Source organism: Stenotrophomonas sp. UBA7606 (assembly GCF_002477705.1).
Lineage (GTDB): Bacteria > Pseudomonadota > Gammaproteobacteria > Xanthomonadales > Xanthomonadaceae > Stenotrophomonas.
In genome coordinates this window covers 1-52,687 of the sequence record NZ_DLJW01000009.1, presented here as the reverse complement: position 1 = coordinate 52,687, position 52,687 = coordinate 1, and the positions used below count along the sequence as shown (strand labels likewise).

Annotated in this window: 57 protein-coding genes and 3 tRNA genes; 34 read left to right on the top strand and 26 right to left on the bottom strand. The window is 65.4% G+C overall.

Going from position 1 to position 52,687, the window contains the following annotated elements:
• Positions 1-241 precede the first annotated feature (241 nt).
• Entirely contained in the window at positions 242-1,357 is a 1,116-nt protein-coding gene (locus B2527_RS01905; RefSeq protein ID WP_293705855.1) for a hypothetical protein, read from the top strand.
• A gap of 13 nt (positions 1,358-1,370) precedes the next feature.
• Here B2527_RS01905 and B2527_RS01900 read toward each other — a convergent pair whose 3' ends face one another.
• Positions 1,371-1,865, bottom strand: a complete 495-nt coding sequence (locus tag B2527_RS01900; RefSeq protein ID WP_293705854.1) for a MarR family winged helix-turn-helix transcriptional regulator — start codon at positions 1,863-1,865, stop codon at positions 1,371-1,373.
• Between the two features lie 126 nt (positions 1,866-1,991).
• Between B2527_RS01900 and hppD the strand changes: the two genes are divergently transcribed.
• The 3 genes from hppD (at position 1,992) to hmgA (ending at position 4,986) form a co-directional block, all read left to right on the top strand.
• Positions 1,992-3,101 (top strand): 4-hydroxyphenylpyruvate dioxygenase, encoded by a 1,110-nt coding sequence (gene hppD, locus B2527_RS01895; protein WP_293705853.1) that lies wholly within the window; start codon positions 1,992-1,994, stop codon positions 3,099-3,101.
• Between the two features lie 101 nt (positions 3,102-3,202).
• Positions 3,203-3,601 (top strand): endonuclease domain-containing protein, encoded by a 399-nt coding sequence (locus B2527_RS01890; RefSeq protein WP_293705852.1) that lies wholly within the window; start codon positions 3,203-3,205, stop codon positions 3,599-3,601.
• A gap of 86 nt (positions 3,602-3,687) precedes the next feature.
• Complete coding sequence (hmgA, locus tag B2527_RS01885) at positions 3,688-4,986, top strand: homogentisate 1,2-dioxygenase (RefSeq protein ID WP_293705851.1); 1,299 nt, start codon at positions 3,688-3,690, stop codon at positions 4,984-4,986.
• A gap of 1 nt (position 4,987) precedes the next feature.
• On the opposite strand, the gene B2527_RS01880 is transcribed toward hmgA, so the two are convergent.
• Positions 4,988-5,494, bottom strand: coding sequence for a hypothetical protein (locus B2527_RS01880; RefSeq protein WP_293705850.1), 507 nt, complete (start codon positions 5,492-5,494; stop codon positions 4,988-4,990).
• 131 nt (positions 5,495-5,625) lie between these two features.
• Between B2527_RS01880 and B2527_RS01875 the strand changes: the two genes are divergently transcribed.
• The 3 genes from B2527_RS01875 to B2527_RS01865 all read left to right on the top strand — a co-directional run bounded on the left by B2527_RS01875 (position 5,626) and on the right by B2527_RS01865 (position 7,873).
• Positions 5,626-6,219: a lectin gene (locus B2527_RS01875; RefSeq protein ID WP_293705849.1), complete on the top strand. Its 594-nt coding sequence runs from the start codon at positions 5,626-5,628 to the stop codon at positions 6,217-6,219.
• Between the two features lie 63 nt (positions 6,220-6,282).
• A complete protein-coding gene (locus B2527_RS01870; RefSeq protein ID WP_293705848.1) occupies positions 6,283-7,236 on the top strand; it encodes a calcium/sodium antiporter in 954 nt (317 codons plus the stop codon).
• Between the two features lie 283 nt (positions 7,237-7,519).
• Positions 7,520-7,873 carry a hypothetical protein gene (locus B2527_RS01865; RefSeq protein WP_293705847.1) on the top strand — a complete coding sequence of 118 codons (354 nt, stop codon included), beginning with the start codon at positions 7,520-7,522 and terminating at the stop codon, positions 7,871-7,873.
• A gap of 96 nt (positions 7,874-7,969) precedes the next feature.
• Here B2527_RS01865 and B2527_RS01860 read toward each other — a convergent pair whose 3' ends face one another.
• Genes B2527_RS01860 through B2527_RS01835 form a run of 6 tightly spaced genes read right to left on the bottom strand, consistent with a single transcriptional unit; the run spans position 7,970 to position 13,820 of the window.
• On the bottom strand, positions 7,970-8,290 hold the full coding sequence (locus B2527_RS01860; RefSeq protein ID WP_405051648.1) for a Na+/H+ antiporter subunit G: 321 nt from the start codon (positions 8,288-8,290) through the stop codon (positions 7,970-7,972).
• Positions 8,287-8,529: a K+/H+ antiporter subunit F gene (locus B2527_RS01855; protein ID WP_231732514.1), complete on the bottom strand. Its 243-nt coding sequence runs from the start codon at positions 8,527-8,529 to the stop codon at positions 8,287-8,289. The genes B2527_RS01860 and B2527_RS01855 overlap by 4 nt, the downstream gene beginning before the upstream one ends.
• A 38-nt stretch (positions 8,530-8,567) precedes the next feature.
• On the bottom strand, positions 8,568-9,074 hold the full coding sequence (locus tag B2527_RS01850; RefSeq protein WP_282271845.1) for a Na+/H+ antiporter subunit E: 507 nt from the start codon (positions 9,072-9,074) through the stop codon (positions 8,568-8,570).
• Entirely contained in the window at positions 9,071-10,615 is a 1,545-nt protein-coding gene (locus tag B2527_RS01845; protein WP_293705846.1) for a monovalent cation/H+ antiporter subunit D, read from the bottom strand. The genes B2527_RS01850 and B2527_RS01845 overlap by 4 nt, the downstream gene beginning before the upstream one ends.
• Positions 10,612-10,992, bottom strand: a complete 381-nt coding sequence (locus B2527_RS01840) for a Na+/H+ antiporter subunit C (RefSeq protein ID WP_282271841.1) — start codon at positions 10,990-10,992, stop codon at positions 10,612-10,614. Before B2527_RS01840 ends, B2527_RS01845 begins: the two co-directional genes overlap by 4 nt.
• A complete protein-coding gene (locus B2527_RS01835) occupies positions 10,992-13,820 on the bottom strand; it encodes a monovalent cation/H+ antiporter subunit A (RefSeq protein WP_293705845.1) in 2,829 nt (942 codons plus the stop codon). Before B2527_RS01835 ends, B2527_RS01840 begins: the two co-directional genes overlap by 1 nt.
• 552 nt (positions 13,821-14,372) lie before the next feature.
• On the opposite strand from B2527_RS01835, the gene B2527_RS01830 reads away from it, so the two are divergent.
• Positions 14,373-15,296, top strand: a complete 924-nt coding sequence (locus B2527_RS01830) for an NAD-dependent epimerase/dehydratase family protein (protein ID WP_293705844.1) — start codon at positions 14,373-14,375, stop codon at positions 15,294-15,296.
• A 19-nt stretch (positions 15,297-15,315) separates the two neighbouring features.
• Here the strand turns inward: B2527_RS01830 and B2527_RS01825 are convergent, their stop codons facing one another.
• Both B2527_RS01825 and B2527_RS01820 read right to left on the bottom strand, forming a co-directional pair.
• Positions 15,316-15,789: a DUF962 domain-containing protein gene (locus tag B2527_RS01825; RefSeq protein ID WP_293705843.1), complete on the bottom strand. Its 474-nt coding sequence runs from the start codon at positions 15,787-15,789 to the stop codon at positions 15,316-15,318.
• A 96-nt stretch (positions 15,790-15,885) separates the two neighbouring features.
• Complete coding sequence (locus tag B2527_RS01820; RefSeq protein WP_293705842.1) at positions 15,886-16,812, bottom strand: phosphoribosylaminoimidazolesuccinocarboxamide synthase; 927 nt, start codon at positions 16,810-16,812, stop codon at positions 15,886-15,888.
• 165 nt (positions 16,813-16,977) lie between these two features.
• Here B2527_RS01820 and B2527_RS01815 point away from each other — a divergent pair, with 165 nt between their 5' ends.
• The 12 genes from B2527_RS01815 (at position 16,978) to B2527_RS01760 (ending at position 26,568) form a co-directional block, all read left to right on the top strand.
• Complete coding sequence (locus B2527_RS01815) at positions 16,978-17,307, top strand: J domain-containing protein (protein ID WP_293705841.1); 330 nt, start codon at positions 16,978-16,980, stop codon at positions 17,305-17,307.
• 11 nt (positions 17,308-17,318) lie between these two features.
• The gene (rpe, locus tag B2527_RS01810) at positions 17,319-17,993 is read left to right on the top strand and encodes a ribulose-phosphate 3-epimerase (protein ID WP_293705840.1); all 675 of its coding nucleotides are present in this window, start codon (positions 17,319-17,321) and stop codon (positions 17,991-17,993) included.
• Positions 17,994-18,002: 9 nt separating this feature from the next.
• Positions 18,003-18,488: a GNAT family N-acetyltransferase gene (locus tag B2527_RS01805; protein ID WP_293705858.1), complete on the top strand. Its 486-nt coding sequence runs from the start codon at positions 18,003-18,005 to the stop codon at positions 18,486-18,488.
• A 322-nt stretch (positions 18,489-18,810) separates the two neighbouring features.
• Positions 18,811-19,740, top strand: coding sequence for a lipid kinase YegS (gene yegS / locus B2527_RS01800; RefSeq protein ID WP_293705839.1), 930 nt, complete (start codon positions 18,811-18,813; stop codon positions 19,738-19,740).
• 185 nt (positions 19,741-19,925) lie between these two features.
• Entirely contained in the window at positions 19,926-21,416 is a 1,491-nt protein-coding gene (gene trpE, locus B2527_RS01795; RefSeq protein ID WP_293705838.1) for an anthranilate synthase component I, read from the top strand.
• 1 nt (position 21,417) lies between these two features.
• Positions 21,418-22,185 (top strand): hypothetical protein, encoded by a 768-nt coding sequence (locus B2527_RS01790; RefSeq protein WP_293705837.1) that lies wholly within the window; start codon positions 21,418-21,420, stop codon positions 22,183-22,185.
• A 13-nt stretch (positions 22,186-22,198) separates the two neighbouring features.
• Positions 22,199-22,783: an anthranilate synthase component II gene (locus B2527_RS01785; RefSeq protein ID WP_293705836.1), complete on the top strand. Its 585-nt coding sequence runs from the start codon at positions 22,199-22,201 to the stop codon at positions 22,781-22,783.
• A complete protein-coding gene (locus B2527_RS01780) occupies positions 22,777-23,427 on the top strand; it encodes a LysE family translocator (RefSeq protein WP_293705835.1) in 651 nt (216 codons plus the stop codon). Before B2527_RS01785 ends, B2527_RS01780 begins: the two co-directional genes overlap by 7 nt.
• Entirely contained in the window at positions 23,424-23,936 is a 513-nt protein-coding gene (locus tag B2527_RS01775; protein WP_293705834.1) for a DUF1543 domain-containing protein, read from the top strand. The genes B2527_RS01780 and B2527_RS01775 overlap by 4 nt, the downstream gene beginning before the upstream one ends.
• A 13-nt stretch (positions 23,937-23,949) precedes the next feature.
• Positions 23,950-24,987 carry an anthranilate phosphoribosyltransferase gene (gene trpD, locus B2527_RS01770; protein WP_293705833.1) on the top strand — a complete coding sequence of 346 codons (1,038 nt, stop codon included), beginning with the start codon at positions 23,950-23,952 and terminating at the stop codon, positions 24,985-24,987.
• 67 nt (positions 24,988-25,054) lie between these two features.
• Positions 25,055-25,849 (top strand): indole-3-glycerol phosphate synthase TrpC, encoded by a 795-nt coding sequence (gene trpC / locus B2527_RS01765; RefSeq protein WP_293705832.1) that lies wholly within the window; start codon positions 25,055-25,057, stop codon positions 25,847-25,849.
• On the top strand, positions 25,846-26,568 hold the full coding sequence (locus B2527_RS01760) for a haloacid dehalogenase-like hydrolase (RefSeq protein WP_293705831.1): 723 nt from the start codon (positions 25,846-25,848) through the stop codon (positions 26,566-26,568). The genes trpC and B2527_RS01760 overlap by 4 nt, the downstream gene beginning before the upstream one ends.
• A 239-nt stretch (positions 26,569-26,807) precedes the next feature.
• Here B2527_RS01760 and B2527_RS01755 read toward each other — a convergent pair whose 3' ends face one another.
• A complete protein-coding gene (locus B2527_RS01755) occupies positions 26,808-27,569 on the bottom strand; it encodes a sulfite exporter TauE/SafE family protein (protein WP_293705830.1) in 762 nt (253 codons plus the stop codon).
• Between the two features lie 269 nt (positions 27,570-27,838).
• On the bottom strand, positions 27,839-28,528 hold the full coding sequence (gene crp / locus B2527_RS01750) for a cAMP-activated global transcriptional regulator CRP (RefSeq protein ID WP_293705828.1): 690 nt from the start codon (positions 28,526-28,528) through the stop codon (positions 27,839-27,841).
• Between the two features lie 150 nt (positions 28,529-28,678).
• Here crp and speD point away from each other — a divergent pair, with 150 nt between their 5' ends.
• Complete coding sequence (gene speD / locus B2527_RS01745) at positions 28,679-29,473, top strand: adenosylmethionine decarboxylase (protein ID WP_054667806.1); 795 nt, start codon at positions 28,679-28,681, stop codon at positions 29,471-29,473.
• A gap of 142 nt (positions 29,474-29,615) precedes the next feature.
• Positions 29,616-29,930, top strand: coding sequence for a DMT family transporter (locus B2527_RS01740; protein ID WP_293705818.1), 315 nt, complete (start codon positions 29,616-29,618; stop codon positions 29,928-29,930).
• 190 nt (positions 29,931-30,120) lie between these two features.
• On the opposite strand, the gene coq7 is transcribed toward B2527_RS01740, so the two are convergent.
• Positions 30,121-30,765 (bottom strand): 2-polyprenyl-3-methyl-6-methoxy-1,4-benzoquinone monooxygenase, encoded by a 645-nt coding sequence (gene coq7 / locus B2527_RS01735; RefSeq protein WP_293705816.1) that lies wholly within the window; start codon positions 30,763-30,765, stop codon positions 30,121-30,123.
• 205 nt (positions 30,766-30,970) lie between these two features.
• Here coq7 and rplM point away from each other — a divergent pair, with 205 nt between their 5' ends.
• Both rplM and rpsI read left to right on the top strand, forming a co-directional pair.
• Complete coding sequence (gene rplM, locus B2527_RS01730) at positions 30,971-31,399, top strand: 50S ribosomal protein L13 (protein ID WP_293705814.1); 429 nt, start codon at positions 30,971-30,973, stop codon at positions 31,397-31,399.
• Positions 31,400-31,401: 2 nt separating this feature from the next.
• Positions 31,402-31,794 (top strand): 30S ribosomal protein S9, encoded by a 393-nt coding sequence (gene rpsI, locus B2527_RS01725; RefSeq protein WP_057626426.1) that lies wholly within the window; start codon positions 31,402-31,404, stop codon positions 31,792-31,794.
• A 384-nt stretch (positions 31,795-32,178) separates the two neighbouring features.
• Here the strand turns inward: rpsI and B2527_RS01720 are convergent.
• The 3 genes from B2527_RS01720 to B2527_RS01710 all read right to left on the bottom strand — a co-directional run bounded on the left by B2527_RS01720 (position 32,179) and on the right by B2527_RS01710 (position 32,532).
• Positions 32,179-32,253: transfer RNA gene (locus B2527_RS01720), tRNA-Gln, on the bottom strand.
• Positions 32,254-32,354: 101 nt separating this feature from the next.
• Positions 32,355-32,429 (bottom strand) — tRNA-Gln (locus B2527_RS01715).
• 26 nt (positions 32,430-32,455) lie between these two features.
• A tRNA-Met gene (locus B2527_RS01710) sits at positions 32,456-32,532 on the bottom strand.
• A 119-nt stretch (positions 32,533-32,651) separates the two neighbouring features.
• Here B2527_RS01710 and B2527_RS01705 point away from each other — a divergent pair.
• The 3 genes from B2527_RS01705 (at position 32,652) to bfr (ending at position 34,122) form a co-directional block, all read left to right on the top strand.
• Entirely contained in the window at positions 32,652-33,260 is a 609-nt protein-coding gene (locus tag B2527_RS01705; RefSeq protein ID WP_293705810.1) for an RNA pyrophosphohydrolase, read from the top strand.
• A 76-nt stretch (positions 33,261-33,336) separates the two neighbouring features.
• Entirely contained in the window at positions 33,337-33,537 is a 201-nt protein-coding gene (locus tag B2527_RS01700) for a (2Fe-2S)-binding protein (protein ID WP_293705808.1), read from the top strand.
• 114 nt (positions 33,538-33,651) lie between these two features.
• Positions 33,652-34,122 (top strand): bacterioferritin, encoded by a 471-nt coding sequence (gene bfr, locus B2527_RS01695; protein ID WP_293705806.1) that lies wholly within the window; start codon positions 33,652-33,654, stop codon positions 34,120-34,122.
• 13 nt (positions 34,123-34,135) lie between these two features.
• Here the strand turns inward: bfr and B2527_RS01690 are convergent, their stop codons facing one another.
• Genes B2527_RS01690 through B2527_RS01680 form a run of 3 tightly spaced genes read right to left on the bottom strand, consistent with a single transcriptional unit; the run spans position 34,136 to position 39,013 of the window.
• Positions 34,136-36,544, bottom strand: a complete 2,409-nt coding sequence (locus tag B2527_RS01690; RefSeq protein WP_293705804.1) for an ATP-binding protein — start codon at positions 36,542-36,544, stop codon at positions 34,136-34,138.
• Positions 36,541-38,358 (bottom strand): EAL domain-containing protein, encoded by a 1,818-nt coding sequence (locus tag B2527_RS01685; RefSeq protein WP_293705802.1) that lies wholly within the window; start codon positions 38,356-38,358, stop codon positions 36,541-36,543. The genes B2527_RS01690 and B2527_RS01685 overlap by 4 nt, the downstream gene beginning before the upstream one ends.
• Positions 38,359-38,374: 16 nt before the next feature.
• Positions 38,375-39,013, bottom strand: coding sequence for a DUF4126 domain-containing protein (locus tag B2527_RS01680; protein WP_293705800.1), 639 nt, complete (start codon positions 39,011-39,013; stop codon positions 38,375-38,377).
• A gap of 170 nt (positions 39,014-39,183) precedes the next feature.
• On the opposite strand from B2527_RS01680, the gene B2527_RS01675 reads away from it, so the two are divergent.
• The 5 genes from B2527_RS01675 to ampE all read left to right on the top strand — a co-directional run bounded on the left by B2527_RS01675 (position 39,184) and on the right by ampE (position 42,702).
• Entirely contained in the window at positions 39,184-39,921 is a 738-nt protein-coding gene (locus B2527_RS01675) for a DUF6776 family protein (protein WP_293705798.1), read from the top strand.
• 2 nt (positions 39,922-39,923) lie between these two features.
• Positions 39,924-40,358: a bactofilin family protein gene (locus tag B2527_RS01670; RefSeq protein WP_293705857.1), complete on the top strand. Its 435-nt coding sequence runs from the start codon at positions 39,924-39,926 to the stop codon at positions 40,356-40,358.
• 31 nt (positions 40,359-40,389) lie between these two features.
• Positions 40,390-40,776 (top strand): iron-sulfur cluster insertion protein ErpA, encoded by a 387-nt coding sequence (gene erpA / locus B2527_RS01665; protein ID WP_293705796.1) that lies wholly within the window; start codon positions 40,390-40,392, stop codon positions 40,774-40,776.
• A gap of 72 nt (positions 40,777-40,848) precedes the next feature.
• Positions 40,849-41,772: an NAD(+) diphosphatase gene (gene nudC / locus B2527_RS01660; protein WP_293705794.1), complete on the top strand. Its 924-nt coding sequence runs from the start codon at positions 40,849-40,851 to the stop codon at positions 41,770-41,772.
• Positions 41,773-41,814: 42 nt separating this feature from the next.
• On the top strand, positions 41,815-42,702 hold the full coding sequence (ampE, locus tag B2527_RS01655) for a regulatory signaling modulator protein AmpE (protein WP_293705793.1): 888 nt from the start codon (positions 41,815-41,817) through the stop codon (positions 42,700-42,702).
• A gap of 203 nt (positions 42,703-42,905) precedes the next feature.
• On the opposite strand, the gene B2527_RS01650 is transcribed toward ampE, so the two are convergent.
• From B2527_RS01650 to B2527_RS01630, 5 genes are all read right to left on the bottom strand, one after another.
• Positions 42,906-43,277, bottom strand: a complete 372-nt coding sequence (locus B2527_RS01650) for a DUF2752 domain-containing protein (RefSeq protein WP_293705856.1) — start codon at positions 43,275-43,277, stop codon at positions 42,906-42,908.
• A 49-nt stretch (positions 43,278-43,326) separates the two neighbouring features.
• Positions 43,327-43,635 (bottom strand): CD225/dispanin family protein, encoded by a 309-nt coding sequence (locus tag B2527_RS01645; protein WP_293705792.1) that lies wholly within the window; start codon positions 43,633-43,635, stop codon positions 43,327-43,329.
• Positions 43,636-43,663: 28 nt separating this feature from the next.
• Positions 43,664-43,999, bottom strand: a complete 336-nt coding sequence (locus B2527_RS01640; RefSeq protein ID WP_293705790.1) for a hypothetical protein — start codon at positions 43,997-43,999, stop codon at positions 43,664-43,666.
• A 95-nt stretch (positions 44,000-44,094) separates the two neighbouring features.
• The gene (locus tag B2527_RS01635) at positions 44,095-45,984 is read right to left on the bottom strand and encodes an MFS transporter (protein ID WP_293705788.1); all 1,890 of its coding nucleotides are present in this window, start codon (positions 45,982-45,984) and stop codon (positions 44,095-44,097) included.
• A 63-nt stretch (positions 45,985-46,047) separates the two neighbouring features.
• Positions 46,048-46,920, bottom strand: coding sequence for a LysR family transcriptional regulator (locus tag B2527_RS01630; RefSeq protein ID WP_293705786.1), 873 nt, complete (start codon positions 46,918-46,920; stop codon positions 46,048-46,050).
• 97 nt (positions 46,921-47,017) lie between these two features.
• On the opposite strand from B2527_RS01630, the gene B2527_RS01625 reads away from it, so the two are divergent.
• Positions 47,018-48,217 carry an MFS transporter gene (locus B2527_RS01625; RefSeq protein ID WP_293705784.1) on the top strand — a complete coding sequence of 400 codons (1,200 nt, stop codon included), beginning with the start codon at positions 47,018-47,020 and terminating at the stop codon, positions 48,215-48,217.
• A gap of 151 nt (positions 48,218-48,368) precedes the next feature.
• On the opposite strand, the gene yccS is transcribed toward B2527_RS01625, so the two are convergent.
• Positions 48,369-50,537 carry a YccS family putative transporter gene (gene yccS, locus B2527_RS01620; RefSeq protein ID WP_293705783.1) on the bottom strand — a complete coding sequence of 723 codons (2,169 nt, stop codon included), beginning with the start codon at positions 50,535-50,537 and terminating at the stop codon, positions 48,369-48,371.
• A 91-nt stretch (positions 50,538-50,628) separates the two neighbouring features.
• Positions 50,629-51,546 (bottom strand): LysR family transcriptional regulator, encoded by a 918-nt coding sequence (locus B2527_RS01615; protein ID WP_293705781.1) that lies wholly within the window; start codon positions 51,544-51,546, stop codon positions 50,629-50,631.
• Between the two features lie 83 nt (positions 51,547-51,629).
• Between B2527_RS01615 and B2527_RS01610 the strand changes: the two genes are divergently transcribed.
• A complete protein-coding gene (locus B2527_RS01610) occupies positions 51,630-52,625 on the top strand; it encodes an aldo/keto reductase (RefSeq protein WP_293705779.1) in 996 nt (331 codons plus the stop codon).
• Positions 52,626-52,687 lie beyond the last annotated feature (62 nt).

Below are 52,687 nucleotides of genomic sequence, written 5' to 3'. Positions count from 1 at the left end.
TTGCTGTTAGCTGTTAGCTGTCGGCTGGAAGCAAAGCCAAAGCCAAAGCCAAAGCCAAAGCCAAAGCCAAAGCCAAAGCCAAAGCCAAAGCCAAAGCCAAAGCCAAAGCCAAAGCACCCCTCCCCAGCCCTCCCCTGCGCGATGCGCAAGGGAGGGGGCAACAGCCGCCATCTTCATTTTGTTCGCCCGCGGCCGCTAACGAAGCAATCCCCCTGCATCCGGCTCATCGCCCTCTTTCCCCATGCAGCCAGCTGCCAGCCCCGATTCCAGCCCCGAGACCACCGTACAGGACCTGTCTGGCACCAGCCTGCCCACGGTGGAGGAACTGCTGGACGAAAGCGCAGCACCGGAAGAGCCCGCACCGCCGGCGCACTACCGGCTGCCGCAGGCGGCGGTGCCGCCCAACATCATGCTGCAGTCGGCGGTGACGCGACTGGTGGAACAGAAGGAGCAGATCGACCAGGTCGCGCGTAATGGTCTGCTCGCAGGCCTGCTGCCGAGCGAATGGAGCAGCAGCCCCGGCAACGAACTGCGTGCCTTCGTTGCCTCGGTGGTGCCGTTTGCCTCGGACGCCGCGCGCGGTGAGACCACTGCCGCGCGGGTGCCGCTGAAGTTCCTGCTGGGGCATTCACAGCGCTGGGGCGTCCGGGATGTGGCCGAGCCCAGATCGTTGTCGGCCTATCTGGCCAGTGATGACCGCGCCAACAGTGGCAGCCCGGAGCATGCCGAGGTGATGTTGTTGGCACCGCTGGGGCTGGCCTGGGCGCACAGTGGCCGCAGCCGCGTGGGCTTTCTGCGCAGCATGGGCGTCGAGTCGATGGCGGCGCGGGTCACTGCCTTGCCGTATCCGACGGCGGCGCAGCTGGCGCTGTACCAGGTCCACTGCGATGGCCTGCCGCAGGTGTGGTGCGTGCTGGACAAGCGCAAGCTGCGCGCGCTGTCCGCGCCGGCGTTGACGCTGCCGTTGTTGACCGCCTATGGAGTGGACGCGCCACAGTCATGGCCATCCAACTGGCCCGATCCGTCCGAGGTTGGCGCGGAGTTAGCATTGGCGCGTACCGGCAAGACTGTCGCCGAGGTCGACCTGGTCAAACTGGTGGACAAAATTGGACGCAGCCGGGCCGGCGAGGCCTGGGCCGGCGCCAGTCTGATGCAGCTGCACACCTGGGTACCACGCTGGCGCTTCTTCCTGGCCTCGTTCATCGGTCTGCCGGCAGGCCTGTTGTTGCTGGCCGCGCTGGCCCTGCCGGGGCGGGTGGAAGCAGCGGCCGTGGCGGCCGCACTTGGCTTTGCCGGCGGTGCCATCGCCGCATTGGCCGCGCCGTGGATCTACGCGCAGCGCAAGCACCTGAGCTGATCGTCGGCGACGATCAGCCTTCGGTCATGCGCGGCAGGCCGGCATCTGCCAGACGCGTGATCAGGCGTTCCAGTACCTGTTCTTCTTCCTCGCTGAGCGCCGACATCAGGCGGCGTTCCATCTCGATCACCATCGGTGCGATGGTCTCGTAGACCTCGAAGCCGGCGGCCGACAGTGCCAGCACCGAGCGCCGGCGGTCATCGCCATGGGTCTCGCGTTTGATGAAACCGCGCTCCAGCAGGCGCGCCACTGCGCGGCTGACGGCCACCTTGTCCATCGCCGTGCGCTCGGACACTTCGCTGGCCGAGGAGCCCGGGTACAGCGCCAGGATGGTGATCACCCGCCATTCGGGAATGGCCAGGCCATAGCGCTCGCCGTACAGCCGGGCGATGTTGCCGCTCACCCGGTTGGACAACACGCTGATGCGGTAAGGCAGGAACTGCTCAAGATCCAGCAACACGTGCGAGGCGCGGATGCTGGTGGACTTGCTGTAATCGGAAGAGCTCATGCTGCAGTGCACCTTGATGGTGGTTTCATGTGAAACTATAACCTTCGGTCCAGACCCGCTTTTTGGCGAGTCTTCCTGTTTTCATCGCCGGCACCCCGGCGACCGCCATGCTTCCGGAGGCAACCCATGAATACCCCAACCGCATCCAACGCGCCCAACCTGGGCATGCAGGTCACCACCTTTGAAAACCCGATGGGTATCGATGGTTTTGAGTTCGTCGAGTTCGCCGCACCGGCGGGGCAGGCTGCCCAGCTGCACGACTACTTCAAGAACATGGGGTTCACGGCCGTCCTCCGCCACCGGCAGCGTGCTATTACCGTCTACCGTCAAGGCGGCGTCAACTTTCTTGTGAACGAGGAGCCCAACTCGTTTGCCGCCGACTTCGCCGCCAAGCATGGGCCGAGCGCCTGCGGCTTCGCCATCCGCTTCCAGAAGCCGGCCGCCGAGGTACTGTCGGCGGCCTTGGGCAACGGTGCCGAGGAAGTGGACCTGCTGGCCGAAACCCGCGCGGTACCGGCACCGGTGATCAAGGGCATCGGTGATTGCATGCTGTACCTGGTGGACCGCTACGGTACGACCGGCAGCATCTACGATGCCGACTACGAGGTCATCGACGGTGCCGAGCAGAACCCGGTCGGCTTCGGCCTGACCTTCATCGACCACCTGACCCACAACCTGTACCTGGGCAACATGCAGCAGTGGTCGGACTACTACGAGCGCCTGTTCAACTTCCGCGAGATCCGCTACTTCGACATCAAGGGGGCCAAGACCGGCCTGGTGTCCAAGGCAATGACCGCACCGGACGGCATCGTGCGCATCCCGCTCAACGAGTCGTCCGACCCGAAGAGCCAGATCAACGAATACCTCGACGCCTACAAGGGCGAGGGCATCCAGCACATCGCCTGCTTCACCGACAACATCTACGACACCGTCGAGGCGATGCGCGCGCAGGGCATTGAGTTCCTGGACACGCCGGACACCTACTTCGACGTGGTCGACCTGCGCATTCCGAACAATGGCGAAGATGTCGAGCGCCTGCGCAGGAACAAGATCCTGATCGACGCCGACCCGGAAACCAAGCAGCGCAAGCTGCTGCAGATCTTCACCCAGAACTGCATTGGTCCGATCTTCTTCGAGATCATCCAGCGCAAGGGCAACGAGGGCTTTGGCGAAGGCAACTTCCAGGCCCTGTTCGAAAGCATCGAGCGCGACCAGATCAAGCGTGGTGTGCTGTAAGACGCAGCGCGCTATAGGACATAGCCCCTCTCCCGCCGGGAGAGGGGTTGGGGTGAGGGCGAAGCTGCTAAAGATCACGGAAGGCGCAAGGAGGCCGTTTCATGAGCTACAGCAGCAAACCGCCATTACCCACGGTTACTCTGGGCCGCGCCCGCAGGCTTCGCCGTAACCAGACCGACGCCGAGCGCAAGCTCTGGAACAGGTTGAGGAGCGGCCAGCTGTGCGGCTTGAAGTTTCGCAGGCAGCATCCGGTTCCGCCGTACATCGTGGATTTTTACTGTGAGGCCAAACGGCTGGTGGTGGAGCTCGATGGCTCACAGCACAATGAAGACATTGATCGGGTACGCACTCGCTTCCTGGAACAGCAAGGTTTGACCGTATTGCGCTTCTGGGACAACGATGTGTTGCTGCAGGTGGATGCGGTGCTGGAAGCCATTCTGATGATGGCTGAAAGCCTTACCCTCACCCCAACCCCTCTCCCGGAGGGAGAGGGGCTTTAAGCGGCATTGCTTCAGCTCTTACCCTCACCCCAACCTCTCTCCCGGAGGGGTGGGGCTTTGAACGCAACAACACAGGCAGGTTCGTGATGGTCAGCAACGCTTATCAATCCGGCTTCGGCAATGAGTTCGCCACCGAGGCTGTGCCCGGCACCTTGCCGGTGGGTCGCAATTCGCCGCAGCAGGTGGCGCACGGGCTGTATGCCGAACAGCTGACCGGCACCGCCTTCACCGCGCCGCGTGGCAGCAATCGCCGCAGCTGGCTGTACCGCATCCGCCCGGCGGCGATGCACGGTGAATTCACCCCGTTCGAGCAGCCGCACCTGCACAGCGATTTCAGCCATGCGGCCGCTTCGCCCAACCAGCTGCGCTGGGACCCGCTGCCGCTGCCCACCACGCCCACCGATTTCGTCGAGGGCCTGTACACGATGGGCGGCAACGGCTCGGCCGAAGCCCATAGCGGCGCAGGCATCCACCTGTATGCGGCCAACGCCGACATGCGCGGGCGCTACTTCTACAACGCCGATGGCGAGCTGTTGATCGTGCCGCAGCTCGGCCGCCTGCGCCTACGCACCGAGCTGGGCGTGATCGAGATCGAACCGCAGCAGATCGCGGTGATCCCGCGCGGCGTGCGCTTCGCGGTGGAGCTGCCGGATGGCCAGGCGCGTGGCTATGTCTGCGAGAACTTCGGCGCGCTGCTGAAGCTGCCCGACCTCGGCCCGATCGGCAGCAATGGCCTGGCCAACCCGCGCGACTTCGAAACCCCGGTCGCCGCCTTCGAAAACCTCGACGGCCAGTTCGAGCTGGTCGCCAAGTTCCAGGGCCGCCTGTGGCGTGCCGACATCGGCCACTCGCCGCTGGACGTGGTCGGCTGGCACGGCAACTACGCGCCGTACCGCTACGACCTGCGCCACTTCAACACCATCGGCTCGATCAGCTACGACCACCCGGATCCATCGATCTTTCTGGTGCTGCATTCGGCCAGCGATACCCCGGGCACCAGCAACCTGGATTTCGTGATCTTCCCGCCGCGCTGGCTGGTGGCGCAGAACACCTTCCGCCCGCCGTGGTTCCACCGCAACATCGCCAGCGAGTTCATGGGCCTGATCCACGGTGCCTACGACGCCAAGGCCGAGGGCTTCGTGCCTGGCGGTGCGTCGATGCACAACTGCATGACCGGCCACGGCCCGGATGCGGCCACCTTCGACAAGGCCTCGCAGGCCGACCTGTCCAAGCCCGACGTGATCACCGACACCATGGCCTTCATGTTCGAGACCCGTGGCGTGATCCGCCCGACCGAACAGGCCATGCAGGCCGCGCACCGCCAGCGTGGCTACCAGGCCTGCTGGAGCGGGCTGCGCAACAACTTCGCGCCGCCGAAGAACTGAGTCAGGCTGGCAGCGGTGCCAGCACCGCTGCCAGGTGTGCCTCCGGCAATACTTCCTGCAGGCGCCCGCGGACCCGCTGGGTGTAGCCATCGGAGGTCATTGCCGGCAGGTGGCTCAGCGCCAGCTTCAGCGCGCTGACGGTATCGGCCTCCGCGCGCGCGGCCTGCAGCAGCTTGTGCAGATGGGCAGCGGTGGGGTTGCGCTGCAGTGCCAGGATGTCCAGTACATAGATGCGTGCGACCACCATCGAGCGCCGCCGCTCCACCGGTGCAGCGGCCACTGGCGCAGCGGGTGCCGTGCTTGTGGCGGCAGCATCCTCGGCCAGTACATAGCCCTCGCGCTGGAGCTGCGCGATCAGCGCCGCCGCGTCGTCCCCCAGCATGCCGCCGAGCTCGGCCAGGCTGCGTTTGCCATCACACAGGATCAGCGCCCTGCGTTGGCGCAGGTCCAGCGCGTTGCCGTGCGTCTGCAGCACGGTGCGGCCACGTTCGGTCTTGAGCGGGTGCATGGGGATGGGAGCAGGCGGGGTGAGTGCCCAGACTGTCGCCTGCAGGTGAAATCACGATGACAAAGGTGTCTTCGCGCGTGCTAGGCACGGTTGCGGCTAGACTCCACCGCGGACCCCGCTGGAGTCACCGCATGAAGCGCATCGCCTTGCCGTTATCCCTGTTGGCCATGCTGCTGGCAGCCTGCCAACGCACGCCACCGGCCGAGCCTGTGGCAACTGGACCCGCCGCCGCACCGGCAGCGCAGGCCACGCCCGCACCCCCCGCCACGGCGGTGGTGGCGGGTGACGCGGATTGGCAGGGCTATGGGCCCGCACAGTTGGGCATCGATGTGGAACAGCTGCGCGTGGCCTGGGGGGAGGAGCTGCAGGGCGACGCGGCCGCTGACGGCGGCTGCTATTACCTGTCATCGCCGGCAAACACCTCGGCGGGGCCGTTCTTCATGCTCGAAGGCAACCAGTTCCTGCGCTATGACGTGCGTGGGGGCGACGCCCCGGCGCCGGGCGGGGGCCGGATAGGCATGGATCTGGCGCAGCTGCAGGCGCTGTACCCGCAGGCCGAGGCGCCGCAGCCCCACAAATATGTGGATGGCGGCAAAATGCTGCGGGTGCCGGCCAGCGATGGCAGCCAGAGCTGGCTGGTGTTCGAGCTCGGCGCCGACGGCCGGGCCAGTGCCTGGCGGGTGGGCGTGCCGCCGCAGGTGGATTACGTCGAAGGCTGCGGCTGATACCCTGCTGCCGCAACAGGCGCGGCCGCGGGTCGCCGCCATCCACGCCGGGAGAAACGAAGGATGTTTGAAGCGATCGCATGGTTTGTACTGGGTCTGGTGCTGTTGGCCCTGGGCGGTGACTCCATCGTCAAGGCGGCCTCTGGCCTGGCCCAGCGTTTCGGCGCCTCGCCTTTCGTTGCCGGCTTGCTGCTGGTGGCCTTCGGTACCTCGCTGCCGGAGCTGGTGGTCAACGCCCGCGCGTTTGCCGTAGGGGCGCAGGAGCTGGCCCTGGGCAATGCGGTAGGCAGCAACATCGTCAATGTCGGTTTGACCCTGGCGCTGGCGGCCCTGGCCTATCCGTTGCTGGTGCGCACCCGTCTGCTGTCGCCGCTGCTGGTGCTGCTGGCGGTGGCCAGCCTGGCCCTGATCGTGTTCGGTCTGGATGGTGCCATCAGCCGCATCGAAGGCATCGTGCTGCTGCTGGGCTTCGTGGGGATGCTGGCGTTCGTGCTGCGCCGTGCGCGGCAGGAACCGGCGGCGCTGCAGGAGGCAATTGCCGACTACGCCACCACCCGCACCGTGCTTGGCTTGAACCTGATCCGCCTGGTCATCGCCGCGGTGGTGCTGTACTACGGTGCGCGCTTTGTCGTGCAGTCCGCGCCGGTGATTGGTGCAGCCTGGGGCATGTCGCCGCTGCTGACCGGCCTGTTGCCGGTGGCCATTGGCACCGCGCTGCCGGAGGTGGCAGCCGCCATTGCCGCGGCACGCCGCGGGCAGGGCGACATGGTGGTGGGCCACGTGATCGGCTCCAGCCTGTTCAATGTACTGGTGGTTATCGGCGGCATGGCGGCCCTGCGGCCGATGCCCTTGCCGGCCTCGTTCGTACGCCTGGAGCTGCCAGCGGCGATCGTGTTCGTGCTCATGCTGTACCCGATGCTGCGCGGCGACCTGAAGATCAGCCGTGGCGAAGGCGCGGTGTTGTTCGTCGCGTTCCTGGCGTGGGTAGGCCTGGAGTTGGCGCTGTTCACCTTGTAAGAGCGGCGTAAGCCGTGAAACTGACAAGAACCAAGGCGCCGGATTGAATGCATCTCCCTGCTGCGTTGCCCCTGCTGCTGCGGTGGCTGCGCTGCTGACGCCGGTTCCACAGGTTGGGTGGCGCCGTTGTCCCTTGCATTCAATGCCCGTGCTCGGCTTGAATCAGCGGCTCCAAGCTGACAAGGAGTCGAGCATGCGTAGGTTTATGTTGATGGTTGTGGCGTGCATGGGTTTGGCTGGATGTGCGCATGTCGGCCGTAGCAGCACATGGCTGGATCCTTCCATGGCGGTGCAGTTGGCGGCTGCCGCTGGGCCGCAGCGCGGGGTGGATGGGGTGTTTGCGCTGACGGTGCGTGCCAGTGGCAATGCCGATGGCAGGTTGTACCTGAACTCCCAATCGGATTACCGCGATCCGCGCAATCTGAGCATCAGCATCGGCCCCGGTGCAGTTCAGGAGTTGGTGGCTCAATATGGGGCGGATCCTGGCACAGCCTTGAAGGGACGCGCGATTCTGGTGCGGGGTGCGGCGCGGATGGTGCGTATCGGGTTCGTTGCTGATGGCAGGCGCGTCAGCGACAAGTATTACTACCAGACACATGTGCGGGTAGATGACGCCAGGCAGCTGCAGCTGCGCTGACGCGGACCTGTAATGCCGGGCCATGCTCGGCAGCGGCGTTACCGGGAAGCCCTCATGCCGAGCATGGCTCGGCACTACAGGAGGAACTGCTCGGTATTACTCTTTTGGCGGCTCCGGCCGGCTTTCCATCATCAGCGACAGCGCGGCCTTGGCCATCAGGTGGGCGCTGATCGGGGCGGTGATGAACAGGAACACGGTGATCAGCAGCTCGCGCGGCTGCGGGTCCTGGCCGAGGAAGATGTGGTACGCCACCGAACACACCAGCACGCAGCCCACGCCCAGCGTGCTGGCCTTGGTCGGTGCGTGCAGGCGTTTGAAGAAATCGGAGAAACGCACCAGGCCGAGTGCACCGACCAGGATGAAGAAGCAGCCGAAGGCCAGCAGCGCCGACAATGCGATCTGCAGAAAGGTGATCATTCGACGATATCCCTGCGCAGCACGAACTTGCTCAGCACCACGGTGCTGCAGAAGCCGAGCATGGCGATGATGAGTGCAGCTTCGAAGTAGATGGCCGAGTCCAGGTACATGCCGAACAGCATCAGCTCGGCGATGGCGGTGACCGACAAGGTGTCCAGCGCCAGGATGCGATCGGGCACGGTCGGCCCGCGCAGCAGCCGCCACAAGCCCAGCAGCATGGCGATGCCGACCACGTGCATGCACACGATCAGCGTGGTTTCGAATATCTGGTAACCGTTCACGGGAAGATCTCCATCAGCGGCGCTTCGTAGCGGCTCTTGATCTCGTTGATCAGGGCGTTGGCATCCTCAAGGTGCAACACATGCACCAGCAGATGGCGGCGGTCCTCGGACAACGCCGCCGACACCGTGCCCGGGGTCAGGGTGATGAAACTGGTCAGTGCGGCGATGCCGTGGATGTTGGCGATATCCAGTGGTACCCAGATGAAGCCGGGCTTGAGCTTGTGCTCGGGCCCCAGCACCTGCGCGGCCACGCGCAGGTTGGAGACCAGGATGTCCCACAACACCACGGCCAACAGCTTGGGTACCGGCCGCAAGCTGCCGAGGCGGGCGAACTCGCGGTCCAGGCGCGCGGCGAACAGCGGGATCACGGTTCCAAGCAGCATGCCCAGCAGCAACTGGCCAAGGTCGAAGCTGTCGGACATCAACAGCCAGAAGGCGACCACGGTGATCGACAGGGCGGGCGATGGGAATACCCGGCGCAGCAGGGGGCGACGTTCGCTCATGGCTGCCTCACCTGCGGCGTGGTGCCGCGTACGTCTTGCAGGTACTGATCCGGCGCCAGCAGCTGCGTGGCGATGGCATCGGTCTGCCGCATCAGCGGCCCGGCGAACACCGTCATCAGCACCACATAGCCGAGCAGCAGGCAGGTGGCGGCGGTTTCGAAGGGACGTGCCGGGGCTTCATCCGGTTCTGGCGGGGGAGCACTGTCATCGTCACCGGGTACATGCCAGAACAGGCGGATGCCGGTGCGGGCCAGGCCCATGATCACCAGCAGGCTGCTGCCCAGCACGGCGCTCCAGACCACGGCGGTATGTGCTTCCGGCACGGCCGAGAGCAGCGCGGCCTTGGCCAGGAAACCGGCCAGCGGCGGCAGGCCGGCAACGGCCACCGCACCAACCAGGAACAACAGGCCCGGCACGGTCTTGCCCGGCAGTACGGTGAGCTCATGCTCGCGGCGGCGGTCGGCCTGCTGGCGCCGGCGCCGCATCAGGTCGGCGATCAGGAACAGCGCAGCGGCGGCGAAGGTGCTGTGCGGCAGGTAATACAGGCCAGCGGAGATGGTGCCGGTGCTGCCCAGCGCGAAGGCGATGAACAAGGTCGCCGCAGACACCACCACCAGGTAAGCCACCAGCACGCTCATGCGGGTGGCTGCCAGTGCACCCAGCGCGCCAACCACCAGGGTCGCGATGCCGGCCCACAACAGCCAATCGCTGCCGTAACCACTCAGCGCGCCGGCGTCGGCATCGAACCACAGCGAGGTCACGCGCAGCACCGAGTACAGGCCGACCTTGGTCATGATCACGAACAGCGCGGCGACCGCGGCCGGCGCACGTGCATACGACTCCGGTAGCCACAGATACATCGGCAGCAGCGCTGCCTTGGAGCAGAACACCAGCAGCAGCAAGCCCAGGGCGGCCTTGGCCAGCTTCAGGTGCGAGGGTGGCAACTCGACGATGCGCTGGCTGATCTCGGCCAGGTTCAAGGAACCCAAGGTGGCGTAGAGCATGCCCAGCGCGATCAGGAACAGGGTCGAGGCGGTGACGTTGAACACCACGTAATGCAGGCCGATGCGCATGCGCAGGCCACGTCCGCCGGACAGCAACAGGCCGTAGGAGGCGATCAGCATCACCTCGAAGAACACGAACAGGTTGAAGATGTCGCCGGTCAGGAAGGCGCCGTTGAGGCCGACCAGTTGGAACTGGAACAACGCATGGAAGTGCGGCGCGCGCCGGTCCCAACCGGTGCAGGCGTACAGCAGGCAGGCGATGGCCAGCAGCAGGGTGGTGAGCAGCATCCAGCCGGCCAGGCCATCAGCCACCAGCGCGATGCCAAGCCGTGCCGGCCAGTCACCCAGAAGGTAGGCCGAGATCTGGCCCTGGCTGGTCTGTGCGAACAGTAATGCCACCGCCGCTGCCAGCGCGGCCATGCTGGCCCAGGCCACCGTGCGTTGCACCTTGGGGCCATAACGGCGGTGTTCGATGAACAGCGACAGCGCAGCGCCCAGCAGTGGAATCAGGATCGGCAGGATCACCAGGTGATTCATGCGCCAGCCTCCGGCTTGGCCGCTTGCTCAGCCGGCAATTCGGGTTCATGCGCGTCGACGTGGTCGCTGTGGTTGTCGCTGCGGCTGCGCATCGCCAGCACGATGCTGACCGCGGTCATCGCAAACGCAATCACGATGGCGGTCAGCACCAGCGCCTGCGGCAGCGGGTCGGTGTAGTGCACCAGGCTGGTGGCCACGCCGTCCTTGAGCACCGGCGCCTTGCCGGTGACCGGCCGCCCCGCGCTGAAGATCAGCAGGTTGGTGGCATAGGACAGGAAGGTCATGCCCAGGATCACATCGAAGCTGCGAGCACGCAGCAACAGGTACACGCCGATGCCGGCCAGTACGCCGATGGCGCTTGCCAGTGCCAGTTCCATCAGTGCATCTCCCCGGTGCGTGCCGAACGGCGGTGGATATCGATTTCGCCGTTGCGGGCATTGCGGGTGCGCGAGGGCTTGATGGTGCCCATCATCGACAGGATCAGCATCACCCCGCCAAACACCACCAGGTAGACGCCGGTGTCAAAACCAATCGCACTGGCCAGCGGCACGGTGCCGATCAGCGGCAGCTCCAGGTCGAGGTGGCCACTGGTCAGGAACGGTACGCCGAACAGCATCGAGGCCACGCCGCTGAGCAGGGCGATCAACAGGCCCAGGCCGATGCAGCGGATGTAGTCGAAGCCGAAGCGCGACTCCACCGACTCGGTGCCCTGGATCACGTACTGGATCAGCAACGGCACCGCCAGCACCAGGCCGGCGACGAAGCCGCCACCAGGCGCGTTGTGGCCGCGCAGGAACAGGAAGATCGACACCGTGAGCGTCAGCGGGAACATGATCTGGGCCAGATCGGCAGGCACCGGCAGCTTGATGGGTGGGCCCGGCATGATCTGCTCCGGCGCCATCCGCGTGCGCCGCAGCATCGCGTGCACCACCAGCGCGGCGATGCCGAACACGGTGATCTCGCCGAAGGTATCGAAGCCGCGGAAGTCGACCAGGATCACGTTGACCACGTTGTGGCCATAGGCCTCGGGCAGTGAACGCAGCAGCATTTCACCGGACATGGTGTTGGGCGGCAGCGTCATCAGCGAATAGGCCAGCGCGGCGATGCCGCCGCCGGCAAGGATGGCGAGCACCGCATCGCGGCGCTTGCGCCAGCGCGAGTGCTCCGGCGGCGACTGTGCGGGCAGGTAGTTCATGCCCAGCAGCATCAGCACCAGCGTCACCATCTCCACCATCAGCTGGGTCAGGGCCAGGTCCGGTGCCGACAGGAACACGAAGGTCAGCGCCACCATCAGGCCGGTGCCGCCCATCACGATCACCGCCAGCAGACGCTGCTGGTACAGGAACAGCCCGGCGAACGCGCAGGCCAGCATCACCAGCCACAGTGTCCAGCCCAGCAAGGGCATGGACTGCGGGGCCGGCCACACCGGCATCACCGGATTGGCGATGTAAGGCGCTGCAGCGACGATCACCGCCACCAGCACCAGCGCGAACAGCATGCGCTGCAGGCTGCCATTGGCCAGCACGGTGGTGACGCGGTGGGCGAAGCCGAACAACGCGTCCAGCCCGCGATGGAACAGGTGCTTGCCGGTGGGGCGGTTGCGCGCGGCATACAGGTCGGTGAAGCGGCGCAGGCCGAAGTACAGCGCAACACCGCCGACCACGCCAATCGCGCTCATCGCCAACGGCAGGTTGAAGCCGTGCCAGACCGACAGGCTGTACTCCGGCATTGACGTGCCAAGGATCGACGCCGCTGCGGTCTGCAGCACCGGTGCGATGGTCAGCGCCGGGGCGATGCCGACGGCCAGGCAGATCACTACCAGCACTTCCACCGGCACCTTCATCCAGCGCGGCGGCTCATGCGGCACCACCGCGATGTCGACCGGGCCCTTGCCGAAGAAGGTGTCGTGGACGAAACGCAGGCTGTAGGCCACGCCAAGGATGCCGGCGAGCAGGGCGGCGGCGCTCATCGCCGAGCGCATCCAGTCCGGGCCCTGCGTTGCCAGTGCCTCGGCGAACAGCATTTCTTTGGACAGGAAGCCGTTGAGCAGCGGGATGCCGGCCATCGCCAGCGAGGCGACGATGGCCAGTGCGCTGGTGATCGGCATCAGCCTGCGCAGGCCGCCGAGGCGGCGCATGTCGCGGGTGCCTGTCTCGTGGTCGATGATGCCGGCGGCCATGAACAGCGAGGCCTTGAAGGTGGCGTGGTTGAGGATGTGGAACACGCCGGCCACCACTGCCATCGGTGTGGACAGGCCGAACAGCAGGGTGATCAGGCCCAGGTGCGAGATCGTCGAATAGGCCAGCAGGCCTTTGAGGTCGTGCTGGAAGATCGCATTCCAGGCGCCGATCAGCAGGGTGAGCGCACCGATGCCGCTGACCACGTAGAAGAACAATTCGGTGCCGGCCAATGCGGGGTGCAGGCGTGCCAGCAGGAATACACCGGCCTTCACCATGGTCGCGGAGTGCAGGTAGGCCGAGACCGGCGTCGGTGCTGCCATCGCATGCGGCAGCCAGAACTGGAACGGGAACTGCGCGCTCTTGGTGAAGATGCCGGCCAGCACCAGCAGCAGTGCCCACGGATACAAGGCGCTGCTGCGGATCACGTCGCCCGAGGCCAGCACCACGTCCAGGTCGAAACTACCGACGATGCGGCCGATCAACAGCACGCCGGCCAGCAGCGCCAGACCGCCGCCGCCGGTGACGATCAAGGCCATGCGCGCGCCCTCGCGGGCGTCCTTGCGGTGCGACCAGAAGCCGATCAGCAGGAACGAACTGATGCTGGTCAGCTCCCAGAACACCATCAACAGCAACAGGTTGCCGGCCAGCACCATGCCCAGCATCGCGCCCATGAACAGCAGCAGGTAGCTGTAGAAGCGGCGCGCGCTGTCCTGCGGGGACAGGTAGTAATGCGCGTACAGCACCACCAACGCACCGATGCCCAGCACCAGCTCGCCGAACATCCAGGCCAGGCCATCCAGGCGCAGGCTGAAATCCAGGCCGATCTGCGGCAGCCACTGCCAGCTGTTGCGGACGATCTCGCCGTCGAGCACGGCCGGGGTGACGCTGCCCAGCAGGGCCAGCCCCAACACCGGTGCCGCGCCCGCCAGGCAGGCGGCCGCGCCACGTGACAGGCGGCCCGTCAGGGCAATGGCCGCTGCCAGCAGGAACGGCAACGCAAGCAGCAGCAACAGGACGGGCGTCATGTAGGGGCGCGGTTCAGAAAGGGGTTTTGCAGTCTAACAGGCGATTTTTTCGATCCGCGACTTTTTCTGAATGATCCGTTCGGGTTGGATCGGCGGAGCCAGTACTGCCAGTGGCTGCGGGCGGAAAACGCGGAAACTTTGGCCCATCGCTAGCTCCTGGGGGCCTGCCCCGATCAGCTGCAGTGGACCGTCTTTGGTCGGTATGGCAGCGGCGATCAGGTAGCCCGGGTAAGCGCAGCGCACCGGGGAGCGCAAGGTATTGCCCGATGAGAAAGACATCGCGACCGGTATTGGCAGTCATCGCCCCCTGCTCCCCGGGTGCGCTGCGCTTACCCGGGCTACATCGCGGGCGAGCAGGCGGGTCGTTGGTGGGCGTGGGGTGAGCCGCGAAGCTGGCGAATCATCGGCTGGCACAGATGCCCAGCGTGTCAGCAATGTCAGCGTCGCTGTTTACACCGCTGCTGCGACAGCCGGCCCCGCAGTTCGCACCGAGCAAGGCCAACTCCCGGTGGCGGCTACGGAATCGGGCCTGCTTCGCCTATCCTTCCGCGCATGGAGAACGATATTCACAGCGCAGCGGTCGCTGGCCGCGCGCTGGTATTTGGTGGCAGTGGCCAGATTGGCGAACCCTTGTTGGCGCAGCTGCTGGCAGCTGGCTGGGAGGTGACGGCGGTGTCACGCCAAGCCCACGCCGACACACCGGGTGTCCACTGGGTGCAGGCCGATCTTTACGGCTTCTGGCGCGATGGACAGGCCTTCGACGCGGTGATCAGCTGCGGTCCCTTGGACAATTTCGCTCGCTGGTATGCCGGATCGGATATCCACAGCCCGCGGGTGGTGGCGTTCGGCTCGACCAGTGCCGAGGTCAAGCAGGACTCGGCCGAACCGGCCGAAAGGGACGTCGCCCGCCGGCTGCGGGAAGCGGAGCAGCTGCTGTTCGCCACCGCCGCCGAACGCGGGGTGGCTGCCACCGTACTGCGCCCGACCCTGATTTACGGTGCCGGGCGCGACAAAACCCTTACCTCGATTGCGCGTATGGCCCAGCGCACGCGCCTGCTGGTATTGCCAACCTCCGCCAAGGGCATGCGGCAACCAGTGCATGTGCAGGACCTTGCCAAGGCGGTGTTGCAGGTGCTCCCTGCAGCCGCCAGCCATGGCCGGGCCTATGCGGTGGGGGGGGGCGAGGTACTGCCCTACAACCAGATGGTGCGGCGGGTCTTGGCCACGTTGCGACCGCGCCCGCTGCTGCTGCGGGTACCCACGCCGCTCTTCGTGTGGGCGTTGCGCAAGGCGCACGGCAAGGGACGGTTGCTCGGCATGAACGAGGCGGTGCTGGAACGCATGCGTGATCCGCTGGCGTTCGACATCGAGCCGGCGCGGCGTGATTTCGGCTATGCACCGCGGGCCTTCCTGGTGCAGAGGGGAATGTTTGTCGGCATCAACGAGGGTGCCGAGGAAACCTTGCCGGAGCACTGAACCGTGGTGGCCTGCTGCCTCAATAACGCCAGCCGAACTGCCGGAACAGCTTGGCCAGCACCCAGATCGGGCCGATCAGCAGGTAGGTCAGGTCGGTGAGGAAACTCGGCCGGCGGCCTTCGATCTTGTGGCCGATGAACTGCGCGATCCATGCCACCACGAACACACCGATGGCGATGTACAACAGCATCTGGATGCCGAGCCGGTCTTCCAGCAGCCGGCAGATGCAGCCGAACACGAAGAAGATGATCAGCATGCCGATGCCCAGCGGGCGGGACAGCCGGTTGTAATAGGCCCAGGTGCCGAACATGGCGAACGCCGCCCAGATGCCATGCTGGAACCACGGCACCAGCGGCGGGATGCACCACAGCAGGGCGATGACTGACCACAGGATCGCGGGCACCGCGATGACGTGGATGGCCTGGTTGGTGTGGTTGACGTGATCGCCGGAGTAGCTGGCGAAGTAACGATCCACCGGTCGCGCAATACTCATTCCACGTTCCCTCCCGGGTTGACTGGCAGAGCATAGCGCGGCTTCCCTACGGATGCGCACGGTGGCCGTGCGCATCCGTGACCGGTACTGCAGGAATCAGTCGACGCTGATGCCGGCCAGCCTGTCCAGCGCTTCGGCGTATTTGGCGCGGGTGCGTTCGATCACCTCGGCCGGCAGAGCGGGGCCCGGGGCGGTCTTGTCCCAGTCCAGCGTCTCCAGGTAGTCGCGCACGAACTGCTTGTCGTAGCTGGGCGGGCTGATGCCCACCTGGTATTCGTCGGCCGGCCAGTAACGCGAGGAGTCCGGGGTCAGCATCTCGTCCATGATGTACAGACGGCCATCGGCATCAGTGCCGAACTCGAACTTGGTGTCGGCCAGCAGGATGCCGCGTTCGGCCGCGTATTCGGCGGCGAACTTGTAGATGCGCAGGGTCGCGTCACGCACCTTCTCGGCCATGTCGGCGCCAACCGCCTTGACCATCGCGTCGAAGTCGATGTTCTCGTCGTGGTCGCCCACTGCCGCCTTGGTCGACGGGGTGAAGATGGCCTCGGGCAGCTTTTCGGCCTGCTGCAGGCCGTCGGGCAGGGCGATGCCGCTGATCTTGCCGGTGCGCTGGTAGTCCTTCCAGCCGCTGCCGATCACGTAGCCGCGGGCAATGGCTTCCACCGGTACCGGCTTGAGCTTCTTGGTCACCACCGCACGCTTGGCGTACAGCGCCGGGTCCACGCCTTCGGGCAGCACGCTGGCCACGTCGATGCCGGTCAGGTGGTTGGGCATCAGGTGCGCGGTCTTGGCGAACCAGAAGTTGGATACCTGGCACAGCATCTCGCCCTTGCCCGGGATCGGGTCGGGCAGCACCACGTCGAATGCCGACAGGCGGTCGGTGGCAACCATCAACAGGTATTCGCCCGGGGGTGTTCCGGCTGGCAGACGTTCGCGCGGGATATCAAACACATCACGCACCTTGCCACGATGGCGCAAGGGCAGGCCGGGAAGATCGGATTGCAACAGCGTGGTCGGCACGGGCACTCCTGGGACTTGGCAATGAATGCCGCCGGCGTGGAGGACCCGGGTCTGGAGGACCCGCAGGGCCCGCGGCTGGTCGGCGGGCGGCCTAGTGTACGGCGGGATTGGGCCGCTGTGGCATAAAATGCACGTCTTGATTGTCCTCAGGCCATTCGCCCACCCATGCGCTGGTACGGAAAACTGTTCGGTTTCATTGCCGGGGCCCTGCTTTTCAGGCCCAACCCCTTGTTTGGCGGGATAATTGGCCTGTTGCTGGGGCATGCCTTCGACAGCGACTGGTTCAAGCTGGGGAAGGACCTGCCGTACCGTGAGCTGGGGGTCCCCCGCGACGCCACCGACGCCGAGATCGACCTGGCCTACCGCCGCCTGATGTCCCAGTACCACCCCGACAAAGTGGCCGGCGCCGCCCCCGAGCTGCGCGCCCATGCTGAAAAGAAGGCCCGGCAGATCAACGCCGCCTACGACCGCATCAAAACCCTGCGCAAGCGCTGAAAGGCTCCGTCATGTCCAACTGCATCATCGCCCCGTCCATTCTCTCGGCCAATTTCGCCAAGCTCGGCGAGGAGGTCGACAACGTGTTGGCCGCCGGCGCCGACTGGGTCCATTTCGACGTGATGGACAACCATTACGTGCCCAATCTGACCATTGGCCCGATGGTCTGCCAGGCGCTGCGCAAGCATGGCGTCACCGCGCCCATCGACGTGCACCTGATGGTGGAGCCGGTGGACCGCATCGTGCCGGACTTCGCCGAGGCCGGTGCCAGCATCATCAGCTTCCACCCGGAAGCCAGCCGCCACGTCCACCGCACCATCCAGCTGATCAGGTCGCATGGCTGCAAGGCCGGGCTGGTGCTGAACCCGGCAACCCCGGTCGAAGTGCTGGACTGGGTGCTGGAAGACCTGGACCTGGTGCTGCTGATGTCGGTCAACCCGGGCTTCGGCGGCCAGGCCTTCATCCCGTCGACGCTGGACAAGCTGCGCGCGGTGCGGGCGATGATCGACAAGCTCGGCAAGCCGGTGCTGCTGGAAGTGGACGGCGGCGTAAAGGCCGACAACATCGGTGAGATCGCCGCTGCCGGTGCCGATGCCTTCGTTGCCGGTTCGGCCATCTTCAACGCGCCCGACTACGCCGAGATGATCAGCAAAATGCGCGGCAATGTTGCTGCGGCGCGAGGCTGAGTGATGCGCGTGGCTGAAGTGCAGATCCGTCCGGCCATCGCTGATGACGCAGGCCTGATCCTGCACTTCATCCGCGAGTTGGCCATCTACGAGAAAGCCGAATCCTCGGTGCAGACCGACGAGGCCGGCATTCGTGCCAGCCTGTTTGCTGCCGATGCCAAGGCACAGGCCCTGATCTGCGAGCGCGGCGGTCAGGCCATCGGTTACGCGGTGTTCTTCTACAACTACTCGACCTGGTTGGGTCGCAATGGCATCTACCTGGAAGACCTGTACGTCAGCCCCGATGCGCGCGGCAGCGGGGCCGGCAAGGCCTTGCTGCAGCACATTGCCAGGCTGGCGGTGGAGCAGGGCTGCGGCCGCTTCGAATGGTCGGTGCTGGACTGGAACACCCCGGCCATCGATTTCTACAAGGCCGCCGGCGCGGTAGCGCAGGACGAATGGACGGTCTACCGCCTGCAAGGCGAAGCGCTGCAGAAATTCGCCAAAGGCGGCTGAACCGTAGTGCCGAGCCATGCTCGGCAGAGGCTTCACCGACAATGCCAAGGTAGTGCCGAGCCATGCTCGGCAGGGGCTTCACCTGTGATCTTTGGAATTCCCCGGTAATGCCCCAGCCGAGCATGGCTCGGCTCTACCGGTGAAACAAAAAAAAGCCGCAACGTTGCCGTTGCGGCCGGGGAATCATCGGAGGCTGATCCTGCCTCCATCCATCGTCCTTGCTATGGCCTTTCATTCTCCGGATGCGCTGTGACAACACAGTGACATTCACCCGCCTGCAGCAATCCCCTTGCTAGGCTGCGCGCCTTCCCTGGAGATCCGCATGCAAGCAGCACCCTGGTACCTGATCCTCAATGGCAAATCCGCTGGCGACGATGGCGTGCGCGATGCAGTGACGCAGGTCCGTGAAAAAGGGCAGCGTCTGCAGGTGCGGGTGACCTGGGAAGCCGGCGACGCCGAGCGCTATGTGCGCGAAGCCATCGCCGCGCAGGCGCAGCTGCTGATTGCAGGCGGCGGCGACGGCACCTTGAGCGAAGTCGCCGAGGCGCTGGCGCACACGGGGCAGGATGCGGCGCGATTGCCGGCCTTGGCCTTGCTGCCATTGGGCACCGCCAACGACTTCGCCACCGCTGCCGGCATTCCGTTCGAACCGTTGCCGGCATTGCAGCTGCCAGCACATACACAGGCGCGCACCATCGATCTGCTGCGCGTGGAGGGCGATGGCAAGGTCCACTGGTGTGCCAACCTGGCCAGCGGCGGCTTTGGCACCGAAGTGACGGTGGAGACCCACGAAGGCCTGAAGAAGATGCTCGGCGGCCTGGCCTACGTCGTCACCGGGATCGGCAAGCTGGGCCGGATCGAGCCGATCCAGGCGCGCATCCACGGCAAGGATTTCGAGTGGCAGGGTGGTTTCATCGCACTTGGCGTTGGCAATGGGCGCCAGGCCGGTGGCGGCCAGCAGCTATGCCCCGATGCGCTGTTGGATGATGGCTTGCTGGACCTGACCATCATTCCGGAGCTGTCCGGCGAACTGATGACCACCCTCGGTACCTTGTTCAGCGAAGGCAAGCATGCGGCGCTGGAGCAGGTGGCTGAACGCGCACGGCTGCGCGAGCTGTGGATCGAGGCCGAGCAACCGCTGACCCTGAATCTGGACGGTGAACCGCTGCAGGCCCGACGTTTCCACATCCAGTGCGTGGCCGGGCGGGTACGCATGCATCTGCCGGCCGCAACCCCCTTGCTGCGCGGTTGAATCGTTGCCGCTGCAAGCAAATCCCCATGCTGCGGATGCACACCGGGCGCCAATCTTGCGGTAGAGTTGCCCGGTGCCCATTCTGACGACCAAGCGTTCCCTTTCTTCCGCTCGCCGCTGGTGGCGATGGTGGCCCGTTGCCGTCGTCCGTACCGCCACCGTCGATTCCCGGAAGGAAAGCCGTCTTGATCACGCAAGAGCAGTTCCAGCAGCTGGCCGCTGAAGGCTACAGCGCACACCCGCATAATTTCGTCCCCGTCGTCCGTGAAGTGCTGTCCGACCTGGACACGCCGCTTTCGGTCTACCTGAAGCTCGCCGACGGCCCGTATACCTACCTGTTTGAATCGGTCGAAGGCGGCGAACGTTTCGGGCGCTATTCCATCATCGGCATGCCCGCACGCCGCATTTACAGCTTCCGCGGGCATACGCTGGAAGTCAGCGAGCTGGGCGAAGTGGTGGAGCGCCGCGAAGTGGCCGATCCGCTGGCCGAGGTGGAAGTGCTGCGCAAGCAGTATTCGGTGCCGCAGCTGGACGGCCTGCCGGGCTTCACCGGCGGCCTGGTTGGCTGGTTCGGCTTCGAGTGCATCCAGTACATCGAGCCGCACCTGGGCGCGGGCGAAAAGCCTGATGAGCTGGGTACGCCCGACATCCTGCTGATGCTGTCCGAAGAGCTGGCGGTGTTCGACAACCTCAAGGGCCGCCTGTACCTGATCGTGCACGCCGACCCGGCGCAGCCGCAGGCCTGGGCGCGCGCCAACCGTCGCCTCGATGAGCTGGCCCACCGCCTGCGTCAGGGCGGCGCCGGTTACCCGCAGTCGCAGGTGTCCGACGCCATCGACGAGCAGGATTTCCAGTCCTCGTTCACCCGCGAGGAATACCATGCGGTGGTGCGCAAGGCGCAGGAATACGTGCGTGCCGGCGATATCTTCCAGGTCGTGCCCAGCCAGCGCCTGCGCGTGCCGTTCCGCGCGCGGCCGATCGATGTGTACCGCGCGCTGCGTGCGTTGAACCCGTCGCCGTACATGTATTTCATCGATGTTGGCGGCACCCAGGTGGTCGGCTCCTCGCCGGAGATCTTGGCGCGCCTGCGCGATGGCATCGTCACCGTGCGTCCGATCGCCGGCACCCGTCCACGCGGCGCCACGCCGGAACTGGACAAGGCATTGGAAGTCGAGCTGCTGGCCGACCCCAAGGAGCGTGCCGAGCATGTGATGCTGATCGACCTCGGCCGCAATGACGTCGGCCGCGTCGCCGAACCGGGCACGGTCAAGGTCGGCGAGCAGTTCGTGATCGAACGCTACAGCCACGTCATGCATATCGTCAGCGAAGTCACCGGCACCTTGAAGGCCGGCCTGAGCTACAGCGATGTGATGCGCGCGACCTTCCCGGCTGGCACCGTCAGCGGTGCGCCGAAGATCCGTGCGCTGGAGATCATCCGCGAGCTGGAGCCGGTCAAGCGCAATGTCTATTCCGGCGCAGTCGGCTACATCGGCTGGAACGGCGATGCCGATACCGCCATCGCGATTCGCACTGCGGTGATCCAGGACGGTTACCTGTACGTGCAGGCCGGCGGCGGCGTGGTCTATGACTCCGATCCCGATGCCGAATGGCAGGAAACCATGAACAAGGGCCGCGCGCTGTTCCGTGCGGTGGCGCAGGCAGCGAAGGGCTTGTGAGATGAGTGGCATGATTGCCAATGGCCTGCGCCCTGTCCTGCTGGTAGCAGTGATGGGCTTCGTCGGCGTTGCATCAGCCCAGCAAGCTCAGGACAGGGAAGGGGATCCGCCCGCAGTCATCCGTGTCGAGGGCAGGGTCATCCATTTCGATGGACTGATATCACAGGCGTCCGTTGCCAAAGTGCGGGCCTTGCTTGAAGCGGACGGCTCACTGACGGAGTTTGCAATCCAGTCCGGCGGTGGCGATGTCGAGGCAGGAATGGCGCTGGGTGGAATGATCCGTGACCGGGGAATGGATGTGCGCGTAGTGGGTGACATCTGTCTTTCGTCCTGCGCGAACTACGTATTTCCCGCGGGGAATCGGAAGTTCATTGAGCGCGGTGCGCTGGTGCTCTGGCATGGATCTTTGTTGCAGAAGAATCTGCTCAAGAACTTCAACTACTCGGGCATTGAGCGGCAACTTGGTCGGCCCCCGAACTGGCTGGAGCGATGGTCCATACAGAGGGCTGCGAAAAAGTGGTTTCGACGCGCGCTATCGGAGCAGGCTGCGTTCTACACACAGCTTGGGGTTGATCCCCGGATCACGATTCTTGGCCACGAACAAGGTTGTACGTGCGACTGGACGGTATCGGTTGCAGACATGGCGAAATTTGGAATTGGCTCGGTGAGTGCGGATGCCGACTATGCAGCGCCGGGTTATGCGCGCTGGAGCGGGGAATGGCAGCTGATTGCAAGCGACGACGAAGCACCGACGGCTACACGACAATGATGAGAGAAGAACCATGCTGTTGATGATCGACAACTACGACAGCTTCACCTTCAACCTCGTGCAATACCTGCAGATGCTGGGTGCCGAGGTGAAGGTGGTGCGCAATGACGCGATGAGCGTCGCCGAGATCGCCGCGCTCAAGCCTTCGCACATCGTGGTATCGCCCGGCCCGAAGACGCCGAACGAAGCCGGTGTGTCGCTGGAGGTGATCCGCCAACTGGGCCCGAGCATTCCACTGTTCGGTGTGTGCCTGGGCCATCAGGCCATCGGCCAGATCTATGGCGGTGACGTGATACGTGCCAGCAACATCATGCATGGCAAGGTCTCGCCGATCCGCCATGAAGGCAAGGGCGTGTTCGCCGGCCTGCCGGACCGCTACGAGGCTACCCGCTACCACTCGCTGGTGGTGGACAAGAACACGCTGCCGGCGGCGTTGGAGATCACTGCCTGGACCGAGAATCCGGACGGTTCGATGGAAGAGATCATGGGCCTGCGCCACCGTGAGTATCCGGTCGAGGGCGTGCAGTTCCATCCCGAATCCATCCTCACCCAGCACGGCCACGCGCTGATGAAGAACTTCCTGGACCGCACATGTTGATCGAGCCGAGCCAGCTGCTGTTGTTCATGCTCGCAGGCTGGTTGTTGAACCTCACACCGGGCCCGGATGTGCTGTACATCATCAGCCGCTCGCTGCGCGGTGGCCGCCGCGCTGGCGTTGCCGCGATCGTCGGCATCAGTGCAGGCTGCCTGGTGCATGTGGCACTGGCTTCGCTGGGCCTGGGCGTGCTGCTGGCGACGTCGGCCACCTTGTTCACCGTGATCAAGTGGATAGGCGCGGCTTATCTGCTGTGGGTGGGCGTGCGCCTGCTGCGCAACGCCGGCGAATCTACCCTGCAGGCCGATATCGCCGCCAGCAGCGCCAGTGCCGGTTCGTTCTGGCAGGTGTTTGCCGGTGGCTTCCTGACCAATGTGCTGAACCCGAAGGTGGTGCTGTTCTTCCTCGCCTTCCTGCCGCAGTTCATCGCCCCGTCGGTGCAGAACAAGGCCTTGGCATTTGCCGTGCTCGGCTTGGTGTTCACCGTCAACGCGCTGCCGATCAATGCCGCCTATGTGCTGGCCGCCGACCGCGTGCGCAGCAGCCGCTGGGCTGCGCGTGGCATGCAGTGGCTGGACAAGCTGGCCGGGGTGCTGTTCATCGGCTTCGGCCTGCGTCTGGCGCTTACTGCGAGGCCGACGCCGTGAGCCTGGAAGACTTCCGCTTGTTCGTGGTGATGCTCGGTGGCCGCCATGCGCGTGCCAATACCGAGGTGCATGACGTGGTGTTTGCCTTTGGTGCGGACATCGAGCAGACCTACCCGCAACTGCGCCAGCAATGGTTCGGTGAGGCTGCAGGCCTGCACCTGGATTCGTGGATGACGGTCGATGGCGTCGATGACTGGCAGGTACGCATTTCCGATGACGCGCCTGCGGCCGACGCGCCGACTTTGTTCTTCGTCAACCTCGGCGGTTACGTCGATGGCCAGTTCGGCGAAGACCACCGCTACCTGCTGGTGGTCGCAGCCGATGCGGTCGAGGCCAAGCGCAAGGCGCTGGCACAGGCCGCAGCGCAATGGATCAAGCCGCACCGCGATGCCTTGCTGGAAGTGGACAGCTGCCTGCCGGTAGGCCCGATCGGCGGCCTGCACGTAGCGCTGCGTCAGGGCACGCATGCCGGCATCCACAGCCAAAGCGACTACATCGTTATTTCCTGATTCTGGAGCTGTCATGACCATCACCGCGCAGGAAGCCCTGCAACGCACCATCGAGCACCGCGAGATCTTCTTCGACGAAATGGTCGACCTGATGCGGCAGATCATGCGCGGCGAGATCTCGCCGACCATGACCGCCGCCATCCTCACCGGCCTGCGGGTCAAGAAGGAAACCGTCGGCGAGATCGCCGGTGCCGCCACGGTGATGCGCGAGTTCGCACGCCCGGTGCAGGTGGCCGACAAGACCCACCTGGTCGACATCGTCGGCACCGGTGGCGATGGCTCGCATACCTTCAACATCTCCACCTGTTCGATGTTCGTGGTGGCCGCGGCCGGTGCCAAGGTGGCCAAGCACGGCAACCGCAGCGTCTCCTCCAAGTCCGGCAGTGCCGACGCGGTGGAAGCGTTGGGTGCGGTGATCGAACTGCAGCCCGAGCAGGTGGCACAAGCCATCGAGCAGACCGGCATCGGTTTCATGTTCGCGCCCATGCACCACCCGGCGATGAAAGTGGTCGCGCCGGTGCGCCGCGAAATGGGCGTGCGCACCATCTTCAACATCCTCGGCCCGCTGACCAATCCAGTCGGTGCCACCAATATCCTGATGGGCGTGTTCCACCCCGACCTGGTCGGCATCCAGGCGCGCGTGCTGCGTGAGCTCGGTGCCGAGCGCGCACTGGTGGTGTGGGGCCGCGACAACATGGACGAGATCTCGCTCGGCGCCGGCACCCTGGTGGGTGAGCTGCGCGACGGCAAGGTGCGCGAGTACGAGATTCATCCGGAGGACTTCGGCATCGCCATGTCGGCCAGCCGCAACCTCAAGGTCGAGAACCCGGAAGAGTCCATCGCCATGCTGCGCGCGGTGCTGGACAACCAGCCGGGCCCGGCCAACGATATCGTCGCCCTCAACGCCGGCGCCGCCCTGTATGTGGCCGGTGTGGCCGACAGCATCGCCGACGGCCTGGCCCGCGCCCGTGCGGTCATCGCCGATGGCAGTGCGCGTGCGCGCCTGCAGCAGTATGTCGATGCCAGCCGTGCGCTGGCCGCCACGGCCTGAAACCCTTGCCTTAACGTTCCGTCCCGATCACCCGCGTCCGCAACGCCCGTTACCAGGAAGCAGAACCATGAGCGACATCCTCAATACCATCCTTGCCCGCAAAGCGCAGGAGGTAGCCGAGCGCAGCGCCCGCGTGCCGCTGGCCGAGTTGCAGGCGCGGCTGGCCGATGCGCCGCCTGTACGGGGCTTTGCCAATGCGCTGAACGCGGCCATCGCCAGCGGCGACCCGGCGGTGATTGCCGAGGTCAAGAAGGCCAGCCCGTCCAAGGGCGTGATCCGCCCGGACTTCCATCCGGCCGATATCGCGGTGAGCTACGAGTTCGGCGGCGCCAGCTGCCTGTCGGTGCTGACCGACGTGGATTTCTTCCAGGGTGCCGATCTCTACCTGCAGCAGGCCCGCGAGGCCTGCACGCTGCCGGTGCTGCGCAAGGACTTCGTCATCGACCCGTACCAGATCTACGAGGCGCGCGTGCTGGGTGCGGACTGCATCCTGTTGATCGTGTCGGCGCTGGACGACCAGCAGCTGGCCGATCTGTCCAACCTGGCACTGCAGCTGGGCATGGACGTGCTGGTGGAGGTGCACGACATCGATGAGCTGGAGCGCGCCATCCAGGTACCGGTGCCGCTGATCGGCATCAACAACCGCAATCTGCGCACCTTCGAGGTGTCCTTGCAGAACACCTTGTCGCTGAAGGATGCGGTGCCGCGCGACCGCCTGCTGGTCACCGAGAGCGGCATTCTGGGCCCGGCCGACGTCAAGCTGATGCGCGACGCCGGGGTCAATGCCTTCCTGGTCGGTGAGACCTTCATGCGCGTGGAAGAGCCGGGTGAGGGCCTGCGTCAGCTATTCTTCCCGGCATGACTGATCCCTATCCGAATCCGCGCGAAGACGCGCAACTGGTCGTCTTCGACTTCGATCACACGCTGTACAACGGCGATTCCGGCAGCCATCTGTTTGCCTGGCTGATCAAGCGCAATCCCCTGCGGCTGCTGGTCGCCATCCTCGCCACGCCGCTGCTGGGGCCGCTGGTGGCAATGCTGCCGACGCGTCGATTCGGCATTTCCGGCTATGTCTGGATCGCCACCTTCGGCCTGCACCAGGCGCGTGAGTTCAACAAGGTGATCGACCAGTACGTGCTCAAGCATGAGGGCGACATCCGCCAGCGGCTGCTGCCGCACGCGCTGGCGGTGTTTGCCGGTCACCGCCGCGCCGGTGACCGGGTGATCGTGGCCACCGGCGCGCCGCCGGAGCTGGCCCGCGCCATCCTGGCCTTCGTGGCCGAGCAGGGCGTGCCGGTGATCGGCAGCGAGGTTGGCCCGCGTCTGGGCGCGATGGGCGCCACCCGCCACTGCCATAACGAAGAGAAGATGCGCATGCTGCGCGAGCGTGGCTATGGCGACATCGCCATCGCCTACTCCGACAGCACCGCCGACCTGCCGCTGCTGAAGGCGGCCAAGGCGCCGGTGGTGGTGAACCCCAAGCATTCGCGGGTGGCGTATTTCGGCAAGGTACTGCCGGCCGGCACTCCGATCCTCAACTGGGGCTGCCCGGGCCGCGGCGGTGAGCCGCTGCGGCAGTAATCTAGCCGGAGCCAGCATGCCTTCTCCCGCAAGCGGGAGAAGGTGCCCGGAGAGCCTGCCCCCGCGAAGGCGGGGGGCGTATGAGGGGGCTTTTGACTTGCTCGGGGGCCTACGCGTGAAGCAGGTGGGGAGCTTTTAACGAGCTCCAAGCCAGTATCAAAATCAAAAGCTCCCCTCACCCCAACCCCTCTCCCGTGAACGGGAGAGGGGCTATTGAGAGCAACATCGCCTCACGCCCCTCAAGCCCCGCGCAGCTTCATCACCGCCATGCCGATCTGGAACAGGCTGATCGACAGCACCAGCACGCCGACCGCGATCAACACCCAGCGCTCCTTGACCCGCTTCACCAGCAGTGCGGCCACCGGCGCGGCCATCATTCCGCCCACCAGCAGCCCGGCCACGATGGACAGGTGCTGCAGGCCCATCGACAGCAGGAAGGTCGCCGAGATCGACAGGGTCACCACGAACTCGGCCGCATTGACCGAGCCAATAGTGGTGCGTGCCTGGCCGCCACGGGCCAGCAGGGTGGAGGTGGCCACCGGACCCCAGCCGCCACCGCCCGTAGCGTCCAGCAGGCCGGCAAAGAAGCCCAGCACGGGCACCCGTTTCACTTCCTGTTTGGCCACGAACCGGCCCGCCGCACGGGCCAGGATGAAGATCGCCAGTACCAGCAGGTAGAGATAGATGAAGGGGCGGACCACGTCGCCGGGCAGCTGGGTCAGCACATACGCGCCAATCGCGCCGCCGATCGCGCCGGGTATCGCCAGGCGGAAGAACAGGCGTTTATCCACATTGCCCGCAACCAGATGCGAGACCCCGGACGCACCGGTGGTGAACACCTCGGCGGTGTGGATGCTGGCACTGACGGCCGCTGGCGGCAGGCCCATGCTGAGCAGCACCGAGGAGGAGATAAGCCCGAATGCCATGCCCAGCGCGCCGTCCACCAGCTGTGCGCCCAGGCCGATCAGGATGAACCAGTAAAACTCGCTTCCGAATTCCATGCCCGCAGCCTGCGGGCAGAGCCGGAGCAGGTCAAGGAAAGTGACGGTGGATACCAATGCGTCGCTTGTTGCAACGCGTCAACCTGAACGACGAAAGTCTCAAAAACGAGGATTGCCATCGGACGACGCACGGTGGTGGCGGGTCGGGGTCGCGATGGTTCGCGGGATTCCAGGGGGGGCGTAAATGCTCCGGGGCCCGCCCGGCGCTGCGGTTGCGTATCCGGGACCTGCTGCGGATACGCAACCAGCGGTTGCCACGTCTACCGGTATCAACGCGTCCCGTAAAGGACGACGGTCTTGCCGCGGGCGTGCAGCAGCCCGTCGGCCTGCAGCTTCTTCAGCACGCGGCCGGCCATTTCCCGCGAACAGCCCACCAGGCGGGCGATTTCCTGGCGCGAGACGCGCAGCTGGGTGCCCTGCGGGTGGCTCATCGATTCCGGCTCCTTGGACAGGTCATGCAGGGTCCGGACGATGCGGTCGGTCACATCCAGGAAGGCCAGACGACTGGCCTTGCGGCTGGTATGCAGCAGGCGGCGTGAGATCTGCGAACCGATGGCATACAGCAGCTTGGGGGCATCGGTGGACAGTGGCCCCAGGAACAGCTGGTGCAGGCGCTCGTAGCTGATCTCGGCCAGTTCACAGGGGGTACGGGTGCGCAGGATGACTTCACGCTTTTCCGACTCGATGAACAGGCCCATCTCGCCGACGAACTCGCCCGCGCCGAAGTAGCCAAGGACCAGTTCGCGGTCGTCATCTTCCTCGGCAATGATGCTGACCGAGCCGCTGATCACGTAATACATGGTGCCGGCGGGGTCGCCCGGGCGGAACACATCGGTCCGGGCGGGGTAGCGGCGGCGGTGGCTGTGGGCCAGAAAGCGGTCGATGGTAGCGATGTCCAGCGCCAGCGGGCTGGAGGCGAGACGCACGTTTGACACGGTGGTGGCGTTCCCTGGGCTCATGATGGCGTTCACAGTTTGGATGAACTTGCTTAATGGGCAAGCTTAACCACGCAGATCATAAGGGGCAAACCGGCATAACGGTGCACGTATCACAGGGGGGAACTTTGCCCCATAATTCCCCCTTTCCCACCATCTACAGGATCGACCGCCGTGGTCAAGCCGTTGCCTCGCCTGAGGTTGCAAGGATTCAACAACCTCACCAAGGCCTTGAGCTTCAACATCTACGACGTCTGTTATGCGCGTACCGAAGAGGAGCGCCAGCGTTACATCGAGTACATCGACGAGGAATACAACGCCGATCGACTCACGCAGATCCTCACCGATGTGGCTGAAATCATCGGTGCGAACATCCTGAACATCGCGCGTCAGGATTACGACCCGCAGGGTGCCTCGGTCACAATCCTCATTTCCGAGGAGCCGGTGATCGACAAGAAGGCCGCTGGCAAGGAGCTGATCTCCGACGCCGTGGTCGCGCACATGGACAAGTCGCACATCACCGTGCACACCTACCCGGAGACCCATCCGCAGGAAGGTATCGCCACGTTCCGTGCCGACATCGATGTGGCCACCTGTGGCGTGATCTCGCCGCTGAAGGCGCTGAACTACCTGATCGAGAGTCTGGAATCGGACATCGTGATCATGGACTACCGCGTGCGCGGCTTCACCCGCGACGTGAAGGGCAAGAAGCACTTCATCGACCACAAGATCAACTCGATCCAGAACTTCCTGGCCAAGAACATCAAGTCGCGTTACGAGATGTTCGACGTCAACGTCTATCAGGAAAACATCTTCCACACCAAGATGCACCTGAAGGACTTCGACCTGGACCAGTACCTGTTCGAAGAGAAGGCCAAGAACCTGTCGTTCAAGGAACGCATGAAGATCGAGGCGCTGCTGCGCCGCGAGATCGAAGAGCTGTTCCACGGTCGCAACCTGGCCGAATAAGCACTGCCTGCGCAGCGCCGGCTCGCCGGTTCTGCGCAAAAACAGGCGGGACGGCCCGCCCTGCAGTGATGCAGACGTTTGTCGACGGCGGCTCGGTGCTCATGCATCGGGCCGTTGCCGTTTCATGTAAAGGAAGTGGGTAATGCCCTGGATCTACCTGCTGCTGGCGGGCCTGTTCGAGATCGGTTTTGCGCTGGGCCTGAAGTACAGCGAAGGTTTCACCCGGCTCTGGCCGAGTGCGGTCACCGTGGTGTTTGCCGGCATCAGCCTGTGGTTGCTGACCCAGGCATTGCGCACGATCCCGGTAGGCACCGGCTATGCGGTCTGGACCGGGATTGGCGCCGTTGGCGTGGCCATTGCCGGCCTGATCCTGTTCGGCGACAGCGCCAGCTGGCCGCGGCTGCTGTGCATCGGCCTGATCGTGGCCGGCGTGATCGGCCTGAAGCTGGTCAGCTGAGACCGGGGTTAGGGTAGTGCCGAGCCATGCTCGGCAGCGGCGTTTCGCAGAAAACCATCCCCTGTAGTGCCGAGCCATGCTCGGCAGTGGCGTTTCGCAAAAACCCATCCCATGTAGTGCCGAGCCATGCTCGGCAGTGGCTTTCCCGGTAAGGCCCAGCCGAGCATGGCTCGGCTCTACAGGTGATGCGCTACATCCGGTAGGCCACGGCCTTCATTGCCTTGGAGGCCAGTGCCATCATCGACGGGATCGGGAACGGCAGCTTGCGCGCACCGGCATGTTCGGCGTGCTCGGCGTGGCGCGCCTCGTCGAGCTTCATCACCTTGAGAATCTCGCGGCTGCGCTGGTCGGCCGCCGGCAAGGTCTGCAGGTGCTCGTCCAGATGCGCTTCCACTTGGCGCTCGGTCTCCACCACGAAGCCAAGGTTCCAGCCATCACCGCGCAGGCCGGCGAGGGTGCCGATGGTGTAGCTGCCGGCATACCAGAGTGGGTTGAACAGGCTGGGGCGGCTGTCCAGCTCGCGCAGGCGGTCGGCGCACCAGCTCAGGTGGTCGGTCTCTTCCTGGGCGGCATCGAGCAGGTGCGCGCGGGTGGCCGGGTCGCGGGCGACCGCCGCCTGGCCGAAATACAGGCCCTGTGCGCAGACTTCGCCAACATGGTTGATCCGCATCAGCCCCGCCGCATGGCGGACCTCGTCCGGCTCCAGCACCACCTCGGGGGTGTCGCCGGCCGGGTTGGGGCGGGCGGCCGGCGGGTTGCCGAATACCGTATCCAGGGCGCGCTGGGCTTCAGTCAGCAGGTGGTCCAGGGGCGTGTGTACACGGGTGGGGGTCATGGCGGGGCGTTGCAGTGGGGTAGGCCCGATTCTCGCCGCTGGCCTGCGGCCTGCCAAGGCCGGAGCCGGGTGGCGTTCAGGGGCTGAGTTGCGCCAGGCGGCTGCGGCCAGTACAATCCCGCCTCTTCTGTTTCACCTTCACAACGCGTGGCAAAGTTCCGGTGGTTCATCTCGCCGCAATCAGCCCGACCTACCTGAGTTCTTTATGAGCACTTTCACTGCAAAGAACGAGACCGTCCAGCGCGACTGGTACCTCGTTGACGCCGCCGGCAAGACGCTGGGCCGTCTGTCCACCGAGCTGGCTCGCCGCCTGCGTGGCAAGCACAAGCCGGTCTACACCCCGCATGTTGACACCGGTGATTACCTGGTCGTCATCAATGCCGACAAGATTGCTGTAACCGGCAAGAAGCTGAAGGACAAGAAGTACCATCGCTTCACCGGCTACATCGGTAACCTGAAGACCGAAACCCTGGAGCAGGCGCTGGAGCGTCACCCGGAGCGCGTGATCGAGATCGCCGTCAAGGGCATGCTGCCGAAGGGCCCGCTGGGTCGTCAGATGTACCGCAAGCTCAAGGTCTACGCCGGCACTGAGCATCCGCACGCCGCACAGCAGCCGCAGGTTCTGGATATCTAATCATGGCTATCACTCAAAACTACGGCACTGGCCGCCGCAAGTCCTCCACCGCTCGCGTGTTCCTGCGCAAGGGCACCGGCAACATCACCGTCAATGGCCGTCCGCTGGACGAGTTCTTTGGCCGTGAGACCGCACGCATGATCGTGCGTCAGCCGCTGGAACTGACCCAGAACACCGAAAGCTTTGACATCCTGGTCACTGCTGCCGGCGGCGGCACCACCGGCCAGGCCGGTGCGATCCGTCTGGGCATCGCCCGTGCGCTGGTCGAGTACGACGAAACCCTGAAGTCCGAGCTGCGCAAGGCTGGCTTCATGACCCGTGACGCCCGTGAAGTCGAGCGTAAGAAGGTCGGCCTGCACAAGGCACGTCGCGCCACCCAGTTCTCCAAGCGTTAATTGCTTCGGAGTGGGGTTCTTCGGAATCCCACTGGGAAGGCAAAAGCCCGGCCTTGGCCGGGCTTTTGTCGTTTTGGGGGTTGGGGATTGGGGGTTCTGCGGGGCAAAAGCCGGGGCTGAGGTCAGAACCAAAGCCAAGGCCAAGGCGCTCCTCCCCAGCCCTCCCCTGCGCTGCGCGCAAGGGAGGGGGTAGATGGCAGGCTCTGCGGGCATTTGGCGCGAAAGCGCAGCACTTACTCCCTCCCTTGCGCGCAGCGCAGGGGAGGGCTGGGGAGGGGTGCCTTGGCTTTTGATCTTTGCTTCGGCTTCGGCGAATCCCCAATCCCCAATCCCGAATTCAGCCCAAAAGAAAAGACCCGATCTTTCGATCGGGTCTTTGGTGTCTGGCAGCCCCGGAAGGATTCGAACCTCCGAATGTCTGAGTCAGAGTCAGATGCCTTACCGCTTGGCGACGGGGCTATGGTGCAGGCGGATTATCGCACATCCGGCCGTTGGTTGGCCCGGGGTGTGATCAGGTGATGCAGAAAGGGCCTGATCTTTCGATCAGGCCCTTTTGTGTCTGGCAGCCCCGGAAGGATTCGAACCTCCGAATGTCTGAGTCAGAGTCAGATGCCTTACCGCTTGGCGACGGGGCTGTAGTACAGGTCAAACCTGCGTCCCATGGTGGCTATGGGTGGACTCGAACCACCGACCCCAGCATTATGAGTGCTGTGCTCTAACCGGCTGAGCTACATAGCCTTGGGAGCCGGTAATTCTGGTGGCGCCGCGCCATTCTGTCAATACTTTTTTTCCGAGCTTGTGGCCCAGCAGCGGCCATGGCAGAGTCCTCGACAGTAGAAATATTAGGAGTCCGCATCGTGATCGATCCGGACGGCTATCGACCGAATGTCGGTATCGTGCTGATGCGCGAAGACGGGCAGGTGTTCTGGGCACGACGCGTGCGCCGGGATGGCTGGCAGTTTCCGCAGGGCGGCATGAATACCGACGAGACACCCGTCGAAGCCATGTATCGCGAGTTGCAGGAAGAAACCGGGCTGCTGCCCGAACACGTCGAAGTGCTGGGGGCTACCCCTGGCTGGCTTCGCTATAGGCTGCCCAGCCGGGCCATCCGCCGTACCGAGAAACAGGTCTGCATCGGCCAGAAGCAGGTATGGTTCCTGCTGCGCCTTACCGGCGATGAGGCCCATGTGCGGCTGGATCACACCGACAGCCCGGAGTTCGACCATTGGCGCTGGGTGGACTTCTGGTACCCGGTGGAGCATGTGGTCATCTTCAAGCGCGGCGTCTATGCGCGTGCCCTGCGCCACCTGGCGCCGCTGGCACGCGGCATTGCCGGCCCGGGCGTGCAGGCAATGCCCGCGTCCGCATTGGAGGCATGGCTGCCCGGCAACACCGCCGGCCATGACCGTCCGCGCAAGCGGCAGCGGCGGCAGGGGCCGTGGCGGAAGAAGATTAATAATGATTAACGCCGTAAATTGACAACCATTCGCATTTGCGATTGAATGCCATCCAGCCAATCAAGGCTGCTCGAAGGGCATCACCGTGTACGTCTGCATCTGCAATGGAGTCACTGATCACCAGATCCGCGAAGCCGCGATTGCCGGCTGTGACACTGTGGCCGAGCTGACGATGCGTACCGGTTGCGGTTCCAATTGCGGGTCCTGCCTGGACATGGCCGCCGGCCTGCTGGAGCAGGCACGGGCCACGCGCGAGCTGCCCCTGCCGATGTTGCGGGCGGCCTGAGCCTGCTGCCCCGTTGCCGTGTTTGACGGCACGGGCTAATGATCACGATTCGCGTTCCTTCATGCCGCCGCAAAGGCGGTTAAAGTGCGTCCGTTCTCTCTAGGAGCCCGCGCAATGAAAGGCGACGCCAAGGTCATCGAATTCCTCAACAAGGTCCTCTACAACGAGCTGACCGCCATCAACCAGTACTTCCTGCACGCCAAGATGCTGAAGAACTGGGGCCTGAAGGAATTGGCCGAACATGAGTACAAGGAATCGATCGAGGAGATGAAGCATGCCGATGCGCTCTCCGACCGCATCCTGTTCCTCGAAGGGCTGCCCAACTTCCAGGCGCTGGGCAAGCTGCGCATCGGTGAAAACCCCACCGAGATACTCAAGTGCGATCTGGCGCTGGAAAACGAAGCGGCACTGGTACTGCGTGATGCGGTGGCTTACGCCGAGTCGATCAGCGACTACGTCAGCCGCGCGCTGTTCGTGAAGATCCTCGATGCGGAGGAAGAGCACATCGACTGGCTGGAAACCCAGCTGGACCTGATCGAGCGCATTGGCGAGCCCAATTACCTGCTCACCAAGATCGAGGACTGAGCCGCGTCGCGGTTCAGCCCTGTGCTGTGCTGATGCCCAGGCTGGCCTGGTAGCTGGCCAGCGCCGTGCGGGCGCGGGCGAACTCGGCCACGATCACCGCCGCGATCACCGTTGGCCGTTGCACGGTGCCCATGCGCGCATCGTGCTCCAGGCGGCGAGCGGCCTCGGACAGGGCCAGCACGCCGACGTTGGCGCTGGATGATTTCAGGCTGTGCGCCAGCTCGCCCAGGCGTTGGTTGTTGGCCGTGCTGGCTGCTTCCTGCAGCTGCTGCACCAGCGCCGGTGTCTCCTCCAGGAACATCGCGATGATGGCGTTGATCTCGTCACCGGCAATCTCGTAGAGCTCATCCAGCACGCTGCGCGCCAGCACCGGGGCGGTGATCGGCGGCAGCGCCGGTGCGGGGGCGGCGGGTGGAGCGGTATCAATGGACATGTCGGGTGCCTTGGCAGCTGGCGTTGCGGGCATGTAAGCCTGCAGGCAGGTCTGCAACTGGTTGCGGGAAATGGGTTTGGAAAGATAGTCGTCCATGCCGGCGTCCAGGCAGCGCTGCCTGTCGCCGGCCATCGCGTTGGCGGTCATGGCGATGATGGGCAGGCGCGGCAGTCGGTTGTCGGCCTCATGCTGGCGCCAGCGCCGGGTGGCGGCATAACCGTCCAGCACCGGCATCTGGCAGTCCATCAACACCGCGTCGTACGGGCCGCGGCTCTGCAGCTTGTCCAGCGCGATGGCGCCGTTCTCTGCGGCGTCGGCGGTGCAGCCGATGACCTTGAGCAGCTTCTGCGCCACCAGCAGGTTGACGGGGTTGTCTTCAACCAGCAACACACGCATGCCAGCCAGGTGGGTGTCAGCACCGGTAATCGCAGGTTTGCTGGCAGCCGGGATGGCGGCGATGCCTGCCGCGGGAATTGCGGCGTCGGTGGCCAACGCGGTCTCGACCGGGACCAGGGCGACCGGTGCGATGGCGGTCGGTTCGGCGGGCACGCCAGCTGCGGGAGCGCTGGTTGGGGCAGTCGCGTTGCGGCGGACATTGGCCGCGGCAATGTCCGCCAGCGCGTCACGCAGCTGTGCGTCGGGCAGCTGCCGCGGCAATACCGTGGCAGCGTCCATCAGCTCCGGGGCAACCGGGCTGTCGCCATACAGCCACAGCAGGCGCGGCGCATCGTCCATCCTGTTTATCGCGCGTTGCAGGGCGCCCGCGCTGTGCTGCATCGGGTCCAGGTCACCAATTACCGCGTGCAGGGGGGCGGCCGGGTTGCGCAGCATCTCCAGTGCCTCCTGCAGGTTGTTGGCGCGCTTGGGGTGATAGCCCCAGGTTGCGAGAGTGCGCTCCAGGCGTTGCCGCAGGCGCGGCTCAGGGGCCAGCAGCAGCACGTTGCGGGCGTTGCGCAGGTGTTCGGGGCGCTGCAGGTCGCCTATGACCTTCAGCAGCGGTATCTCGAACCAGAATGTTGAACCGCGGCCTGGCGTCGACTCCACGCCGATGCTGCCGTGCATCAGGTCGATGATGCGCTTGCAGATTGCCAGCCCAAGGCCGGTGCCGCCATACAGGCGGGTGGTAGAGGCATCGGCCTGGGTGAAGGCGTTGAACAGGCGCTGTTGTTGCGCGCTGTCCAGGCCGATGCCGGTGTCGCGTACCTCGAAGCGCAGCTGGTGCTGGGCCGGGGTTTCGCCCAGGCGGGTCACCTCGATGTGGATGCTGCCGCGCGCGGTGAACTTGATGGCATTGACCAGCAGGTTGCCCAGTACCTGCCGCAGCCGCACCGGGTCGCCACGCACCGGCAGGCGTACCGCTGGGTCGATATGCAGGGACAGTTGCAGGCCCTTGTGCTCGCCGGCGCGCTGCATCAGCGCCAGCATGCCCTCCAGGGTTTCGCGCAGGTTGAAGGTGGTGACCTCCAGTTCCAGCCGGTTCGCTTCCAGCTTGGAGTAATCCAGGATGTCGTCGACGATGCGGAACAGCTGGCGCGAGCTTTCGGTGGCGGTGGCCAGCATCCTGCGCTGCTCGCCATCCAGTGGCCCCTGCGCGATCAATTCCAGCATCGGCAGGATGCCATTGAGCGGCGTGCGGATCTCGTGGCTCATCGTGGCCAGGAACTCACCCTTGGCCAGGGTGGCGGCCTCGGCCGCTTTCTTGGCCTGCAGCAGCTCGGTCTGCAACTGGTCGTGCAACTGCCCGGCAAGGCGCAGCTGGCGCGCTTCCAGGGCGAGTTCCTCGCTGCGCAACTGCAGTGCATGTGCTTGGCGGGCCACGCGGTGTGCAGCCAGCAGCGCCAGCAATGCGGCCAGGGTGGCAGCACCGGCAAGCACGGGCGTGACCATGCCTGGCAGCTGTGGCAGCCACGTAGTAGTGGCCGCTGCAGCGGCAAACAGGGCTGCCAGTGCTGCGCAGACGCGGCTGGCACCGGCGCCGGCCAGGCTCATAGCACGGCGTTCTGGAAGTCGAAGTTGAGCTCGCTACCGGCGCGCTGCACCACGTTGCCCTGGATGAAATCCACCCCGCCCATCCACATGGCGGCGGCGGCCTGGGGATCCTCGATCTGCTGACCGATGATCTGCACGTTGGCACGGTGCGCCAGATCGATGGTGGTGCGCAGTTCGTCGCGCAGCTTCTGGCTGGTGTGGCTGCCGGCAAAGCGGCTGGACATGCGTGCATAGCTCAGCGGCAGCTGGGTCAGCAGGGCATTGGCTTCGGTACTTGGCTCGAACTGGCTGAGGCAGAACTGCACGCCGGCCGGCATCAACTGGGCGCAGAACTGCTGCAGGCTGACCGCATGCACCAGGGCATCGGACAGGCGCACGTCGATGACCAGGCCATTGCCGGCCACCTGGCGCTCCTGCAGCGCCTTGAGCAGCCAGCCGCCATAGGCGCTGCGCGACAGCGTGCGCAGCGACTGCGACACGAACAGGCGCATCGGCGGCTGCGCGAACTGGTACAGGTGCAGCAGCCCCAATGCATGTTCCACCACCTGCTGGTCCAGGTCGGCAATGCGCCCGGCGGCTTCGGCAGCGGGGATCACCTGGCCGGCGGAGAGCAGGGTGCCATTGCCCTGGCGCAGCCGCAGCAGCACCTGGTACTGCGCGGTGTCGCCGCCGGCGACGGCGACGATTGGCTGATAGGCCAGTTCCAGTTGGCCCTCCAGCAGGGCCAGTTGCTCCTGGTTGCCAATATTTTCCTCGGCGCGGTAGATCGCCACGCCATCGGTGTCCAGGCGCGCCTGCAGGGCGGTGCGCTCCACGGCTTCCAGGGCCGCGTCGGCATCGGCGAACGCCTGCGGCAGGGCCGCAAGGCCGACCACGCAGCGCAGGAACACCGCCTCCTGCTCGCGGATGGCGAAAGTCTGCGCTGACAGACCCATGCGGATGCGGCGGGCAATTGCCGGCAGGGTCTCGGCGGCCGCATCACGGACCAGCAGCAGGAAGCTGTTGTCGTTCAGCCGTGCCAGCAGGTGCGGCTGCATCTGCTCTGCAATGCGCTGCCCGGCCTGCACCATCAGGCGCTCGAAGCTGGCATAGCCATAGCGCTCGCGCAGCCCAAGGGCGCTGGCGATCTCGATGAACATCACCCCGCCGGGCTGGGCACCGGTGATGCTGGCCTGCAGCTGCTGCATCACGTTGTGGCGCGTAGGCAGGCCGGTTTCCGGGTTGTGCAGCAGCGGGGTGTTGTCCGCGCTGCCCGGCACCTGCATGCGGTTGCGGCGGATGCGGTTGGCTACCGCCGCCACCAGGTGACGTGGGCGGATAGGCTTGACCAGCACGTCGTCGGCACCGCAATCGAGTACTTCGAACTGGCGGTCCGGATCGGCCTCACCGGTGAGGAAGACGATTGGCAGCAATTGTTGGTTCGGGTGCGAGCGGATCATTGCGGTCAGCCGCATGCCGTCCAGCCCGGGCATGTGCAGGTCCATCAGGATCAGGTCCGGGCGATGCTCGCTGATCGCCTGCTGCACGCCCTCCACTTCCATCTGCACGAAGGCCTGCATGCCGGCACCGTGCAGCACGCTCTGCGCGAACAGGGCCTGCGAACGGTTGTCCTCGACGATCAGCACGCGGTAGGGCGTGTCCTCGCCGGCATTGATCCCGGCGGCAACCGGCGCGCTGGCCTGCTCGGAACGGATCTGCGCCTGTACCACCTCGGCCGGCGCAGCGTTGGCCACGCTCCAGCGTTGCCAGTAGTCGGCAGGCGGGGTTTCCGCATACAGCGGGCGGGCAACGGTGGAGGTTTCGGAACTGGCCATCGGCGGGATTATGCGTTCAAGGAGCGGGGGGCAGCGACTGTTCGCTGGGCGTGGGCGCGCGGCTGCTGGCCGCGGGTGCGGCGAACATGCGCTTGAGGCCACGCCACAACATGCGCCAAACCAGCCACACGATCAATGCGCCGGCGATGCTGGCGCCCAGCACGAAGATCAACGCCAGCCAGGGATGCGCCAGGGCCAGGGCCAGGCCGCCGATCACCACGCTGTCCTCGGCCACCGAGGCGACCCAGTTGCTGGCGGGCTCGGGCGAGGTATTGAGCAGGGCGCGGGTGCCGGCCTTCAGGCCGTGGCTGGCCAGCGCAACGCCGGCGCCAGCCGCCAGCACACCGGTGCTGAGATCGCCATCGGGCGACAATGTGGCGGCGGCCAGGAAGGCGCCGGCAGGAACACGTGCCAGGGTCTGCAGCAGATCCCAGATCGAATCCACGCCGGGGATCTTGTCGGCAAAGAACTCGGCCACGGCCAAGGCGCCGGAGGTGCCCAGCACCCACCAGGACTCGGTGGCCTGCAGCGCCGGGGGCAGGTCCACCCAGCCCATGACGCCGGCCAGGCCAACGCCGAACACGGTCAGGTAGACGCGGATACCGGCCAGCCAGGCCAGCAGGATGCCGATGACGAATACGTGGGCTTCGGTCATGGGAGGGGTCCGGCAGGGAACTGTGAGCAGGATCGCAACTATCGAGCATGACTGCAGCGATTGCCAGACGTGGGCCCCATCCCGCGCTTGCGTCGGCGTCGTTTACACTGGCACGTCGTTTCAGACGGAGCATAGGCCCAGTCCCTCGCCGGGGCGGGCCGGAGCCTGCCATGACTCCCCGACCTTCACGTTTCCAGATCACCCCGCGGGGCACCGCCAGCGCGCGCCCGGGCTGGGTGCCCATTGCCATTGTCGTTGCCGCCTGGCTGCTGTCGCTGGTGTTGGTGGGCTGGCTGGCGGCGCGCTATGCCTCGCCGGACACCGGCGGGCTGCGCACCAAGCTGCGGCAGAGCGAACAGCAGCTGCAGCTGCAGCGCGGCCAGCTGGAAGAGCTGCGCCAACGCCAGGCCACCCTGGAGGCGTCGGACAAGATCAGCCGCGCCGCCAACACCGAGGTGCAGACCTCGCTGGCCGAGCGCGACGAGGAAATTGCCGGGCTGCGCGCCGACGTGGCGTTCTATGAACGCCTGGTGGGCTCGACCAGCCAGCGCAAAGGTCTGAATGCGCATTCGGTTGAGTTCAGCCCGGAGGCCGCTGGTACGTGGCACTACAGCGTGGTGCTGACTCAGAATCTCAACCGCGGGGCAATCAGCCAGGGCCAGATGCGGTTTTCCGTGGAGGGGGTGAAGGACGGAAAGCTGACAACCGTCAGCTGGGACGACCTACACCAGCGTAAAAGCGTGCCGGGCCAGGATTATTCGTTCCGCTATTTCCAGCAGCTGGACGGTAGCGTGATGCTGCCCCGGGATTTCACGCCGCAACGTGTGCGAGTCTCCCTGTCCGGGCCTGGGGGAGGCGCGACGCAGACTTTTGATTGGAAACTCGCCGGTAGCGGCAGAGGGGAATGAACATGTTCGGTAACAAGTCCAACCGCGACAGCCATCTGGTCGTGGACGCCCTGATCGGGCCGCAGGTGGTGATCCGTGGCGACGTGGTGTTCAGCGGCGGCCTGTACGTGGAAGGCCGCATCCTGGGCAAGGTAGTTGCCGAAGAGGGGGCCAACGCGGTGCTGACGCTTGCCGAACAGGGGCATGTCGAAGGCGAGGTGCGGGCCTCGGTGGTGGTGCTCAGTGGCCGCATGGACGGCGATGTGCACGCCAGTGAGCGGGTCGAACTGACCCCGACCGCGCGCGTGACCGGCAACGTTCACTATTCGGTGGTGGAGATGAACGCCGGTGCCCAGCTCAATGGCCGCCTGGTCCACTCGGCCGCAGTTGCCGCGTTGCCGGCCCCGGAGGAAAAGAGCGGCGGCAAGTCGCGCAAGGCTGAAGCCGCCGAGGCTTGAAAGCGCCTGCATGCGCCCCCATGCTGGGCGCATGAGTACGCTGATTTCCCTGCCCGGCGCCCAGCCGGCGCCTGATTACCAGTCCCTGGACCGCCCGCTGAACTTCACCCCGGCGGCGGCGGCCAAGGTGCGTGAGCTGATCCAGGACGAGGGCAATGACGCGCTCGCCCTGCGGGTCTACATCCAGGGCGGTGGCTGTTCCGGTTTCCAGTACGGTTTTGAGTTCGATGAGAACCGCGCCGAGGACGATCTGGCGGTGGTGACCGAGGGCGTGACCCTGCTGGTGGATCCGCTGAGCCTGCAGTACCTGATGGGGGCCGAGGTCGATTACAGCGAAAGCCTGACCGGTGCCCAGTTCGTCATCCGCAATCCCAACGCCCGCACCACCTGCGGCTGCGGTAGCAGTTTCTCGGTCTGAGTTGCATGGAGGCGGGCATTGCCCGCAGGCGGTGGCTTGCGAAGGCTGCGCTTTGGCGGCAGGCTCTTGCCGATGGTAAACGCTGAATACAAGTTCTCCGGGTACGCTTTCGCCGCGACCGCACTGGATCGGGGTGACACGCTGCGTGTTGACGCCGATGCGCTGGCGGCCCTGTGGCCACAGGCGCGGGTACTGGTGCTGGATACCGATGGCCGCGCCTTGGCCGATGCCGACGAGCAACCCTTCCTGCCCCTGGGCAGCGAACTTGGCGGCGGCCCCGGCACGGCGATCTACCTGGGCAAGGGCGCGGAAACGGCCTGGTTCGTGGTCGAGGCCGGCAATGTCACCGTGCAGGCCCCCGGCCGCGTGGACCTGCGCCAGGCCGCCACGATCTGGCCGGCCGAGGTGGTCAATATCTTTTCCTATGCGCGCGGCATGTCGTATTGGCATTCGCGCAACCGCTATTGCGGTGTGTGTGGCGCGGCTATCCAGTTTGGTCGCGCCGGCTTCATCGGCCATTGCCGGCAATGCGGCACCGAGCACTATCCGCGGGTAGACCCGGCGATCATCGTGGCCGTGGAAAACAACGGCCGCCTGCTGCTGGGCCGCCAGGCCAACTGGGCGCCGCGGCGCTACTCGGTGCTGGCCGGCTTTGTCGAACCCGGGGAAACCTTCGAGCAGACTGTGGCGCGCGAGGTCTATGAGGAAACCCGGGTGCGGGTGATCGCGTCGCGCTACCTGGGCAGCCAGCCCTGGCCCTTCCCCGGTGCCTTGATGGTCGGCTTCGCCGCCACCGCGCATGACGATGTACCCACCGTCGACGGGGAGCTGGAGGACGCGCGCTGGTGCACCCGTGAAGAAGTGGCCGCGGCCCTGCAGCGTGAGTTGTCCGATGACGGACAGGGCCTGCTGTTGCCGGCGAAGATATCGATCGCGCGCAGCCTGGTGGAGCATTGGTACCGCCAGCAGCCCGGGACCCGCCCGGATCATGGGTAAGCCGCGGCGCCAGCGCCTACAATCGCAGGCCGGAGGAAGCGCATGTTCACGACCCTGGTAGCTGTCATCGCCGCACTCGTGCTGGGCCACCTGGCCCCGGCGCTGCTGTCCGCCGTGCGTGATTGGCGCTGGTTTGGCCGGTGGCTGGCCTGGTTGCAGGGCCAGGGCGATGCCGAGCAGGGCCGCCCCTATCTGCTGGTGCTGGCCATCGCCCCGCTGGTGTTGCTGGTGGCACTGCTGCAGTGGAGTCTGGATGGGCGGCTGTATGGCCTGCCAGCGCTGTTGTTCGGGGTGCTGATGCTGGCGCTGTGCTGGGGCCCGCGCGATCTGGATCGGGATGTGGAAGCGGTAATCGATGCCGATGACGGCAGTCGCCGAGAGGTTGCCTTGTCACACCTGCAATCGGCCGGTGGCAGCGTGCGTGAGGACATGCCCAGCCTGGTCGAGGCCACTGCGGTCAATGCCCTGCGCCGCTGGTTTGCGCCGCTGTTCTGGTTCCTGCTGCTGGGCCCGGCCGGTGTGCTGCTGTACCGCCTGTTGGCGCAGGCCACGCAAGGCGCGCAATCAAGCCAGTTGGCCCTGCCTGCACGCAATGCCGGTGACTGGGCCTTGGCGGTGCTGGAATGGCCGGTGGCGCAGTTGATGACGCTGTCGATGGCGCTGGTTGCTAATTTCGACACGGTGTTCTCAGCATGGCGGCGCGCTGGCGGCAATCGCTGGACACTGCAGAACGGCTTCCTGGCCGAGGCAGCACGCGCCAGTGTTGGCGCGGAACTGGTGGAAGAAGCTGAGGCTGCAGAGCTGGCGGGCCATCTGCCGGCCGATGAGCGCTACCCCGAGTTGCGCGATGCGATGAGCGTGGTCTGGCGCATGCTGCTGCTGTGGATGGCGCTGGTGGCAATGCTGGTGATCGCCGGTTGGGTTGGCTGAGCCTGAAGGCAGCGTAGCCGGTAAGCGCAGCGCACGCGGGGATCGGAGTCCCTGTGGGGATCGAGCTGTCCGCCACCTGCCTGGGTGCGCTGCGCTTGCCCGTGCTACGGGCCGAACATTCCATCGGTCGTGGCTGGCCATGCATTACCCTGCAGGCGCGCAGGCCGACAGGTGCCGCCGAGCGCTGCCGCAGTGGAATGCTCTCAGGTGGGCGCGAGCAGGGTAAAGGGGAACCAGGGAAGGTTGCGTGCTATCCAGTAGGTCGGCAATAACACCAGCCACAGACGCGGCTCCATTGCCACGCGCATGAAAGGCTGCAGCCAGCGCGGTTGCCAGCCGGCCGACCACAGCATCATCAGCGGCACCACCGCCAGTGTGACGAGACCGAGAGGGTTCAAGGAAAACGCCCGCACCACATCGCCGTGGACCAGTGCATGCAACGCCCGGGTCAAGCCGCAGCCAATGCAATAGTGCCCGGTGAAGGCGTAGAACATGCAGGGGGGGAACGGATTGCCTGCAGCGTTGGGGTCGAACTTCCACAGCAGCCAGACGCCGGCCGGGACGGCAACCGCCATCCCGGCCAACAGGACTTTCTGGGTACGTGAGAACGTCAGTGCCAAGGTCTTACTGGTACTGCTGCAGCATTTCCATGTAACCGGCGCTACCCACGGTGGCGAAATAGATGATGTTGATCACCAGGCCGAGGATGGCCAGCCCGGTGGTGACCCAGCACCAGGTTTTGGCGGTGTTGGACGCACGGCGCGCACCGTCGATGTCACCCTGCGCCAGCAGCGAATTCACCTTGGTGGAAAACACGATACCGACAATGCCCAACAGGCCCAGCGGGCAACACAGGCAGGTAGCCAGGACCGTGGAGATGATCGACCACGCGAGGTAGTTGGGAATGCTGTTGCTGGTGTTGACGGTGTTCATCCATATCTCCGATTTGGGCAGCAGGGGGTTAACGTGATTTGCAGGTATTGGCCGCGATCAACGGCGAAATGATCATGGTCGCGACCCAGCATAGTGGCCAAGTGATGAAGCCGATGAAGACAAAGCACAGCAGGAAGTTGACGAAAGCCAGCGCCCAGTAGCCGAACATGAAGAGCAGGCCGGTCACCACGTTGCCGGCATACATGTGGCCGATGCCAAAGACCTGGAACAGGCCCGGTATCACCTCCAGCAACGCGGCGACGCCGCCCGACTTGTGCGGGTGGTAGTAGTGGTGCACCTGCTGCACGTTGCCCGTGGGCCCGGTTACGGCAGGGGGCGTGTTGTTATGCGTGGTCTGGTCCATGACTCCCCTTGGCGCTGCACCGCATGGCGTACCCATACGTGTGTGCCTTGCGGCGTAGGGTAGCCAGAACTCTGACGTCTGGAAAGCAGCTATTCCTATGCTTGGTCACCACGAAGCCTGAGCACTGCCGCTTCCAGTGCCGGCGCGCTGGTGTTCTCCCCCTTCACCGGCGGCCCGGCTACCACCTCGATATGGGCACGGAACCTGCGCGGTACGCGCATGCGTCCCAAGCGGGTATCGCGGCGGCTCCACATGCTGGCCCACATGCCTTTCAGCGCCATCGGCACGACCGGCACCGGGCGCCGTGCGAGGATCTTCTCCACCCCGGATTTGAAGGCGGCGATCTCGCCGTCCCTGGTCAGGGCGCCTTCGGGGAAGATGCAGACCAGCTCGCCCTCGGCCAGCGCCGCATCCACCTCGTCGAAGGCGCGTTGCATCAGTGCGGCATCTTCCCTGGGGCTGGCGATGGGGATGGCCTTGGCGGTCTTGAAGATCCAGCGCATCACCGGAATGTTGAAGATGCGGTAATACATGACGAAGCGGGCCGGGCGCGGGATCACCGCCGACAGGATCAGTGCGTCCATGTAGCTGACATGGTTGCAGACGATCAGCGCAGCGCCTTCGTCCGGCACATTGGCTTCCACCCCCTTGACCCGCAGCCGGTACAGTGAGCGCACCATCACCCAGCTGAGGAAGCGCATCAGGAACTCGGGCACGATGCTGAAGATGTAGATCGCCACCACGATGTTGGCGATGGCAAGTGCCAGGAACACCTGCGGGATGCTCCAGCCCAGCAGACGCTGGCTGAGCAGGCCCAGCACCGCGGCCAGCACGATGAAGCCGGAGTTCTGGATGTTGAGCGCGGCGAACACCCGCGACATTTCCGATTTCGGCGTGCGGCTCTGGATCAGCGCGAACAGCGGCACCACGAAGAAGCCGGTGAACAGGCCGATGCCGAGCAGGTCGATGATGATGCGACAGCTGCCGGGCTGCTGGACGAAGCCGGCCACGTCCAGGCCTGCCACCGTCACCGCGCCGGTACGCGCGAAGTACAGGTCCAGCAGGAAGGCGCTCATGCCGAACGCGCCCAGCGGTACCAGGCCGATCTCGACGATGCGCCCGGACAGCTTCTCGCACAGCAGCGAGCCCACGCCGGTGCCCAGCGAAAACAATGCCAGCGCGAAGATGTACAGCACCTCGTCGCCGCCCAGGTTGACCACCGCATAAGTCGGCAGCTGCGAGGTGAGCACGGTGCCGAAGAACCAGAACCACGACACCCCGAGGATGGCATTGCGCACCGCCTTCTGCTTCTTGGCCAGGCGCAGCACCGCCAGCGATTCGCTGATCGGGTTCCAGTTGATCTTCAGGTCCGGCGCGCCGGCATCCACGCGGGGGATCATGCGGGCGGTGAAGTTGCCGATCAGCGCCAGCGCGATGATGGCAACGGCGGCGACGATTGGCCCATGGGTGCCCGCCAGCGCAAAGATCATGCCGCCGGCAATCATGCCGGTGAGGATGGAGATGGACGTGCCCATTTCCACCAGGCCATTGCCGCCGGTCAGTTCCTCGGGCTTGAGGATGGACGGCAGCACCGAGTATTTGACCGGGCCGAACAGGGTGGACTGCAGGCCGGTGCAGAACAGCGCCACCAGCAGCACCGGCATGTTCTGGGTAAGGAAGCCGACCGCCGCCAGCGACATCACCACGATCTCCATGGTGGTGGTGATGACGATGAGCTTCTGCTTTTCCAGCTTCTCGGCGATCTGCCCGGCAAGTGCCGAGAACAGGAAGTAGGGCAGGATGAACAGCGCCGGCGCTAGGTTGGTGTACAGCGTGCGTTCCTCGCTGCTGACGCCCAGATAGAACAGCAGGCCGATGATCGCCTGGCGGTAGATATTGTCGTTGAAGGCGCCCAGCGCCTGGACGATGAAGAACGGGAGGAAGCGGCGCTGCGTGAGCAGGGCGAACTGGTTGTGGCCGGACATCGTGACTCCTCGGTGCTGCGCGGCACATTAGCAGACCGCCCGGCAGGTATTGGCGAAGGCGGCTCAGGCCGCAGGGCTGGGCAACAGCGCCAGCAACGCACGTGCGGCAGGGGTAGGGTCCTGCCGCCATACCGCGCAGGTGCGGAAGCGGAAGGCCTCGCGCAATGGCCGCACCACGGTGCGCTGCATGCGCGTGGCCATGCTGTCGGGCACCACCGCCACCGCCAGCCCGGCCGCGACCAGCTGCTGCTGCAGCTCGCTGTGGGTCACCTCGTACTGCAGCTGTGCCTGGATGCCACGCTCGCGTAGTGCATCGTCCAGCATGCGGCGGACGCCAGCACCCGGGACCAGTGCGGCCAGGGGCAGCCCCTGCAAAGCCTGCAAGGGCACGCTGGCGGCGGCGGCCAGTGCATGCCCGACCGGCATCACCAGCGACAGCCCTTCCTCATGCAGCAAGCGGTGCTGGGGGGGCAGGCTGACCTGGGGGCCGACGCCGACCAGGGCCAGGTCCAGCTGGCCCAGTTCCAGTTCGGCCAGCAGGGCATCGCTCATGCCGGCTTTCAGGTGCACTTCCACGGCAGGGTGGGCATTGCGGAAGGCGGCCAGCAGGGCCGGCACGTCGACCACGTTGAGCGAGGTGATCTGGCCGATGTTGATGCGTCCACGCACGGTGCCCAGAGCGAGCGCCATTTCTTCCTGCAGGCGCGCGGCGGCCTGCAGGGTGAGCCGCGCATGGAGCAGGAACACATCGCCAGCAGCGGTTGGCCGCACATGGCGGGCACCGCGCTCGAACAGGCGGGTACCCAGCGCCTCCTCCAGTCGTGCGATCTGGTGGCTCAAGGCCGACTGCACGGTGTGGCAGCGGATGGCGGCAGCGGTGAAGCCGCCTTCCTCGGCAACCGCGACGACGAACTCAAGCTGGCGCAGGGTGAACATGCCATCACTGAAACAGATGGGTTGGATGAAAACAATACATTTGTGTCATCGCGCAGGGCCGCGCAGACTGGCCCCCGCTTTCCCACAGGTTCCCCCGATGAGCGCTGCTGCCCCCTCCCTCCATCGCCCGCTGAGCCAGGCCCAGGTCCTGCTGCTGGCCGCCGCCACCGGCTTGATCGTGGCCGGCAACTACTACGCGCAGCCGTTGTTGCAACTGGTTGCCGAGGCCTTCGCCATCGACCCCGGGCAGGCCGGCTGGGTGGTGACGGTGGCGCAGCTGGCCTATGCCGCCGGCCTGTTGCTGATCGTGCCGCTGGGCGACCGGCTGGAACGCCGGCGGCTGATCGTTGGGCTGTTCGTGCTGGCGGCGGTGGGCCTGGCCATCAGCGCCACCGCCACGCATTTCGCCCAGCTATTGGCCGGCACAGCGCTGGCCGGACTGAGCGCGGTGGCGGCGCAGGTGATCGTTGCCCATGCCGCCGGGCTGGCCACGCCGGAGCACCGCGGGCGGGTGGTGGGCACCATCATGGCCGGCTTGCTGCTGGGCATCCTGCTGGCGCGCACCGCCTCGGGCCTGCTGGCCGGGTTGGGTTCCTGGCACACCATCTACTGGGTGGCCTGCGCGGCCTTGCTGCTACTGGCGGTGGTGCTGGCACGGGTGCTGCCGGCCCACCAGCCCAGCGCCAGCCTGTCCTATCCGCGCCTGCTCGGCTCGGTGCTTGCGCTGCTGCGCGATGAACCGCTGCTGCGCCAGCGCTCGTTGCTGGGGGCGCTGTTGTTCGCCGGCTTCAGCGTGTTCTGGACGCCGCTGGCCTTCCTGTTGTCCGGCCCGGCCTATCACTACTCCATTGCCAGCATCGGCCTGTTTGGCTTGATAGGTGCGGCCGGTGCGCTGGCCGCAAGCAGTGCCGGCAAGCTGACCGATCGCGGCCATGGCCGTGCGGTTGCGCTCGGCGGCCTGCTGATGATGCTGCTGTCGTGGCTGTTGCTGGCGTTCGCGCCGGTATCGTTGAGCGCCTTGATTGCCGGTGTACTGCTGCTGGATATCGCCGTGCAGGCGGTGCATATCAACAACCAGAGCGTGATCTACCAGTTGGATGAGAGCGCCCGCAGCCGTATTACCTCGGCCTATATGACCTGCTATTTCATCGGCGGCGCCAGCGGTTCGGTGCTGAGCACGATGGCGTGGACGCATTATGGTTGGACTGGGGTCTGTGTCTTGGGCGGTGTGTTCGCGGTGATCGGGTTGCTGGTGTACTTCATGCCGGTGCGTCGAGCTGCCGTGGGAGCGGCGTAAGCCGCGAAGCGGGTGATGGCTCCGCTTGCGGGTTGCTCACGATTTGAGCGCGGCAAGAGGAGCATTCTTGGTGGTAATGCCAAAGGCAGAATCAACGGCACCCCTCCCCAACCCTCCCCTGCGCTCCGCGCAAGAGAGGGGGTAACAGCAACTACGCCGGCGACATCGCTTCTTCCGCCGACGCCCTCAGCTTCGGCAACAGTCGCAGCATCAAGGCCAGCTGGGTACGCACCAGCCGCGACTTCTCATCAATCTCGTCCGGCATCTGCTCCAGCGCATCGGCCAGTGCGATCTCGTCTTCCTGCGGGTCCGCCGGCTGGCGCCTGCCCAAGGCTTCAGACAATGCAGCCAAGGACTGCTGCAGCTGCCGATGCCCACCTGCAACCAGGGCATCTTCATTGACTGCATCCGCCTGTGCACGATGCGCCCCCAACGCTGACAGATAGCCCAGCAAGGTGTTGGACAGGGCGAGGAAGCGGAAGCCCGCATCCAGATTGCCGCGTGCATAACCGGGTTCGCGCAGCATGTTCGACAAGGCTACCGACAAGGCGACGTCGGCGTTGTGCATGTCGCGGCGGGCGATGCGGTAGGGCAGGTCGTCGCGCATGCCGCTGCGGTACTGGCCCAGCACCTCGTCCAGATAGGCGGCGCCGGTGGCAACCACCTGCGCCATCACCTTGTGCAGGCGCCGGCCTTCCCAGTCGGGCAGGATCAACAGCGAGGCGATGGCGGCGATGACGCAGCCGATCAAGGTGTCGAGGAAGCGCGGCCAGATCAGCACGAAACCATTGCCGATCAGGTTGAAGCACAGCAAGGCCATCACCGTGATCGCGGCGGTGGCCAGCAGGTAGCGGTCGGTGCGGGTGATGAAGAACAGCAGGGCCGCTGCCAGCGCCAGCAACAGTTGCAGGCCGGTGCCGGGGAACAGCTGCATCAAGGCCCAGGTCACGCCCAGGCCGAGCAGGGTGCCGGCGATACGTTGCACCAGCCGCAGGCGGGTGGCGCCAAAATTGGGCCGGCAGACGAAGACGATGGTCAGCAGGATCCAGTAACCGTTCTCCGGGTGCACCAGCTTCAGCAGGGCATAGCCGGCAATCAGCGCCAGACCGATACGGACGCCATGGCGGAACAGCAGCGAGCCTGGCGTCAGGGCCTGGCGCAGGCGGGTGCCCATTTCGCGCAGGGTGTGCGGCGAGGAATCGCGCAGGCGGGTGTCGATGCCTTCCAGCGGGGTATCCGCCAGTGCGGCTTCGGACAGCTGCCGCTCGATGCTGGTGAGGTTGGCCGCCAGCAGCTGCAGCGAACCCAGCAGGCGCGTCCACTGCGGATTGCGCTGCTCACGCAGGTATTGCAGCGAAGACTGCAGGTCCTGGCCGGCGACGCGGGTGCGTTCGCCATAGTCGAATGGCTGACGCAGGCGGATGGCCTCGCCCAGCGTCTGGCAGGCCTTGCCCTGCAGCGACAGCAGCCGCCGGCAGCGGAACAGCACGTCGCTGTGGAAGAAGGCCTCGGCCAGGGCTTCATACGGATAGTGCGAAGAACTGGCACGCTCGTGGAAGTCCTGCGCCATGTAGTACAGGCGGAAGTACAGGCCTGACTGCACGCCCGGCCGGCCAGAGCGGCCGAAGCGGCTGAGGATGGCGGTCTTGGCGATGTTCAGCGCCTGCACCACGCGCACGTTCTGCTCGGCCAGCGCCAGTCGGCGTGCTTCCAGATTGCCGTGCCGCACCGGCTCGAACAGGTCGGCCTTGAGCTGCAGGTAGTGGCCGAGCTCGAAGAACAGCCGCGCCAGCCGTTCGCGTACCGGGCGGTTGGCGAACATCGCCGTCCACAGGATCGACAGCAGGCCATACCAGCTGGCGCCGACCAGCAGCGGGATCACCTCACGCAGTGCCTGCTGCTGGCTGACGTTGTGGTGCTGGTCCATCGCGATCATCGCGTAGATCGCCAGCGTCACCGTGGCCTGGCCGATGGAGGCATAACGCTCGCCCAGCGCGCCGAGCAGGGTCAGGCCGAAGGCGGTCAACGCCAACGCGCTGATGAAGGGAACCGGGTAGGGGAAGAGCGCGATGACCGCCGCCGCAGCAGCGGCAAAGCACAGCAACGACAACAGCACGGATTTTGTGCGGCCCCACCAGTTGTCATCGGTCTCGGCGATGGCGCTGGCGATGATGCCCAGGAACAGGCCGGGGATGGCTTCGATGTGGCCGTCGTACCAGCCATAAGCGATGGCGGCGGTGAGGGCGATGAACACGCGCAACCCGTAGCTGGCTTTTTCGTGGGCCCAGAGCTGGCCTAGGTGACGGTCGAGGCGGCGCATGCCGGAAGCGGGGACTCGCGGGGATCAGGCTGTCAGCTTGCGGTGCCGTGGCGATGCAGGCAAGCGCGAACCGTCTGCAAGTGTGCAGGGATCAGCCTGCGGCATTGGCCGCGCGCATGAAATCGAGGAACACGCGCAGCTTGGGTGCCAGTTGTTCGCGCGAGGGGTAATAGAGATGGAAGCCGGGATAGGGCGGTTGCCAGTCATCGAGCAGTCCTTGCACGCGACCCGCGTCGATGTCGGCGCGGGCGATGGCTTCGAATACCTGCAGCAGGCCAAGTCCGTCGCGCGCTGCCTGCAAGGCCAGCGTGCTGTCGTTGAGCAGCAGAGGCCCGCTGACATCGAGGGTGAAGTCGCGGTGATCACGGCTGAACTCCCAGGGCATCACCCGGCCATTGCTGTTGCGGTGACGGATGCAGGCATGGCCGATCAAGGCTTCAGGCGTTTGCGGCGTGCCATGCCGCTGCAGGTATTCCGGGGCGGCGACCACCGTCCAGCGCATGGGCGGCCCCAGCGGCACCGCGATCATGCCATCGGCCAGCGCCTCGCCCAGGCGGATGCCGGCATCGAAGCCTTCGCCGACTACATCGACCAGTGCCGCCTGCATCGACAGTTCCACTTCCACCTGTGGGTAGGCGGCGTGGAAAGCGGGCAGGTGTGGCAGCAGCAGGTGCTCGATGGCGAAACGCGGCGCGGTGATGCGCAACTGGCCGGTGGCGACATCACGGTTGGCCTCCACCGCATGCAGCGCCTCGCCGATCCGGGCCAGCGCCGGCGCGGTGTCCAGCAACAGGCGCTGGCCGGCCTCGGTCAGGCCAACCCGGCGGGTGGTTCGTTGCAACAGGCGGGTGCCGAGCCGGCGCTCCAGGTTGCGGATGGTCTGCGACAACGCCGACGGCGAAACCGCCAGTTCGATGGCTGCCTGGCGGAAGCTGGCATGCCTGGCCACGCAGGCGAAGGCCGCGAGGGCCGGCAACAGGGTGGGATCTACTGTGAAGTCAGGCTTCATGGTCAATGCAGAGTATCCGCCTTTATTGACATAGTGGCGAGGGCCTACAGTTGCCTCCGTCCTTTCCCCCGTTGGAGTCGCCGATGAAAACCCGAGTTCTGGGCCGCAATGGTCCTGTTGTTTCCGCACTTGGCCTGGGCTGCATGGGCATGAGTGCGTTCTACGGCGGCCGTGGTGATGACGCCGCCTCGATTGCGGTGATCCACCGCGCGCTGGAGCGCTGCGTGACGCTGCTGGATACCGCCGACATGTACGGCCCGCATACCAACGAAGTGCTGGTCGGCAAGGCGATTGCCGACCGTCGCGCGCAGGTGTTCCTAGCCACCAAGTTCGGTGTGCGGCTGGATGCCAATGATCCGCAGGCACGCGGTGTCGATGGTCGCCCGGAATACGTGCAGGCGGCCTGCGAGGCCAGCCTGCAGCGGCTTGGCGTGGATCACATCGACCTGTACTACCAGCACCGTGTTGATCCGCAGGTGCCGATCGAGGACACGGTGGGGGCGATGGCGCGGCTGGTCGAGCAGGGCAAGGTGCGTTACCTGGGTCTGTCCGAGGCCGCGCCGGAAACCATCCGTCGCGCGCATGCGGTGCATCCGATCACCGCGCTGCAGACCGAGTACTCGCTGTGGTCACGCGAGCCGGAGCAGAACGATGTGCTGGCCACGGTGCGTGAATTGGGTATTGGTTTCGTGCCGTACTCGCCGCTGGGGCGTGGTTTCCTGACCGGCGCGATCCGCAGCCCGGCCGATTTCGAGGACGGCGATTACCGCCGCAACTCGCCGCGCTTCCAGGGCGAGAACTTCGATAGGAATCTGGCTTTGGTTGAGCAGGTCAATGCGATTGCTGCCGACAAGGGTGTGACGCCGGGGCAGTTGGCCTTGGCCTGGGTATTGGCGCAGGGCGATGACCTGGTGCCGATTCCGGGCACCAAGCGTCTGCCGTACCTGGAAGAGAACCTGGGCGCGCTGGAGGTGGTGTTGAGTGCCGAGGACCTGGCGCGGATCGACGCGGTGTTCCCGGTGGATGCAGCGGCGGGCCTGCGTTATCCGGCGGCGAGCATCGGTAGCGTGCATCGGTAAAACCGAGCTCTGCTTCACATGTAGAGCCGAGCCATGCTTGGCTGAGGCTTCAGATGTAGAGC

Coding starts and splice junctions, on each gene's coding strand:
- B2527_RS01890 (WP_293705852.1), top strand. CDS start 3,203: ATGAGCTACAGCAGCAAACCGCCATTACCCACGGTTACTCTGGGCCGC.
- B2527_RS01685 (WP_293705802.1), bottom strand. CDS start 38,358: ATGGCCAGTTCCGAAACCTCCACCGTTGCCCGCCCGCTGTATGCGGAA.
- B2527_RS01875 (WP_293705849.1), top strand. CDS start 5,626: ATGAAGCGCATCGCCTTGCCGTTATCCCTGTTGGCCATGCTGCTGGCA.
- B2527_RS01755 (WP_293705830.1), bottom strand. CDS start 27,569: ATGGAATTCGGAAGCGAGTTTTACTGGTTCATCCTGATCGGCCTGGGC.
- B2527_RS01865 (WP_293705847.1), top strand. CDS start 7,520: ATGGCGGTGCAGTTGGCGGCTGCCGCTGGGCCGCAGCGCGGGGTGGAT.
- B2527_RS01670 (WP_293705857.1), top strand. CDS start 39,924: ATGTTCGGTAACAAGTCCAACCGCGACAGCCATCTGGTCGTGGACGCC.
- bfr (WP_293705806.1), top strand. CDS start 33,652: ATGAAAGGCGACGCCAAGGTCATCGAATTCCTCAACAAGGTCCTCTAC.
- B2527_RS01760 (WP_293705831.1), top strand. CDS start 25,846: ATGACTGATCCCTATCCGAATCCGCGCGAAGACGCGCAACTGGTCGTC.
- yegS (WP_293705839.1), top strand. CDS start 18,811: ATGCAAGCAGCACCCTGGTACCTGATCCTCAATGGCAAATCCGCTGGC.
- B2527_RS01790 (WP_293705837.1), top strand. CDS start 21,418: ATGAGTGGCATGATTGCCAATGGCCTGCGCCCTGTCCTGCTGGTAGCA.
- B2527_RS01860 (WP_405051648.1), bottom strand. CDS start 8,290: ATGATCACCTTTCTGCAGATCGCATTGTCGGCGCTGCTGGCCTTCGGC.
- B2527_RS01840 (WP_282271841.1), bottom strand. CDS start 10,992: ATGGAACTGGCACTGGCAAGCGCCATCGGCGTACTGGCCGGCATCGGC.
- rpsI (WP_057626426.1), top strand. CDS start 31,402: ATGGCTATCACTCAAAACTACGGCACTGGCCGCCGCAAGTCCTCCACC.
- crp (WP_293705828.1), bottom strand. CDS start 28,528: ATGAGCCCAGGGAACGCCACCACCGTGTCAAACGTGCGTCTCGCCTCC.
- yccS (WP_293705783.1), bottom strand. CDS start 50,537: ATGCGCCGCCTCGACCGTCACCTAGGCCAGCTCTGGGCCCACGAAAAA.
- rpe (WP_293705840.1), top strand. CDS start 17,319: ATGTCCAACTGCATCATCGCCCCGTCCATTCTCTCGGCCAATTTCGCC.
- hmgA (WP_293705851.1), top strand. CDS start 3,688: ATGGTCAGCAACGCTTATCAATCCGGCTTCGGCAATGAGTTCGCCACC.
- B2527_RS01640 (WP_293705790.1), bottom strand. CDS start 43,999: ATGGACCAGACCACGCATAACAACACGCCCCCTGCCGTAACCGGGCCC.
- B2527_RS01845 (WP_293705846.1), bottom strand. CDS start 10,615: ATGAATCACCTGGTGATCCTGCCGATCCTGATTCCACTGCTGGGCGCT.
- trpC (WP_293705832.1), top strand. CDS start 25,055: ATGAGCGACATCCTCAATACCATCCTTGCCCGCAAAGCGCAGGAGGTA.
- B2527_RS01645 (WP_293705792.1), bottom strand. CDS start 43,635: ATGAACACCGTCAACACCAGCAACAGCATTCCCAACTACCTCGCGTGG.
- B2527_RS01855 (WP_231732514.1), bottom strand. CDS start 8,529: ATGCACGTGGTCGGCATCGCCATGCTGCTGGGCTTGTGGCGGCTGCTG.
- B2527_RS01830 (WP_293705844.1), top strand. CDS start 14,373: ATGGAGAACGATATTCACAGCGCAGCGGTCGCTGGCCGCGCGCTGGTA.
- B2527_RS01905 (WP_293705855.1), top strand. CDS start 242: ATGCAGCCAGCTGCCAGCCCCGATTCCAGCCCCGAGACCACCGTACAG.
- B2527_RS01850 (WP_282271845.1), bottom strand. CDS start 9,074: ATGAGCGAACGTCGCCCCCTGCTGCGCCGGGTATTCCCATCGCCCGCC.
- B2527_RS01900 (WP_293705854.1), bottom strand. CDS start 1,865: ATGAGCTCTTCCGATTACAGCAAGTCCACCAGCATCCGCGCCTCGCAC.
- B2527_RS01680 (WP_293705800.1), bottom strand. CDS start 39,013: ATGACCGAAGCCCACGTATTCGTCATCGGCATCCTGCTGGCCTGGCTG.
- nudC (WP_293705794.1), top strand. CDS start 40,849: ATGGTAAACGCTGAATACAAGTTCTCCGGGTACGCTTTCGCCGCGACC.
- ampE (WP_293705793.1), top strand. CDS start 41,815: ATGTTCACGACCCTGGTAGCTGTCATCGCCGCACTCGTGCTGGGCCAC.
- hppD (WP_293705853.1), top strand. CDS start 1,992: ATGAATACCCCAACCGCATCCAACGCGCCCAACCTGGGCATGCAGGTC.
- B2527_RS01690 (WP_293705804.1), bottom strand. CDS start 36,544: ATGAGCCTGGCCGGCGCCGGTGCCAGCCGCGTCTGCGCAGCACTGGCA.
- erpA (WP_293705796.1), top strand. CDS start 40,390: ATGAGTACGCTGATTTCCCTGCCCGGCGCCCAGCCGGCGCCTGATTAC.
- B2527_RS01870 (WP_293705848.1), top strand. CDS start 6,283: ATGTTTGAAGCGATCGCATGGTTTGTACTGGGTCTGGTGCTGTTGGCC.
- B2527_RS01780 (WP_293705835.1), top strand. CDS start 22,777: ATGTTGATCGAGCCGAGCCAGCTGCTGTTGTTCATGCTCGCAGGCTGG.
- B2527_RS01740 (WP_293705818.1), top strand. CDS start 29,616: ATGCCCTGGATCTACCTGCTGCTGGCGGGCCTGTTCGAGATCGGTTTT.
- B2527_RS01650 (WP_293705856.1), bottom strand. CDS start 43,277: ATGGCGGTTGCCGTCCCGGCCGGCGTCTGGCTGCTGTGGAAGTTCGAC.
- B2527_RS01880 (WP_293705850.1), bottom strand. CDS start 5,494: ATGCACCCGCTCAAGACCGAACGTGGCCGCACCGTGCTGCAGACGCAC.
- B2527_RS01635 (WP_293705788.1), bottom strand. CDS start 45,984: ATGTCCGGCCACAACCAGTTCGCCCTGCTCACGCAGCGCCGCTTCCTC.
- coq7 (WP_293705816.1), bottom strand. CDS start 30,765: ATGACCCCCACCCGTGTACACACGCCCCTGGACCACCTGCTGACTGAA.
- B2527_RS01825 (WP_293705843.1), bottom strand. CDS start 15,789: ATGAGTATTGCGCGACCGGTGGATCGTTACTTCGCCAGCTACTCCGGC.
- B2527_RS01785 (WP_293705836.1), top strand. CDS start 22,199: ATGCTGTTGATGATCGACAACTACGACAGCTTCACCTTCAACCTCGTG.
- trpD (WP_293705833.1), top strand. CDS start 23,950: ATGACCATCACCGCGCAGGAAGCCCTGCAACGCACCATCGAGCACCGC.
- B2527_RS01835 (WP_293705845.1), bottom strand. CDS start 13,820: ATGACGCCCGTCCTGTTGCTGCTGCTTGCGTTGCCGTTCCTGCTGGCA.
- B2527_RS01610 (WP_293705779.1), top strand. CDS start 51,630: ATGAAAACCCGAGTTCTGGGCCGCAATGGTCCTGTTGTTTCCGCACTT.
- B2527_RS01675 (WP_293705798.1), top strand. CDS start 39,184: ATGACTCCCCGACCTTCACGTTTCCAGATCACCCCGCGGGGCACCGCC.
- B2527_RS01815 (WP_293705841.1), top strand. CDS start 16,978: ATGCGCTGGTACGGAAAACTGTTCGGTTTCATTGCCGGGGCCCTGCTT.
- B2527_RS01625 (WP_293705784.1), top strand. CDS start 47,018: ATGAGCGCTGCTGCCCCCTCCCTCCATCGCCCGCTGAGCCAGGCCCAG.
- B2527_RS01630 (WP_293705786.1), bottom strand. CDS start 46,920: ATGTTCACCCTGCGCCAGCTTGAGTTCGTCGTCGCGGTTGCCGAGGAA.
- B2527_RS01615 (WP_293705781.1), bottom strand. CDS start 51,546: ATGAAGCCTGACTTCACAGTAGATCCCACCCTGTTGCCGGCCCTCGCG.
- rplM (WP_293705814.1), top strand. CDS start 30,971: ATGAGCACTTTCACTGCAAAGAACGAGACCGTCCAGCGCGACTGGTAC.